50 protein-coding genes and 1 pseudogene (2 of these 51 running past the window's edge) are annotated in these 57166 nt (G+C 73.5%); 30 read left to right on the top strand and 21 right to left on the bottom strand.

Annotation, left to right across the window (positions count from 1 at the left end; all coding sequences use genetic code 11):
* The 6 genes from R6Y94_RS04355 to R6Y94_RS04330 all read left to right on the top strand — a co-directional run.
* On the top strand, positions 1–181 hold the final stretch of the coding sequence (locus tag R6Y94_RS04355; RefSeq protein ID WP_318394613.1) for a Mur ligase family protein. 1067 nt of this gene lie to the left of the window's left edge; the window shows 181 of its 1248 coding nt (coding positions 1068–1248); the start codon falls outside the window, past its left edge; the stop codon is at positions 179–181.
* A 13-nt stretch (positions 182–194) separates the two neighbouring features.
* Positions 195–929 (top strand): glutamine amidotransferase, encoded by a 735-nt coding sequence (locus R6Y94_RS04350; RefSeq protein ID WP_318394612.1) that lies wholly within the window; start codon positions 195–197, stop codon positions 927–929.
* A 120-nt stretch (positions 930–1049) separates the two neighbouring features.
* Complete coding sequence (locus R6Y94_RS04345; RefSeq protein WP_318394428.1) at positions 1050–1796, top strand: TVP38/TMEM64 family protein; 747 nt, start codon at positions 1050–1052, stop codon at positions 1794–1796.
* A 335-nt stretch (positions 1797–2131) separates the two neighbouring features.
* Positions 2132–2587: a (2Fe-2S)-binding protein gene (locus R6Y94_RS04340; protein WP_318394611.1), complete on the top strand. Its 456-nt coding sequence runs from the start codon at positions 2132–2134 to the stop codon at positions 2585–2587.
* Complete coding sequence (locus tag R6Y94_RS04335) at positions 2574–3590, top strand: xanthine dehydrogenase family protein subunit M (RefSeq protein ID WP_318394427.1); 1017 nt, start codon at positions 2574–2576, stop codon at positions 3588–3590. The genes R6Y94_RS04340 and R6Y94_RS04335 overlap by 14 nt, the downstream gene beginning before the upstream one ends.
* Positions 3591–3603: 13 nt before the next feature.
* Positions 3604–5847 (top strand): xanthine dehydrogenase family protein molybdopterin-binding subunit, encoded by a 2244-nt coding sequence (locus tag R6Y94_RS04330; RefSeq protein WP_318394426.1) that lies wholly within the window; start codon positions 3604–3606, stop codon positions 5845–5847.
* A 170-nt stretch (positions 5848–6017) separates the two neighbouring features.
* On the opposite strand, the gene R6Y94_RS04325 is transcribed toward R6Y94_RS04330, so the two are convergent.
* Complete coding sequence (locus R6Y94_RS04325; RefSeq protein ID WP_318394425.1) at positions 6018–7499, bottom strand: pentapeptide repeat-containing protein; 1482 nt, start codon at positions 7497–7499, stop codon at positions 6018–6020.
* A gap of 277 nt (positions 7500–7776) precedes the next feature.
* Positions 7777–10620, bottom strand: coding sequence for a leucine--tRNA ligase (gene leuS / locus R6Y94_RS04320; protein WP_318394424.1), 2844 nt, complete (start codon positions 10618–10620; stop codon positions 7777–7779).
* Positions 10621–11029: 409 nt separating this feature from the next.
* Here leuS and R6Y94_RS04315 point away from each other — a divergent pair, with 409 nt between their 5' ends.
* From R6Y94_RS04315 to R6Y94_RS04305, 3 genes are all read left to right on the top strand, one after another.
* Entirely contained in the window at positions 11030–12088 is a 1059-nt protein-coding gene (locus R6Y94_RS04315; protein ID WP_318394423.1) for a MoxR family ATPase, read from the top strand.
* 2 nt (positions 12089–12090) lie between these two features.
* Positions 12091–13389, top strand: a complete 1299-nt coding sequence (locus R6Y94_RS04310) for a DUF58 domain-containing protein (RefSeq protein ID WP_318394610.1) — start codon at positions 12091–12093, stop codon at positions 13387–13389.
* A gap of 86 nt (positions 13390–13475) precedes the next feature.
* Positions 13476–15956, top strand: a complete 2481-nt coding sequence (locus tag R6Y94_RS04305) for a DUF3488 and transglutaminase-like domain-containing protein (RefSeq protein ID WP_318394422.1) — start codon at positions 13476–13478, stop codon at positions 15954–15956.
* 356 nt (positions 15957–16312) lie between these two features.
* On the opposite strand, the gene R6Y94_RS04300 is transcribed toward R6Y94_RS04305, so the two are convergent.
* Both R6Y94_RS04300 and R6Y94_RS04295 read right to left on the bottom strand, forming a co-directional pair.
* The gene (locus R6Y94_RS04300) at positions 16313–16699 is read right to left on the bottom strand and encodes a DUF3040 domain-containing protein (RefSeq protein WP_101367165.1); all 387 of its coding nucleotides are present in this window, start codon (positions 16697–16699) and stop codon (positions 16313–16315) included.
* 115 nt (positions 16700–16814) lie between these two features.
* A complete protein-coding gene (locus tag R6Y94_RS04295; protein ID WP_318394421.1) occupies positions 16815–18074 on the bottom strand; it encodes a DNA polymerase IV in 1260 nt (419 codons plus the stop codon).
* Between the two features lie 119 nt (positions 18075–18193).
* On the opposite strand from R6Y94_RS04295, the gene R6Y94_RS04290 reads away from it, so the two are divergent.
* Positions 18194–19198, top strand: coding sequence for an aldo/keto reductase (locus R6Y94_RS04290; RefSeq protein ID WP_318394420.1), 1005 nt, complete (start codon positions 18194–18196; stop codon positions 19196–19198).
* A gap of 151 nt (positions 19199–19349) precedes the next feature.
* Here R6Y94_RS04290 and R6Y94_RS04285 read toward each other — a convergent pair whose 3' ends face one another.
* Complete coding sequence (locus tag R6Y94_RS04285) at positions 19350–20762, bottom strand: alkaline phosphatase family protein (RefSeq protein ID WP_318394419.1); 1413 nt, start codon at positions 20760–20762, stop codon at positions 19350–19352.
* Positions 20759–21508 carry a methyltransferase domain-containing protein gene (locus R6Y94_RS04280; RefSeq protein ID WP_318394418.1) on the bottom strand — a complete coding sequence of 250 codons (750 nt, stop codon included), beginning with the start codon at positions 21506–21508 and terminating at the stop codon, positions 20759–20761. Before R6Y94_RS04280 ends, R6Y94_RS04285 begins: the two co-directional genes overlap by 4 nt.
* Positions 21509–21733: 225 nt before the next feature.
* Here R6Y94_RS04280 and R6Y94_RS04275 point away from each other — a divergent pair, with 225 nt between their 5' ends.
* The 5 genes from R6Y94_RS04275 (at position 21734) to R6Y94_RS04255 (ending at position 25826) form a co-directional block, all read left to right on the top strand.
* Positions 21734–22267, top strand: a complete 534-nt coding sequence (locus R6Y94_RS04275) for an RNA polymerase sigma factor (protein WP_412102683.1) — start codon at positions 21734–21736, stop codon at positions 22265–22267.
* Positions 22264–23079: a zf-HC2 domain-containing protein gene (locus R6Y94_RS04270; protein WP_318394416.1), complete on the top strand. Its 816-nt coding sequence runs from the start codon at positions 22264–22266 to the stop codon at positions 23077–23079. Before R6Y94_RS04275 ends, R6Y94_RS04270 begins: the two co-directional genes overlap by 4 nt.
* Positions 23080–23194: 115 nt before the next feature.
* Positions 23195–23947, top strand: coding sequence for an ABC transporter ATP-binding protein (locus R6Y94_RS04265; protein WP_318394415.1), 753 nt, complete (start codon positions 23195–23197; stop codon positions 23945–23947).
* Positions 23944–25212: a hypothetical protein gene (locus R6Y94_RS04260; RefSeq protein ID WP_318394414.1), complete on the top strand. Its 1269-nt coding sequence runs from the start codon at positions 23944–23946 to the stop codon at positions 25210–25212. Before R6Y94_RS04265 ends, R6Y94_RS04260 begins: the two co-directional genes overlap by 4 nt.
* The gene (locus R6Y94_RS04255; protein WP_318394413.1) at positions 25209–25826 is read left to right on the top strand and encodes a hypothetical protein; all 618 of its coding nucleotides are present in this window, start codon (positions 25209–25211) and stop codon (positions 25824–25826) included. Before R6Y94_RS04260 ends, R6Y94_RS04255 begins: the two co-directional genes overlap by 4 nt.
* Positions 25827–25842: 16 nt before the next feature.
* Here R6Y94_RS04255 and R6Y94_RS04250 read toward each other — a convergent pair whose 3' ends face one another.
* The 5 genes from R6Y94_RS04250 to R6Y94_RS04230 all read right to left on the bottom strand — a co-directional run bounded on the left by R6Y94_RS04250 (position 25843) and on the right by R6Y94_RS04230 (position 34065).
* On the bottom strand, positions 25843–29202 hold the full coding sequence (locus R6Y94_RS04250) for an error-prone DNA polymerase (RefSeq protein WP_318394412.1): 3360 nt from the start codon (positions 29200–29202) through the stop codon (positions 25843–25845).
* Positions 29203–29244: 42 nt separating this feature from the next.
* Positions 29245–30909 (bottom strand): DNA polymerase Y family protein, encoded by a 1665-nt coding sequence (locus R6Y94_RS04245; protein WP_318394411.1) that lies wholly within the window; start codon positions 30907–30909, stop codon positions 29245–29247.
* Positions 30910–30974: 65 nt separating this feature from the next.
* Entirely contained in the window at positions 30975–31724 is a 750-nt protein-coding gene (locus tag R6Y94_RS04240; RefSeq protein ID WP_318394410.1) for a hypothetical protein, read from the bottom strand.
* Between the two features lie 160 nt (positions 31725–31884).
* Complete coding sequence (locus R6Y94_RS04235) at positions 31885–32334, bottom strand: SAV_6107 family HEPN domain-containing protein (RefSeq protein ID WP_318394409.1); 450 nt, start codon at positions 32332–32334, stop codon at positions 31885–31887.
* A gap of 477 nt (positions 32335–32811) precedes the next feature.
* Positions 32812–34065 (bottom strand): hypothetical protein, encoded by a 1254-nt coding sequence (locus R6Y94_RS04230; protein WP_318394408.1) that lies wholly within the window; start codon positions 34063–34065, stop codon positions 32812–32814.
* A 331-nt stretch (positions 34066–34396) separates the two neighbouring features.
* Between R6Y94_RS04230 and R6Y94_RS04225 the strand changes: the two genes are divergently transcribed.
* Complete coding sequence (locus tag R6Y94_RS04225) at positions 34397–35368, top strand: EamA family transporter (protein ID WP_318394407.1); 972 nt, start codon at positions 34397–34399, stop codon at positions 35366–35368.
* 100 nt (positions 35369–35468) lie between these two features.
* Positions 35469–35663, top strand: a complete 195-nt coding sequence (locus R6Y94_RS04220) for a hypothetical protein (RefSeq protein WP_318394406.1) — start codon at positions 35469–35471, stop codon at positions 35661–35663.
* Positions 35664–35702: 39 nt separating this feature from the next.
* On the opposite strand, the gene R6Y94_RS04215 is transcribed toward R6Y94_RS04220, so the two are convergent.
* On the bottom strand, positions 35703–36353 hold the full coding sequence (locus tag R6Y94_RS04215) for a phosphatase PAP2 family protein (RefSeq protein WP_318394405.1): 651 nt from the start codon (positions 36351–36353) through the stop codon (positions 35703–35705).
* A gap of 256 nt (positions 36354–36609) precedes the next feature.
* Between R6Y94_RS04215 and R6Y94_RS04210 the strand changes: the two genes are divergently transcribed.
* From R6Y94_RS04210 to R6Y94_RS04185, 6 genes are all read left to right on the top strand, one after another.
* A complete protein-coding gene (locus R6Y94_RS04210; protein WP_318394404.1) occupies positions 36610–37098 on the top strand; it encodes a YbaK/EbsC family protein in 489 nt (162 codons plus the stop codon).
* 68 nt (positions 37099–37166) lie between these two features.
* Positions 37167–37994, top strand: coding sequence for a monooxygenase (locus R6Y94_RS04205; protein ID WP_318394609.1), 828 nt, complete (start codon positions 37167–37169; stop codon positions 37992–37994).
* On the top strand, positions 37991–38542 hold the full coding sequence (locus R6Y94_RS04200) for a GNAT family N-acetyltransferase (RefSeq protein WP_318394403.1): 552 nt from the start codon (positions 37991–37993) through the stop codon (positions 38540–38542). Before R6Y94_RS04205 ends, R6Y94_RS04200 begins: the two co-directional genes overlap by 4 nt.
* A complete protein-coding gene (locus R6Y94_RS04195) occupies positions 38539–39357 on the top strand; it encodes a carotenoid biosynthesis protein (protein WP_318394402.1) in 819 nt (272 codons plus the stop codon). The genes R6Y94_RS04200 and R6Y94_RS04195 overlap by 4 nt, the downstream gene beginning before the upstream one ends.
* Positions 39358–39512: 155 nt before the next feature.
* Positions 39513–40649, top strand: a complete 1137-nt coding sequence (locus tag R6Y94_RS04190; RefSeq protein ID WP_318394401.1) for a glycosyltransferase family 2 protein — start codon at positions 39513–39515, stop codon at positions 40647–40649.
* Between the two features lie 107 nt (positions 40650–40756).
* Positions 40757–42304, top strand: coding sequence for a phytoene desaturase family protein (locus R6Y94_RS04185; RefSeq protein ID WP_318394400.1), 1548 nt, complete (start codon positions 40757–40759; stop codon positions 42302–42304).
* A gap of 251 nt (positions 42305–42555) precedes the next feature.
* Here the strand turns inward: R6Y94_RS04185 and R6Y94_RS04180 are convergent.
* The 5 genes and pseudogenes from R6Y94_RS04180 to R6Y94_RS04160 all read right to left on the bottom strand — a co-directional run.
* Positions 42556–43236 (bottom strand): annotated as a pseudogene (locus R6Y94_RS04180) (CDP-alcohol phosphatidyltransferase family protein); the annotation flags it as partial.
* A gap of 124 nt (positions 43237–43360) precedes the next feature.
* Positions 43361–44278, bottom strand: a complete 918-nt coding sequence (metF, locus tag R6Y94_RS04175) for a methylenetetrahydrofolate reductase [NAD(P)H] (protein WP_318394399.1) — start codon at positions 44276–44278, stop codon at positions 43361–43363.
* Positions 44279–44361: 83 nt separating this feature from the next.
* Positions 44362–44628 (bottom strand): hypothetical protein, encoded by a 267-nt coding sequence (locus R6Y94_RS04170; RefSeq protein ID WP_318394398.1) that lies wholly within the window; start codon positions 44626–44628, stop codon positions 44362–44364.
* A 229-nt stretch (positions 44629–44857) separates the two neighbouring features.
* Positions 44858–45307 carry a hypothetical protein gene (locus tag R6Y94_RS04165; RefSeq protein WP_318394397.1) on the bottom strand — a complete coding sequence of 150 codons (450 nt, stop codon included), beginning with the start codon at positions 45305–45307 and terminating at the stop codon, positions 44858–44860.
* A 164-nt stretch (positions 45308–45471) separates the two neighbouring features.
* Complete coding sequence (locus R6Y94_RS04160; protein WP_318394624.1) at positions 45472–45666, bottom strand: hypothetical protein; 195 nt, start codon at positions 45664–45666, stop codon at positions 45472–45474.
* A 184-nt stretch (positions 45667–45850) separates the two neighbouring features.
* Here R6Y94_RS04160 and R6Y94_RS04155 point away from each other — a divergent pair, with 184 nt between their 5' ends.
* The 4 genes from R6Y94_RS04155 (at position 45851) to mptB (ending at position 50962) form a co-directional block, all read left to right on the top strand.
* A complete protein-coding gene (locus R6Y94_RS04155; RefSeq protein ID WP_318394396.1) occupies positions 45851–46042 on the top strand; it encodes a hypothetical protein in 192 nt (63 codons plus the stop codon).
* A gap of 165 nt (positions 46043–46207) precedes the next feature.
* Positions 46208–47662, top strand: coding sequence for a helix-turn-helix transcriptional regulator (locus R6Y94_RS04150; RefSeq protein ID WP_318394395.1), 1455 nt, complete (start codon positions 46208–46210; stop codon positions 47660–47662).
* 358 nt (positions 47663–48020) lie between these two features.
* Positions 48021–49103, top strand: coding sequence for a polyprenyl synthetase family protein (locus R6Y94_RS04145; RefSeq protein ID WP_318394394.1), 1083 nt, complete (start codon positions 48021–48023; stop codon positions 49101–49103).
* Positions 49104–49381: 278 nt separating this feature from the next.
* Entirely contained in the window at positions 49382–50962 is a 1581-nt protein-coding gene (gene mptB, locus R6Y94_RS04140; protein ID WP_318394393.1) for a polyprenol phosphomannose-dependent alpha 1,6 mannosyltransferase MptB, read from the top strand.
* A gap of 108 nt (positions 50963–51070) precedes the next feature.
* Here mptB and R6Y94_RS04135 read toward each other — a convergent pair whose 3' ends face one another.
* Genes R6Y94_RS04135 through R6Y94_RS04125 form a run of 3 tightly spaced genes read right to left on the bottom strand, consistent with a single transcriptional unit; the run spans position 51071 to position 52176 of the window.
* A complete protein-coding gene (locus R6Y94_RS04135) occupies positions 51071–51466 on the bottom strand; it encodes a lycopene cyclase domain-containing protein (RefSeq protein ID WP_318394392.1) in 396 nt (131 codons plus the stop codon).
* Positions 51463–51795: a lycopene cyclase domain-containing protein gene (locus tag R6Y94_RS04130; protein ID WP_318394391.1), complete on the bottom strand. Its 333-nt coding sequence runs from the start codon at positions 51793–51795 to the stop codon at positions 51463–51465. The genes R6Y94_RS04135 and R6Y94_RS04130 overlap by 4 nt, the downstream gene beginning before the upstream one ends.
* Before the next feature lie 15 nt (positions 51796–51810).
* A complete protein-coding gene (locus tag R6Y94_RS04125) occupies positions 51811–52176 on the bottom strand; it encodes an Rv2175c family DNA-binding protein (protein ID WP_318394390.1) in 366 nt (121 codons plus the stop codon).
* Positions 52177–52408: 232 nt separating this feature from the next.
* Between R6Y94_RS04125 and pknB the strand changes: the two genes are divergently transcribed.
* From pknB to R6Y94_RS04110, 3 genes are all read left to right on the top strand, one after another.
* Positions 52409–54406, top strand: coding sequence for a Stk1 family PASTA domain-containing Ser/Thr kinase (gene pknB, locus R6Y94_RS04120; protein WP_318394389.1), 1998 nt, complete (start codon positions 52409–52411; stop codon positions 54404–54406).
* Between the two features lie 55 nt (positions 54407–54461).
* The gene (locus R6Y94_RS04115; protein WP_318394608.1) at positions 54462–55367 is read left to right on the top strand and encodes a deoxyribonuclease IV; all 906 of its coding nucleotides are present in this window, start codon (positions 54462–54464) and stop codon (positions 55365–55367) included.
* A 275-nt stretch (positions 55368–55642) separates the two neighbouring features.
* Positions 55643–56392 carry a M15 family metallopeptidase gene (locus R6Y94_RS04110; protein WP_318394388.1) on the top strand — a complete coding sequence of 250 codons (750 nt, stop codon included), beginning with the start codon at positions 55643–55645 and terminating at the stop codon, positions 56390–56392.
* Positions 56393–56607: 215 nt separating this feature from the next.
* Here the strand turns inward: R6Y94_RS04110 and R6Y94_RS04105 are convergent, their stop codons facing one another.
* Positions 56608–57166, bottom strand: partial view of a GntG family PLP-dependent aldolase gene (locus R6Y94_RS04105; RefSeq protein ID WP_318394607.1) — the 3' portion only. The gene runs 461 nt beyond the window's last position; 559 of the gene's 1020 nt are visible here — the last part of the coding sequence; its start codon lies off the right edge, out of view — the gene reads right to left on this strand; its stop codon occupies positions 56608–56610.

Here is a 57166-nt window from a genome sequence, read left to right as displayed (position 1 = left end):
GCTGATCACCGGCGACCGGGCGTACGACCTGGCCGTCCGGCTGGACATCAACGGCGTACCGTTCCAGCACGTCAGGACCTTCACCGAAGCGATCACGAGCGTCCCGCCAGGCCGGCTTGAAGTCATCGCCAACTACACGGCGTTCCAGGACATCCGAGCGGAGTTGGACCGTGTCAACTGATCCCGCCTACCGCATGCCGGGCCAGGCCGGTGGAGAGAGCAACCTGCGGATCGTCTGGATCTATCCGGACCTGCTCTCCACCTACGGCGACCGGGGCAACATGCTGATCCTGGCCCGCCGGGCCGAACTGCGCGGCCTGCCGGTGGAGTGCATCGAGATCCGCTCCGACCAGCGGCTGCCCACCTCGGCCGACATCTACCTGCTCGGCGGCGGCGAGGATGGCCCGCAGGCGCTGGGCGCGCAGCGGCTGATCGCCGACGGCGGGCTGCGCCGGGCCGCCGAGCAGGGCTCGGTGGTCTTCGCGGTCTGCGCCGGTTACCAACTGCTCGGCGGCTCGTTCTTCGCCAAGGGCGCCAAGTGCGCCGGCCTGGACCTGCTCGACCTGCACTCCGACCGGGGGCCGTCCCGGGCGGTCGGCGAACTCGCCGGTGCCATCGACCCCCGGCTCGGGTTGCCGCCGCTGAGCGGCTTCGAGAACCACGGTGGGCGTACCCACCTGGGCCCCGGGGTGTCGCCGCTGGCCCGGGTCAGCACCGGGGTCGGCAACGACGGCGCCACCGAGGGGGCGTGGCGGGGCAAGCTGCTCGGCACGTATTCGCACGGTCCCGCGCTGGCCCGCAACCCGGCCCTGGCTGACCTGCTGCTGCGCTGGGCGGTCGGGATGCAGCAGCTTCCGCCGCTGGACGACACCTGGTCGGACCGGCTCCGGGCCGAACGCAACGCGGCCCTGGCCGCCGCCCGGCAGTGAGCCTTTACCACCCGAACGTTGCCGCTGCGCCCGCCGGAGCGCGGCGAACCAGAGCGGCGCGAGCGCCTCGACTTTCACCTGCGGCCCCGGCGGACCGCACGGAGAGGTTGAAATAGGTTCATGATTGGACGCGTCCGGCGATTGCTCCGGCAGCGGTCGGTCGCGCGATTCACCGTACTGCTCCTGGTGCTCGGCCTCTTCGGGCTGGCGCTGCTGCTGGTGCCCCGGCCCGAGGTGGCACAACTGCCTCGGCTGGCCGACCGGCTCGGTGCACTCGCACCGGTCGCCGCGATCGGTGGCGGCGCGCTGCTGCTGGTCGCGCTGGTGCCCCGGACCGCGATCACGGTGATCTGGGGAGCGATCTTCGGGCCGCTGCTCGGCGCCGGCTACACGCTGGCCGCTGCCCTGCTCGCCGCCCTCGCCGGCTTCGCGGTCGGCCGGCTGCTCGGTCGGGAGTTCGTCGCGGAACGGGTACGCGGCCGGCTGGCCCGGCTCGACGGATGGTTCGCCCGGCAGAGCATGCTCGGCGTGGTCAGTGTCCGGCTGATCCCGATCGGCGGGTTCGGGCTGATCAGCTACGGCTACGGCACCACCGGCGCGCGGCTGGCACCGTTCCTGCTGGGCAGCGTGCTGGCGGCCACCCCGTCCGCGTTCGGCTACGCCGCGGTGGGCGCTGCGGCGGTCTCGCCGGACGAGGTGAACTGGCTGGCGGTCACCCCGGGCGCGCTGGGTCTGGTCGCCACCGCGGTGCTGGCGCTGCGCTGGTGGCGGGCGGAACGCGCCGCCGGGCAGGGCCGTCGGTCCGGTGGTGCCGCGAACGGCGACCAGCACGTCCTGGCCGACCGCCCGGCCCCGAACCCGGAGTAACCGGTAGCGGAGGGCCGCTCCGACCGGTTGCCGTGCCGACTGCGCATTTCGCGGTATTTGCCCTATAAGGACTGTTCGTCGATAGGCTGATCGCACCACCGTTCTCCTTCAGCGGCAGCCCCCGGAGGACGGATGGCTGCGCCTCACCCCGGGGCCGGGCGATCCCCGGCCCCGGCGGTGGGCGTTCCCGCCGGGCGCGGTACCCCGGGCAGCGATGGTCAGCGAGGTGACGGGTGAAGTCGTACGCCGAGGCAGCCGGTGCGGTGGAGGTCGCCGACACCGCCGTCGTACGCGGCCCGAACGCCACCGTCGTGCGGCTCTCCGTCAACGGCACCATGCGGAACATCCTGGTCGAGCCCCGGGTCAGCCTGCTGGACGCGCTGCGCGACCGGCTCGACCTCACCGGCACCAAGAAGGGCTGCAACCAGGGTGCCTGCGGCGCCTGCACCGTCTGGGTGGACAAACGGCGGGTACTGGCCTGCCTCACCCTGGCGATCACCTGCGAGACCCGCGAGGTCACCACCATCGAGGGGCTGTCCGACGGGGTGGAACTGCACCCGATGCAGCAGGCATTCATCAACCAGGACGCCTTCCAGTGCGGATACTGCACCCCAGGCCAGATCATGTCGGCGGTGGCGTTCCTCGCCGAGGGGCATGCCGCGGACGACGGGCAGATCCGGGAGTGGATGAGCGGCAACATCTGCCGGTGTGCGGCGTACCCGAACATCCGGGCCGCCATCCGGCAGGTCCGGGACGAGGCCGGGACGGGTGGGCCCGATGCGGCCGGTTAGCTACTCCCGGGTGGCCGACGTGGCCACCGCGATCGGGACGGTCGCCGCCGACCCGGGCAGCACCTTCCTGGCCGGCGGCACCACCGAGGTCGACCTGCAACGCATCCACGTCGCCGGGGCGAAGCGGCTGGTGGACATCAACGACCTGCCGCTGCGGCAGGTCGAGGAGCTGCCCGGCGGCGGGGTACGGATCGGCGCCGTCGCCCGGATGAGCGACGTCGCCCAGGCCCTGCCGGTCCGGCGCCGGTTCCCGATGCTCTCCCAGGCCCTGCTGCTCGGCGCCTCCCCGCAACTGCGCAACATGGCCTCGATCGGCGGCAACCTGATGCAACGGACCCGCTGCGGCTACTTCCGGGACGTGGCGGCGCCCTGCAACAAGCGCGAACCGGGTACCGGGTGCAGCGCGATGAACGGGATCAACCGGGGCCACGCGGTCCTCGGCACCAGCGAGTACTGCATCGCCACCCACCCCTCCGACCTGGCCGTCGCGCTGGTCGCGCTGGACGCGGTGGTGTTCACCCAGGGACCGGCCGGGCACCGCCAGATCCCCGCCGACGACTTCTACCTGGCGCCCGGCCAGACCCCGGATCGCGAGCACCCGACCGCGCACGGCGAACTCGTGGTGGCGGTGGAGATCCCGCCGCTGCCGATGGCCAGTACCTCGATCTACCTGAAGGTGCGGGACCGGGAGTCGTACGAGTTCGCGCTCGCCTCGGCGGCGGTCGCCGTCTCGCTGGACGCCGGAGTGGTCACCGACGCACGGCTGGCGCTGGGCGGCGTGGCGACCAAGCCCTGGCGGGCCCGCCGGGCCGAGTCGGTGCTGGTCGGCGCCCCGGCCACCGTCGAGTCGTTCCGGGCGGCGGCCGACGCGGAGCTGGCCGACGCGGTGTCGCACGGAATGAACGCATACAAGATCGAACTAGGCCGGCGCACGATCGTACGGGCGCTGCGTATGGTCACCGGCGACGCCCGGACGGTCAGCGACGACGGGAACCCCCCATGAGCGGAGTGCGCAGATGAGTCCGGTGCTCGGGGCCGCCCTCGACCGGGTGGACGGCCGGGCCAAGGTCACCGGCGCGGCCCGGTACTCCGGCGAACTCAACCTGCCCCACCTCGCCCACGCGGTGCTGGTCGGTGCCCGGGTACCGAGCGGCCGGATCATCGGGATCGACTGCCGGCAGGCCAGCGTCGCGGACGGTGTGCTCGCGGTGCTGACCCATCTCGACCTGCCCCGGGTCGCGGCCCGACCGAAGCTCTTCCCGTCGCTGGCCGGGCTGACCGCGCACGGGCAGAGCTTCTTCCCGATCCAGGACGACGTGGTGCACTACGCCGGCCAGCCGGTCGCGATCGTCGTCGCCGACACCGTCGAGCGGGCCGAGTACGCGGGCAGCCTGGTCCAGGTGACCTACGCCGAGACGCCGTCGGTGACCCTGCTCGACCAGGGGCGCGACCAGGCGTACGAGCCGGAACGGATCTTCGGCGGGCTGGTTCCCGGCCGGAACCCGACCCGGGGCGACCCGGAGACGGCGCTGCGCGACGCCGAGGTGCGCCTCGACCTGACCTACCGGTTCGCGGCCAACCACCAGAACCCGCTGGAGGCGGGGACCACCACGGCGGTCTGGGACGACACCGACCGGCTCACCCTCTACGACTCGACCCAGGGGCCGACCGCGACCCAGCTCAGCGTCGCCGAACTGCTCGGCCTGCCACCCACCCAGGTCCGGGTGGTCAGCCACTACGTCGGCGGCAGTTTCGGGGCCAAGGCGCTGATCTGGCCGCACGTCACCCTCACCGCGCTCGCCGCCCGCCGGGTCGGCCGGCCGGTCCGGCTCACGCTCAGCCGTGACCAGATGTTCCACTCCTGCGGGCACCGGGAGGAGCAGGAGCAGCGGATCCGGGTCGGCGCCGGCCGGGACGGGCGGCTGGTGGCGTTCACCCACGACAAGTTCTCGCTGACCTCGCACTTCGACGACTGGGCCGAGACCTCCCTGGAGTCGGCCGCGATCACGTATGCCGCGCCGAACTACGCCGGCGGCTACCGGCTGGTCCGGGGCAACACCGTCACCCCGACCTTCACCCGTGGCCCCGGCGAGGCGACCGGGATGTTCGCGCTGGAGTCCGCGATGGACGAACTCGCGTACGCCACCGGGATCGACCCGGTCGAGCTGCGGCTGCGCAACCACGCCGACGTCGACCCGGACACCGGCAAGCCGTGGTCGAGCAAGGGGCTGGAGGAGTGCTACCAGCGCGGCGCCGAACTCTTCGGCTGGGCCGACCGCGACCCGACCCCCGGCGCCCGGCGGGACGGCCACCTGCTGATCGGTACCGGCATGGCCACCGCCGCCTATCCGGTGGCCGCCCCGATCAGCCCGCAGCGGGCCCGGGCCCGGATGTACATCGACGGCAGCGCGGTCGTCGAGGCCGGCATCTCCGAGTTCGGCACCGGGGCGCTGACCGCGATGACCCAGGTCGCCGCGGACGGCCTCGGCCTGCCGGTCGATCGGGTACGGTTCCTCGGCGGCACCACCGACCTGCCCAACGTCGCCTCGGCGGTCGGCTCGGCCGGCTCGGGCGCGACCAGTTCGCCGGTACACCTGGCCTGCACCCAGCTCCGCGACCAGCTCGTCGGGCAGGCGGTCGCCGACCAGCACTCGCCGTTGCACGGCACCGACCCCGCCGCAGTGGTGGTCCGGGACGGCCGGATGTGCCTGCGCGACCGGCCCGAGGTCGGCGAGACGTATGCCGAACTGCTCACCCGGAACCACATTCCGGACGTGGAGACGGTGGGTACCTGGATGCCGGTCCTGCCGCCCATGACGGACTACGCGATGCACACCTTCGGGGCCCAGTTCGCCGAGGTGGCCGTCGACGCCGAACTCGGCCTGGTCCGGGTACGCCGGCTGGTCGGCGTCTTCGCCCCGGGCCGGGTACTCAACCGCAAGACCACGCACAGCCAGCTCATGGGCGGGATGCTCTGGGGGCTGGGCCAGGCGCTGCTGGAGGCGACCCGGATGGACCCGCACACCGGGCGCTGGGCCAACGCCAGCCTCGCCGACTACCTGCTCCCGCTCAACGCCGACGCCCCGGACGTCACGGTCGACGTCATCGAGGTACCCGATTCCGTGGTCAACCCGCTCGGCGTGAAGGGCGTCGGCGAGATCGGCATCGTCGGTACCTCGGCCGCGATCGCCAACGCCGTCTACCACGCCACCGGCCGACGGATCCGGCACCTGCCGATCACCCTGGAGGACCTGCTCTGAGGACCGGCCGGAACCGCCGACCGACCGACTGCTCACAGGTCCACTCCGTGCTCGGCCCCGGACGAGGTCGCCGCCGGCCCCGGGCTCCACTCCGTCCTCGGCCCCGGGCGAGGTCGCCGGCTGCTCCGGGCTCCACTCCCTGCTCGGTTCCGGACGAGGTCGCCGCCGGGCTAGTCGCCGAGGGGCAGCCGGGTGCCGAGGCGGGCTCCGGCGGCGTCGACCGGACCGTGGAAGGTGGCGACTCCGCTGCCGCCGTCGAGGTCGAAGGTGGCCCGTTCGAAGCGGCAGCCGGCGAAGCTGGTGGTGCCGTGAAACTGGGTTCCGACGAATTCGGCGTATCCGCCCTCGCCGCCGCTGAAGTCGAGATCGACCAGGGTGGCGCCGCAGAGCCAGAGGTTGGTCTCCGGCCAGTACGGCTCGGCGGCCGGGCGCAGCCGCTCGGCGAGCACCTGTTGGACCTCCCGGCGCAGGTCCAGCTCCTCGGCCTGGGCCGGATCCAGGTCGCCACCGACCAGGAACGGCAGCGGCGCACGCAGATAGGCGCAGAGCGCGTCGACGACACGTTCTCGCAGCTCCGGACGGGTGTCGCCGAGTTCGGCCAGCAGCCGCAGGCCGGCACGCCGGATGTCGGGGTCCGGGTCGGCGAGCTGCCGGGTGTACGGGTGGACGCCCTGGTCCGGCACCAGCCGGCCGGTGCCGGGCTCCGCCGCCCAGCCCAGCGGCCAGTACGTCTCGCCGTATCCGTCCTCGTCGTCCTCGTCCGACCAGTGCGCACCGGTCAGCTCCACGGCGGGTTGGTCCAGGTGCACCCGGGCGGCGAACTCGGCCTCCCGGAAGTCCGCCGCCGCGCCGAACCGGGCCTTGTAGAACCAGGCTGGGCCGGCGAAGCGGGCGCCCCGGAACGAGACCGGGCCGGCGAAGCGCGCCCCGTCGCCGCCCTCCTCCCAGTCCTGGTAGTCCTCGATCAGGACGGCGACCGGCCACTGCGGATCGGTCTCGTTCGGCTCGTCCCAGGGCAGCGGGATGAGCTCCTCGATCGTCTCCCAGGCCGGGTCGTCCTCCCAGAGGGTCTCCTCGCCCCGCCCGAACCAGGCAATGTCGCCGAACTCCGCCCCGACGAACCCGGTCTCGCCCCGGAACCGGGCCCGGCCGAAGACCGCCTCGTCGCCGAAGCGGACACCGTCGAACCGGGCGTCGCCCTCGAAAACCGTACGCGGGAAGAGCGCCTCGCCGTCGAAGCTGGCCCCCTCGAACGACGCCGTGCCGACGAACCGGGTGTCCGCGAACCGCCCCTCGGCCAGCTCGCAACCGCGCAGGTCGAGGTCGACCAGGGTGGTACCGGACAGGTCGAGGCTGATCTCCGGCCACGGCCCGGGGTCGCCGGGGCGGAGCCGGTCGGCGAGCAGGGCGAGGGCAGCCCGCCGCGGGTCGGTCTCTCCGTCGTCGATGGACCCCACGCGCGCCGCCGGACGATCCGCCGGACCGGTGGTCCGCAGGTGTTCGCAGATCGCGTCCGCCACCGGCTGCCGGAGTTCGGGGCGGCCGTCGGCGCGGGCCAGCAGCCGGCGTATCACCGGGAGCCGCTCGGGCGACGGCTCCGCCGCCAGGTCGGCGAGGTCCGCCCGGTGTTCGTCCAGGTCCCGATCCGCCATACCCGCCCGCTCCCCTTCCGCGGCTGCTCCGGCCCACGGTGCTGCTGCACCGGCGGCGCCGGAACGCACCCTAGCCGCAGCGGGCAACTCCGGCCGCCGCCGGCGCCCCCGGCATCGCCGGCAACCGCTCGCCCGCACCGCTCACCTGGACGCCAGATGCCCTACCGATGCCGCGTAACGCCTCTGACGTCCAGGTCCAGCCCGGAACAGGCCGGGACCGGGACGGGCCGGGACCGGAACCCGCCGCCCGGCACCGACGGCGGGTTGCCGACGGGGGTCAGGCGACGACGCTGACCATTCGGCCCGGTACCACGATCACCTTGCGCGGCTCGCGACCGGCCAACTGGTCGGCGACCGCCGCCAGCGCGGCGGACCGGATCGCCTCCTCGGCCGCCTCCGCCGGCACCTCGACCCGCCCCCGGACCTTGCCGTTGACCTGCACCGGGTACGTCACCGTCTCGGCGACCAGCAGGCCCGGGTCGGCCACCGGGAACGGCTCGTACGCCAGCGACTCGGCGTGCCCCAGCCGGTGCCACAGCTCCTCGGCGATGTGCGGGGCGAACGGCGACAGCATCAGCAGCAGCGGCTCGGCCACTTCCCGGGGCGTCGTCTCCAGCCTGGTCAGACCGTTGGTCAGCTCGATCAGTTTGGCGATCGCGGTGTTCATCCGGATGCCGTCCAGATCGCCCCGGACCCCGTCGATGATCCGGTGCAGCAGTCGCCGGGTCTGCTCGTCGGCCGGGGCGTCGGTGACCCGCAGCTCGCCGGTGTGCTCGTCGACGATGGTCCGCCAGACCCGTTGCAGGAACCGGTACGCCCCGATCACCGCCCGGGTCTCCCAGGGCCGGGAGACGTCCAGCGGGCCCATCGACATCTCGTAGACCCGGAAGGTGTCGGCGCCGTACGCCTCGCACATCTCGTCCGGGGTCACCACGTTCCGCAGCGACTTGCCCATCTTGCCGTAGACCCGGGTGACCTGCTGGTCGCCGAAGTAGTACTTCCCGTCGACCTCCTCCACCTCGGCGGCCTCGACGTAGCTGCCCCGGTCGTTCTGGAAGGCGTACGCCTGGATCATGCCCTGGTTGTACAGCCGGCGGTACGGCTCGAAGGACGAGACGTGGCCCAGGTCGTACAGCACCTTGTGCCAGAAGCGGGCGTACAGCAGGTGCAGCACGGCGTGCTCCTGGCCGCCGACGTACAGGTCGACGCCCCCGGGGTCGCCGGGCGACTGCGGGCCCATCCAGTACCGCTCGTTGGCCGGGTCGACGAACCGCTCCGGGTTGGTCGGGTCCAGGTAGCGCAGCTCGTACCAGCAGGAGCCGGCCCACTGCGGCATCACGTTGGTCTCCCGGGTGTACCGCTTCGGCCCGTCGCCCAGGTCCAGCTCGACCTCGACCCAGTCCTTGCGCCGGGACAGCGGGGTCTCCGGGTCGGAGTCGGCGTCGTCCGGGTCGAAGGTGCGCGGCGCGAAGTCGTCCACCTCGGGCAGCTCGACCGGCAGCATCGACTCGGGCAGCGCCACCGGGTTGCCCTGCTCGTCGTAGACGATCGGGAACGGCTCGCCCCAGTAGCGCTGCCGGCTGAACAGCCAGTCCCGCAGCCGGTAGGTGACCGCGCCGGCGCCGTGCCCGTTCGCCTCCAGCCACTCGATGGTCTTCGCCTTGGCGTCGGCGACGAACAGCCCGTTCAGGTCCAGGCCGCCGTCCGGCGCGGCGCTGTTGATCGCCGGCCCCTCCCCGGGGTACGCCTTGCCGTCGAAGTTCTCCGGCGGCTGCACGGTGCGCACGATCGGCAGCTCGAAGACCTCGGCGAACTCCCAGTCCCGCTCGTCCTGCCCGGGCACCGCCATGATCGCGCCGGTGCCGTAGCCGGCCAGCACGTAGTCGGCGATGAAGATCGGGATCTGCGCGCCGTTGACCGGGTTGCTGGCGTACGCCCCGATGAAGACGCCGGTCTTCTCCCGGTTCTCGGCCTGCCGCTCGATGTCGGTCTTGGCGCCGGCCGCCTTCCGGTAGGCGTCCACGGCGGCCCGGGGAGTCGCCTGCCCACCGGTCCAGGCGTCCCTGGTCCCCGCCGGCCAGGCGTCGGCGGCCAGCGACTCGACCAGCGGGTGCTCCGGGGCCAGCACCATGTAGGTGGCCCCGAAGACGGTGTCCGGCCGGGTGGTGAAGACCCGGATCGGCGCGTCGGTGGTCGGGAACTCGATGTGCGCGCCGGTCGACCGGCCGATCCAGTTCCGCTGTTGCAGCTTGATCGGCTCGGGCCAGTCCAGCGCGTCCAGGTCCTCGATCAGCCGGTCACCGTACGCGGTGATCCGCATCATCCACTGCTTCAGGTTGCGCTTGAAGACCGGGAAGTTGCCCCGGTCCGACCGGCCGTCCGGGGTCACCTCCTCGTTGGCCAGCACCGTGCCCAGCCCCGGGCACCAGTTGACCGGCGCCTCGGAGACGTACGCCAGCCGGTGGTCGTCGACGATCCGCCGCCGCTGCGCCGGGGACAGCTCGGACCAGGGGCGGCCCTCCGGGGTGGCCCGGGTGCCGGACTCGAACTCCGCCACCAGCTCGGCGATCGGCCGGGCCTTGGCGGCGGCGGTGTCGTACCAGGAGTTGAAGACCTGCAGGAAGATCCACTGCGTCCAGCGGTAGTAGTCGGTGTCGATGGTCGCCACCGAGCGCCGGTCGTCGTGCCCCAGCCCCAGCCGGCGTAGCTGCGACCGGTAGTAGCCGATGTTCGCCTCGGTGGTGGTCCGGGGGTGGGTGCCGGTCTGCACCGCGTACTGCTCGGCCGGCAGCCCGAAGGCGTCGAAGCCCATCGTGTGCAGTACGTTCCGGCCGGCCATCCGCTGGTAGCGGGCGTAGCAGTCGGTGCCGATGTAGCCCAGCGGGTGCCCGACGTGCAGCCCCGCCCCGGACGGGTACGGGAACATGTCCAGCACGAACAGCTTCTCGGCGTCCGCCCGGGGATGGCCGGGATCGGCCAGCGGCCCGACCGGGTTGGGCGCCCGGAAGGTACCCCGCTCGGCCCACCGGTCCTGCCAGCGGATCTCGATCTCGCCGGCCAGCTCGGCCGTGTACCGGAACGGCGGGATGTCCGCCGTCGGCTCGGCTGCCTCGGTCGTCATGTCGTCTCCTCGCTACGTCCGCCGTCGCTCCGCCCTGGTCGACCGGGCTGGCTGAGCATCAGATTCAGGTTTGTGGGCCGGGTCCGTTCTGCGGGCATAAAAAAGCCCCTCACGCAGGAGGGGTGGCCGTGCTGTCGCTGTCTGTCGCGTCAGCACGGCTCGCTAAGGAGCAGGTAGACCCTGGACATGTGGCCATCGTACCGCGCACCCGGCAGCGCTGTCGCACCCGATACCGGCCCGGAGATCCGACCCGGGCTCTCCCGGTGTGCTCGGCTCTCCCGCCGAATGCGGTTAGCCTGAGTGATGCGGGTGATCCGGTTACTCCGGACGGACGTATTCTCCCGCGAACCATACGGCCGGCCCAGGGACTCTTACTAGGCGGCGGCCGTGACCGACGAGGAGGAGGCCCGTGACTCAACAGACCTGGGACGAACTGGGTGGCACGCTGCCGAGCGACCAGTTCCGTGCCGCCAGCGACGCGATCGTGGCCAACATCGAAGAGGTCATCGAGGGCAAGACCGCGACGGTCCGGCTCGCGCTCGCCGTCCTGCTGGCCGAGGGCCATCTCCTGATCGAGGACGTACCGGGCGTCGGCAAGACCAAGCTGGCCAAGGCGCTCGCCCGGTCGATCGACTGCTCGGTCCGGCGCATACAGTTCACCCCCGACCTGCTGCCCAGCGACGTCACCGGGGTCAGCGTCTACAACCAGGAGACGCACGACTTCGAGTTCAAGCCGGGCGCGGTCTTCGCCAACCTGGTGGTCGGCGACGAGATCAACCGGGCCTCGCCGAAGACCCAGTCCGCGCTGCTGGAGAGCATGGAGGAGCGGCAGGTCACCGTCGACGGCGTCACCTACGAACTCCAGACCCCGTTCATGGTGATCGCCACCCAGAACCCGATCGAGATGGAGGGGACCTATCCACTGCCGGAGGCGCAGCGCGACCGGTTCACCGCCCGGATCGCGATGGGCTACCCCGACCCCGGTGCCGAGCTGGCCATGCTGGACGTGCACGGCGGCCGGGACCCGATCCACGAACTGCGACCGGTATCCGACGCCGCCACCGTCCGGAAGCTGATCGCGACGGTCCGTGACGTGCACGTCGCCGACGCCGTCAAGCAGTACGCTGTCGACCTGGTCACCGCCACCCGGGAAGCCCCCGACCTGCGGCTCGGCGCCTCCCCCCGGGCCACTCTGCAACTGCTGCGCACCGCCCGGGCGGTCGCCGCGCTGGAGGGACGCGACTACGTCCTCCCCGACGACCTCCAGGCGCTGGCCGTGCCGGTGCTCGCGCACCGGATCATCTCCACCGCGGACGCGCAGCTCGCCCGGCGTACCACCGACGCGATCGTCTCCGACCTGGTGCACCGGCTGCCGTTGCCGCACGAGCGGCAGCGCTCGCCGTACGACACCCGGCCGTCGTCCGAGGACGGCACCGGGCGCTCGCAGTACGAGCCGCGGAGGCGGTGACGGTGCGCGAGGCACTGCGCGGCCTCACCACCCGGGGGCGGTCGTTCCTGGCCGCCGCCGTGGCAGCGGCGATCTCCGCGCTGATCCTCGGCGAGAAGGACCTGCTCCGGGTCGCCATCCTGCTCGGCGTACTGCCGCTGCTCGCCGCCCTCTACGTCGGGCGCAGCCGCTACAAGCTCGCCTGCAGCCGCTCGCTGGAGCCGCACCGGGTGCCGGTCGGCGCCAGCTCCCGGGTGGTGCTCCGGTTGCAGAACATGTCCCGGCTGCCGACCGGGACGCTGCTGCTGGAGGACCGGCTGCCGTACGCGCTCGGCAGCCGTCCCCGGGTGGTACTGGAACGCCTCGGCGCGCACCAGGCGAGTTCGGTGGCGTACACGGTCCGGGCCGACGTACGCGGTCGCTACGAGGTGGGTCCGCTGGTGATCCGGCTGACCGACCCGTTCGGGCTCTGCGAGCTGACCCGGGCGTTCCCCAGCGTCGACCCGCTCACCGTCATCCCGCAGGTCACCCCGCTCCCCTCGGTCCGGCTGGCCGGCGAGTACGCGGGCACCGGCGAGAGCCGGGCCCGTTCGGTGGCGGTACACGGCGAGGACGACGCGGCGACCCGGGAGTACCGGCGCGGCGACGACCTGCGCCGGGTGCACTGGAAGTCCACCGCGCGCACCGGTGAGCTGATGGTGCGCCGGGAGGAGCAGCCCTGGGAGAGCCGGGCGACGGTGGTGCTGGACACCCGGGCGTTCGCGCACCGGGGCGAGGGGCCGACCGCCAGCTTCGAGTGGGCGGTGTCGGCGGCGGCCAGCATCGCCGTGCACCTGCGGCAGGCCGGATACAAGCTCCGGCTGGTCAGCGACTCGGGGATCGACGCCAGCGCGAACGACGCCGGTGGCGAGGGTCTGCTGCTGGACTACCTCGCCGACGTCCGGCTCAGCCAGCGCGGCGACGTGGCGACGTTGGTCGAGCGGGTCCGGCAGCGCTCCGACGGCGGGCTGGTCATCGCACTGCTCGGCACGCTGACCACGGCCGAGGCGGACCTGCTGGCTGGGCTGCGCGGCAACGGCGCGACCTGCATCGCGTTCCTGGTGGACAGTTCGACCTGGCTCAACCTGACCCCGCAGGCGCGCGAGGAGGCGAACCACGCGCACGGCGCCGCCGCACTCGGGTTGATGCAGAGCGGCTGGCGGGTGGTCGGGGTCGAACACGGCAGCAAGCTGCCGGCGCTCTGGCCGCAGGCGGCCCGGGGCTCGCAGGGCTTCGCCTGGCGGGCCGTGCTGGCCGAGACGGTCGCCGGCGGAGTGCGATGACCGGTCGCCGGAGACGGGATCGACGAGGCGGATGAGGGCGATGCGATGAACCGGAACGGCAGCACCGGCACCGACGGGAAGATGTGATGAGGGGACGCCGACACCTGGGGTTCGTGGCGGCCGCGGCCACCCTGCTCGCCGCCGCGCCGATGTCCACCATCTACGAGCGGTGGACCTGGCTGATCCAGTGCGCGGTCATCGTCGCGCTGATCGCCGGTACGGCCACCCTGGCCCGCTGGTGGCGGGCACCGGTCTGGGCCCAGGGGCTCGGCATGGTGGCGGCACTGCTGTTCGGGCTGACCTGGATCTTCCCGAGCGGCCAGGAGATGATCTCCCTGCTGCCCACCCCCGGCACCGTGACCCACTTCGGCTCGCTGCTGGCCAACTCCGGCGAGGACATGCGCTCGTACGGCGTACCGGTCCAGGACCTCGACTCGCTGCTCTTCCTGACGGCGCTCGGCGTCGGCGGGGTGGCGATCGTGGTGGACCTGCTCACCGTCGGGATACGCCGTCCCGCCCTGGCCGGGCTGCCGATGCTGGCGATCTACTCGGTGCCGGTGGCGGTACACGTCGACAGCGTCTCGGCGGTGCCGTTCGTGATCGGGGCGGTCGGCTTCCTGTGGCTGCTCGCCGCCGACAACGTGGACCGGGTACGCCACTTCGGACGCCGGTTCACCGGCGACGGCCGGGACGTGGACGTCTGGGAGCCGTCGCCGCTGGCCGCCGCCGGCCGCCGCCTGGCGGTGATCGGTGTCGCGGTGGCCGTACTGCTGCCGCTGGCCGTACCGGGGATGACCTCGGGGCTGCTCAGCCAGTTCAACTCCGGTGGTGGCAGCGGCGATGGCAGCGGCCGGGCCGGCCCCGGCGGATCACCGGGCCGGGTGAACCTCTTCGCCCAGCTCAGCGGTGAGCTGAACCGCTCCGAGCAGCGCGACATGGTGCGGGTGACCACCAGCGACCCCGAGCCGGCATACCTGCGTTTCGCGGTCGCCGACGACTTCGAGCGGACCGGGTTCGGGCCGCGCTCCCCGGAGGGGACTCCGGTGACCCAGGGCCTGCCGGATCCGCGCGAGGTGACCCGAGGAGCCCCGGGCATCACCCACGAGCAGTACAACGCGGACGTCGAGATCCTCGACTTCGCCATGCCGTTCCTGCCGGTCTACACCGCACCGGTGAGTACCCGCCAGATCGACGCGAACTGGCGCTACGACGCGACCATGCAGGTGGTCTACTCGGAACGGGCGTCGTCGCGGAACCGCAGGTACTCCTTCGACTTCGTCCGTTCGGAATACACCCCGAGCGCGCTCGCCGCGGCACCGACCCTGGCGCCGGAGCACGCGTTCCGGAAGCTCTACACCACGGTGGAGCCGGTACGGGAGGTCGAGGAACTCGTCGACCGGCTGACCACCGGCAAGCGGAACGACTACGAGCGGGTCCGGGCGATCTACGACCACTTCTCCCGGAAGAACGGGTTCAGCTACGCCCTGAACACCGAGGGCGGCACCAGCGGGCAGGACATCGTCAACTTCCTCACCAACAAGGTGGGCTTCTGCCAGCAGTACGCCGCCGCGATGACCTGGCTGGTCCGCGAGGCCGGCATCCCGGCCCGGGTGGCCTTCGGCTTCACCAGCGCCAACCGGTCGGGCAACACCTACACCCTGACCAACAACAACCTGCACGCCTGGACCGAGGTCTATTTCACCGGCATCGGCTGGGTCCCGTTCGACGCGACGCCGGCGGCCAGCATCACCGGCTCGCGGCGTTCCCAGTGGGCGCCGGATCCGGACGCACCCGAGCAGACCTCGACCACTCCGGACACCCCGGCCGGCCCGACCACCGACCCGTCGGCCGGCCCGCAGGCGACGGACGGGTCGGACCGCCCGCTCGACGAGGCGTTCGACGGCGCCGCCGGGATCGCCCCGGACAGCGGGCCCAACTGGCCGCTCTGGGTGCTGGCCGGGGCGGTGCTGCTGGTCCTGCTGCTCACCGTGCCCGCCCTCCGGCGGGTGTTGCTCCGGCGGCGCCGCCAGACCCGGGCCGCGGCCGCGGCCAGCACCCTCGCCTCGGTGGCGGCGGACGGGACCGCGGCCCCCGGGGTCGCCCGGGTGGTACTCAGCGACTCCGAGCTGGCCCGGGCCCGGGCCGACGCGCACGCGGCCTGGGACGAGCTGGTCGACACCCTGGTCGATTTCCGGGTCCGGGTGGATCCGGCGGAGACGCCCCGGGCCACGGCCGACCGGCTGGTCCGGGAGGGGCTGACCGCCGGCGGCGCCGACGAGGCGATCCGCCTGCTCGGGCACGCCGAGGAACGCGCCAGGTACGCCCGGGAGCCGCTGCGGCACGGTCCGCTGGGTGAGGCCCTCCGCTCGGTACGCCGGGCGCTGAGCGCCGGAGCCGACCGGCGTACCCGGCTGGTGGCGGCCACCCTGCCGCCGTCGGTGCTGTTCCGCTGGCGATTGGCGGTCATGGATCTGTCGGCCGGGTTCGTCGGGCTGACCGGCCGGCTCCGGGACCGGCTGCTGCGGTGGAGCCCTCGACGGGTGCTCGCCGGACGCCCGTCCCGCTGATCCGAGCCGTACCGGTCGACCCCGACCGGAGGTGTCGCAGGGCCCACCCCGCGAGTCGCGGGGTGGGCCCTGCGGTCTGCCGGATATGCGCCGGCGGAGCGCCTGGTGGATCCGCCGGAAGAGTCCGGCGATCTGCCGGGAGAGTCCGGCGGATGCGCCGGGAAATCGGACCGGTGCGACGTCACCCAGCGAGGTCGTGAGGCGGATCACGGCTAGCCGGCACCCGTGCCGGGGACGCGAACGGCCGGCGGAGACGCACGCCGGCAGCAGTGTGTAGGCATGGAGAAACGCCACTGGTCGCCGGGACAGAACCCGGCGGTACCGTCAGCGGGGCGTGCCCCACGGACGGAAGACGGTCAGCGGTGGCCTTCCGGCCGCTGACGCCACCTCTCCTCGAGTCGGTCGATCAACGACAAGCGTCGCCCGCTGCGGACACGGCGGCTGGTGGTGCCGCCGACCACGTGCAGGTCCGGTGACTGCGCCTTACGCTGCGACAGCATCGCGAACGCGGCCGCACCGAGCATCACCACGAAGCCCGCCACTCCGAGCAGCGGAGTTTTGCTCACCGTGCCGTAGACGACCAATGCTAGGCCAGCGATGATCACGCTGACCGCGACGAGCAGGCGACGCCGCGCGTGGAAACGCGGATCGCTGGCGCGCACAGCCGAGGCGAACTTAGGGTCCTCGGCAAGCGACTGCTCGATCTGCTCGAACAGCCGCTGCTCGTGCTCCGAGAGCGGCACGGCACTCCTCCCCGGTCACGTTGGTCGGTCCGCTCGGACCGACAGACCGTGGCAGCCAACCGGCTGCTTACCCGCCAGTCTACGAGGGGGGTCGCGGGTCGGAAAGCGGGACGACCTATGGCCGCGCCGGATTTTCCGTCCGCCGCAGGTCGCCGTGCCCCAACAGACTCGCTGGGCGCACCATGGAACGCCCGAATCGGGCGGCCGCGGCGTCCGCCGCGGCCTCCGCCTCCCGCCAGCCGTGCTCGGGCGCGCCCAGCGCGAGCTGTCGGGGAGTCTGGTCGCCGTCGCTGAGCCCCTCGACCCGGACGCCGATCAGCCGGATCCGGTCACCCGGGCCGAGAGCGTCGAACAACGCCCAGGCGGTGTCGAACACCTCCCGGGTCACGTCGGTCGGCCCGCCGAGCGTGCGGGACCGGTTGATCGTCCGGAAGTCGGCGAACCGTACCTTGATCGAGACCGTCCGACCGACCTGCCCGGCCCGGCGCAGCCGGACGCCGACCTTCTCGGCGAGCGCCAGCAGAGCCCGCCGGATCGTCTCCGGCTCGGCCAGGTCGGTGTCGAAGGTGACCTCGGCCCCGATCGACTTCTCCGCGTGCTCCGGGCTGACCCGGCGGGGATCCCGCCCGCAGGCCAGCTCGTGCAGGTGGGTCGCGGCCGCGTCGCCCAGGCTGCTCCGGAGCATCCCGACCGGCGCCTCGGCGATGTCCCGGACCGTCCGCAGGCCGAGCCGGCGCAGCGTCTCCGCCGCCCGCTCCCCCACCCCCCAGAGCGCCTCCACCGGCAGCGGATGCAGGAACTCCAGCACCTGGTCGGCCGGCACCACCATCAGCCCGTCCGGCTTGGCCCGGGTGGAACCGAGCTTGGCCACGAACTTGGTAGGCGCCACCCCGACCGAACAGGTCAGGCCCTCCTGCTCGGCGACCCGGGCCCGGATCAGCCGGGCGATCTCGGCCGGCCGGCCGAGCAGCTTGCGCGCCCCGGCCACGTCGAGGAACGCCTCGTCCAGTGAGAGCGGCTCGACCAGCGGGGTCACGTCGCGGAAGATCTCCATCACCGCCCGGGAAGCGGCCGTGACCTGCGCGAAGTCGGGTGGCAGGAAGACCGCCGACGGGCAGAGCGCCCGGGCCCGCATCGTCGGCATCGCACTGCGCACGCCGTATTTCCGGGCCTCGTAGCTGGCCGAACTGACCACGCCGCGCGGGCCGACCCCGCCGACCACGACGGGCCGACCCCGCAGGTCGGGCCGGCGACGGACCTCGACCGCGACGAAGAACGCGTCCATGTCGACGTGCAGGATCGGCGAGCCGGAGTCGTCGGCGTCCGCGCCGAAGCGCGGATCACCGCCGCGTGGCACGGACTGGCTGCGACCCATAGCGGCAGGTTAACCCGGGGGTACGACGCAACCGCGCCGACAATTCCGGTTGGCACCGAACGGGTACGGCTCTCTATCATTGCGGTCCGGCACAGCACCGGACACGCGGGAGGAATCCGATGAAGACGGTGCCACTCGGGCAGACCGGCGAGCGGGTCAGCCAGTTCGCCCTCGGCTGCATGCTGATGGGCACGCTCGCCGACGACGAGTCGTCGTACGCGATCCTCGACCGCTACCTCGATGGCGGCGGCACCTTCCTGGACACGGCGAACTGCTACGCCTGGTGGCCCGGCCCGCCCTTCGTCGGCGGCGAGAGCGAGAGCCTGCTCGGCCGCTGGTTGCACCGCAGCGGACGGCGTGACGAGGTGTTCCTGGCCACCAAGGGCAGCGCCTGGATCCGCGACGTGGACGCGGTGCGGAACAACCCGCACGACCCGCGGGCGGCGAGCCGGCAGTACGAGGGTGCCGGCGGGGACACCCTGCGCCGGGCGCTCGACGACAGCCTGCGCCGGCTCGGCACCGACCACGTGGACCTCTACTACGTGCACGTCGACGACCGGAACACCTCGCTGGAGGAGACCCTGGAGGCCCTGGCCGGGCTGGTCTCGGCCGGCAAGATCCGGTACGTCGGCTGGTCCAACGTCCGGACCTGGCGGCTGGAACGGATCCGGCAGCTCGCCGACCGGTACGGCTGGCCGGCCCCGGTCGCCCTGCAACAGCAGCACTCCTACCTGCGCCCCCGGCCAGGTGCCGACACGCTCTCGATCGTGGACGACGAACAGCTCGACTACCTGCGGGCCAACGACGCGGTGACCCTGGTGGCATACTCGCCGATCCTCAAGGGCAGCTACGACGACCTGGCGAAACGGCGCGACCACCACGTGATGGAGTCGTACCGGGGGCCGGACGCCGAGGCCCGGTTCGCCGCCGTCGCCGAGCTGGCCGCCGAACTCGGGGTCACCGGCAACCAGCTCGTACTGGCCTGGCTGCTGCACCAGCGGGATCCGGAGTTCGTCACGCTGTTCGGCCCGCGCACCCCCGAGCAGTACGCCGCGGCGCTGCCGGCGCTCGACCTCACCCTCATCGACGGGCAGTTGACCCGGCTGGCCGAGGCCGGCGCCTGACTCCAAGCCAGTGTCGCTCCAGGAGCGGCGCCACGCCTTCCGGGTGGAAAGAAATTCGACATCGAACCGTCGAGATCTGCAGTCGGAGCGACACTGACGCCGTCATCGAATGGATCCGGGAGAACCGGCCGACCCAGCGGACCGACGGGAGCTAACCCCGCGGCGACGGTACGACCAGCAGCGGGATCGTCATCTCGGTCGCCGTACACGAGCCGTGGTACGCCACCAGCGTCGTCTCGATCGGGTTGTGCGTCTTCGAGGCGAGTACCACGGTCGGGGTCAGGCAGGCGACCACCACGTCACCGATGCGCGGCAGGTGTGCCTCGGGTACCGGGCCGAACCAACCGGCGGCCACCGCTTCCTCCCGGGTCGCCACCCACGCCTGCTCGCCGAGCACCTCCGACCAGGCGGCCACCACGTCGGCGGTCGCCCCGGCCAGGGTGTGCAGGTAGCGGACCCGGGCCTCGCCGGCCACCACCCGTATCCCGGCCCGCAACCTGGGATCGGTGTCCAGGTCGTACCGCCCCTGCGCCGGGATGTCGAGCTGGCCGTGGTCGGCGGTGACCAGCAGTGCGGCGTCCGGCGGCAGCCCGTCGACCAGCCGGGTCACCAGCGCGTCGACCTCGGCGACCGCCGAGCGCCAGTCGGCGGAGTCGATGCCGCTGAGGTGCCCGTGCCGGTCCACGTCCGGGTGGTAGCCGTAGACCAGGGTCGGGCCGTCCCCGGTGGTGAGCGCCGCGAGCATCTCGGTGGCCAGCGCGTCGACGTCCTCCGCGCCCCGATGCGCCCCGCTCCGGTAGGCCGCCACGCTCAGCCCGGTGTTCGCCAGCGCCGGCCGGCTCACCACGGTCACCGCGACCCCGGCCGCCTCAGCCCGCTGCAACTGCGTCGGCAACGGCTGCCACCGGCGCGGATCGGGATCGTCACCGGAGCCGGCGGCGGGCGCGGGCACCGGGTCTCCGAACGGGGAGCCGGGAAGCTCCGGCCCGGCCGGATCCGCCGGCCCGCCGACGCCGAAGCTGGCCGCGCCGAGCGGGTCGGCCGTACCGGCCAGCTCGACCGTGCCGGCGGAGGACCAGGAGCCGCTGGGGCGGTCACCGCCCACCGGCGAGCCCGGGCCGCCACCGGGGAAGTTCGGGCCGTCGACCGGCGACCTCGGCCAGTCGATGTGCGTGAGCACCCGGTCGGTGCCGGGCACGTTGACCCGGAAGCCGAGCACCCCGTGCGCACCGGGCGCGGCCCCGGTGCCGAGGCTGACCAGGCTGGTCGGGGTGGTGGAGGGGAAACCGCAGGTGAGCGGGCGTCCGAACCGCCCGGTCAGGTCGGTCAGTGCCGGCGCGTGCGGGGCGGCGGTCGGCAACTGGTACCAGCCGAGCCCGTCGACCAGCAGCACCGCGATCCGGCGTACCCCGACCAGTTGGTCGGCCAGCCCGAGCGGGTCGGCCCGGTCATCGGCCCCCGGGTCGCCGGCCGGCACGCCGAGCACCGACAGCGCGCTCGGCAGCACGTCGGCGAGGCTACCGCCGAAGTAGTGCGGCCGGACCAGGTCGAGTGGGCTCGTCATGCCAGACGGCGGGCGAACAGGTGCAACTGGGCGGCGATGTCCCGGTACGGCGGCTGGGCGGAGGCGGCCAACTCCAACTCCAGCAGAGCCGGTGGGTCCGCCTCGGCGGCCACCGCCGGGATGAGGTCGGCGAAGACGCGTACCCCGTGGGTCTGCTCGACCGCCAGCCCGGCGGCCTCCAGCAGCGCGGCTGCGCCGTCGGCGTCGTAACGCCGGCGCAGGGTGTCCCGGGGCCCGGCGTGCCCGTCCGGATCACCGAGCAGCGTGGCGGCGACGTCCAGGTGCCCGTTCATGACCCGGCTCAGCACGGCGGCGGCCCGGTTCGCCACCAGTACGCTCGCCGCGCCGCCGGGGCGCAGCGCGGTGCCGATCGCCCCGACCACCCCGGCCGGATCGTCGACCACCTCCAGTACGGCGTGGCAGAGCACCAGGTCGGCACTGGCCGGCTCGACCAGCCCGGCGAGGGCGTCACCGTCGCCCTGCACCGCGCGTACCCGATCGGCGACCCCGGCCTCGGCGGCCCGCCGGGTCAGCGCGGCGAGCGCGTCGGGGCTGGCGTCGACCACCGTCACCCGGTGGCCGGCCTCGGCCAGCGGCACCGCGAAGCCGCCGGTCCCGCCGCCGACATCGAGCACGGTGAGCGTCCTGCCCTGCTGCCGGGCAAGCTCACGGCGCAGCACGGTCCAGACCACGGCGGTACGCGGGCCGGTCGCCGGGCCGGACGGACGGCTCTGAGTTCGCTCCACCCGACGAGCCTAAGCCACCCGGCCCCAACCTGATCGCCGGCTGCCACGCCGACCGATCGTCAACCCCCGAGCGTCCCGGGTCCGCCGGGCAGCGGTCCGAGCCCGCCCCGGCCCGGCCCGGCATGGGTGTACCCAAAGCGCCCACGGGCTCGCGTTCGGCGGTCCCGCCGGTGCGTCCGGCCCGGGAGAACCGTTTCCGGCCGGGCCGCGTCCTACCTTCACGTGATGGAGGTTGGCGACGAGGAGTTGCTGCACCTCGTCGGTACCGGGGACCGGCGGGCGTTCGAGGTGTTCTACGCCCGACACGCCCCCTGGCTGGCCCTGCGGCTGCGCCGCCGATGCCGGGACCCGGAACTCGTCGCCGATCTGTTGCAGGAGACCTTCCTGGCGGTCTGGCGGGCGGCGGGCACCTATCGCGGCAGCGGTGAGGTGGTGGGCTGGGTCTGGACCATCGCCGCGCACCGCCTCGTCGACGCGAGCCGTCGGGCCCTCGCCCGGCCACGGACCGCCGCCCCGGCCGACGAGACCCTTCTCGCCTGGTCACCGTCGGCAGAGGAGGAGGCCATGCTGGGCACCTACGACGCGAGGCTGGAGCATGCCCTGCACCGGCTGTCGCCCGAGTTGCGGGCGGTGGTGCAGGCGACCGTCCTCGACGGCTTCACGGTGCGGGAGGCCGCGCTGTTGCTGGGGCTGCCGGAGGGAACGATCAAGACCCGGGCCATGCGGGCCCGGCGGGAGCTGCGGGCGGCACTGACGTGAGTACGTTCCACATCCCCGAGGTCGCCCTGCGGGCCTACGCCGAGGACCGGCTCGCCGACGCCGACGCGTGGTCGGTCGAGGCACATCTCGACCGGTGTGAAACCTGCCGGGCCCGGTTGCCGCTGGACGAGCCGATCGGACGGCTCGTCGCCGCGGTCGGCGCGACCCTCGCCGCGCGGCTGCCGGGCCAGGGACGGATCCGCCCGGGTACCCGGGGGCGGCAGGTCGCGGTGCTGCTCGGCGCGGGACCGGCGGCCCGGGTCGGCTGGCTCGGCTCGGTCGTCACCACCCTGGCGCTGGCCGTGGCGATCGAGATCGGTTCACTGCCGGTCCGGCCCTGGACACTCCTGCTGGTCGCGCCGCTGCTGCCGGTGCTCGGCGTTGCCGTCTCCTACGGCCGGCACACCGATCCGCTGCACGAACTGGTCGCCGCCAGCCCCTACGCCGGGCTGCGGATCATCCTGTGGCGGACGCTGTCGGTACTGGCGGTCACCGTTCCGGTCGCGTTCCTCACCGGCGCGGTATCCCGGATCGGTACGCCGGCGATGTGGCTGCTGCCCTGCCTCGGGCTGACCGGTCTGACGCTCGGGCTCGGCTCGCTGATCGAGCCGGCCCGGGCCGGCCTGGCGGTGGCGGCCGGGTGGGCCGTGCTGGTGCTGGTGCCACCCGGAGACGCGTCACCGGTCCCGCCGATCGGCAACGGATGGCTGGTCGCTCCGGCGGCCGTACCGGTCTGGCTGGCCGTCATCGCGGCGGCGGTGGCGTTGCTGCTGGTCCGACAGGGTCGGCTGGGCGGCGAGGTGGCGCCGTGACCCGGCGGCGGCCCGGGGCGGTCGTCGACGACCTGACGCGGGCACCGGCGACGGGAAGCACGTCGGAGACGACGCGTCGTCGGCGCGGGGAAGCACGTCGGAGAGGTGGGGCACGATGACGGTCAGCATCGAGGGCCTGCGGGTCGGCTACGGCAGAAGGGTCGTCCTCGACGGCCTCGACCTGGAGCTGGCGGTGGGCGTACACGGGCTGCTCGGGCCGAACGGGGCCGGTAAGACGACCCTGATGCGGGTACTCGCCACGGTCGCCCGCCCGGACCGTGGCCGGGTACGGCTGCTGGGCCGCGACATCGCGGACCGGACCGCGCTCCGGCAGGTACGCCGGCAACTGGGCTACCTGCCGCAGGCGTTCGGCCACTACCCGCGGTTCACCGTCCGGGAGTTCGTCGAGTACTTCGCCTGGCTGAAGGAGATGCCCCGAACCCGGGTACCGCTCGCGGTCGAGCGGGCGCTGGAACGCGTCGGACTGCTGGACCGGGCCGACGAGCGGATGAAACGCCTGTCGGGCGGCATGCTGCGCCGGGCCGGCATCGCGCAGGCGATCGTCAACGATCCGCGCGTGGTCCTGCTGGACGAACCGACCGCCGGCCTGGACCCGGAGCAGCGGGTCGACTTCCGGACACTCCTGCGGCAGTTGGGCGTCGACGCCTGCGTACTGGTCAGCACCCACCTGGTCGAGGACATCGGTACGGCGTGCGGCCGGGTGAGCCTGATCGAGGGTGGTCGGCTGGTCTTCACCGGCACGCCCGAGGAACTGGCCGCCGCCGGGGTGGACGGCGGCAGCGGCGACACGGCGATCGAGCGCGGTTACACCGCCGTGCTGCGCAGTGCCCGGACGGTGCGCCGGTGAGACGTCCGCTGCGGGTGGAACTGCGCCGAGGTACGGCACCGGGTGCGGCGCTGTTGATGTTCGGTGCCGGCGGGTGGCTGCTGGCCGTACACCCGGAGGACTGGGGCGGTCGGTGGGCCGGCCTCGCCGGATACCTGCGGACGTCGCTGATGGTGCTCTGCGGGCTGATGGTTGCCGCCGGTGCCTGGCAGGCCGGTCGGGAGCGGCGTCGAGGCATGGCCGAGCTACTCGGCTCGACGGCCCGGCCGGGCTGGCAACCGCTGGTGGTGGCCTGGCTGGCGGTCTCGCTCGCCGGCACCGCCGGGCTGCTCACCGCCTTCCTCGGCGCGGCGGTGCTGGTCGGACGGGTCGCCACGTACACGGGCGGCGGATGGTGGTGGACCCTGGCGGTGGGCATCCTCGCGCTCTGCACGGCCGCCGCGTTCGGGGTACTGATCGGGCGGCTCGTCCCGCTGCGGGTGGTCGCCCCCGTCGCCGGCCTCGGCACCTACCTCGGGCTCGCCGTACTCGCCTACTGGGACGCCAGCGGCGTCAGTTGGCTGTCCCCGGTCCATCCCGGCTCCGGCCCCGAGCGGCTGCTGCCGGCCGGAACGCACGCCCTACAGGCCGGTTGGCTGCTGGCGTTGACCGGCACGCTCCTCGCGCTGGCGGCCCGGCTGCGTCGGGTCGCCCTGCTCGCCGGCACCCTCGCCGTCGCCGTGGCGGTGCCGATCGCCACCGGAGCCGGCCCCGGCCGCCTCCGCACCGACCCGGGTGCCGTCGAGCCGACCTGCACCACGGAGGGGCCGCCGGTATGCGTGGCCCGGATCAACGATTTCCTGCTGGACGACCTGACACCGCTCGTCCAGCCGGTGCTGCGCCGGATGGCCGGCATCCCCGGAGCGCCGACCCGGGCGGCGGACGCGGTCCTGCAGGTCGACGGTGAGCCGACCGGTCCGGTGGACGGCACCCTATGGCTGTATCTGGGGAGCCAGCCCACCGCGACCGGCGACGGCCTGGCCAACCTCGACTGGCTCCGCGCCGACCTGCGCCAGGTCGTCACCCCGAACTGCCACCACCGAACTGCCAGACCCGACAGGCGGATCTATCCGACCTTCGACGCCGCCCGGGCGTGGCTGTTCGAGGAACGCCCGGCCCCCGACACCCGCGTCGGGCGGCTCTACGCGCTGTCCCTCCACGACCAGCGCGCCTGGTTCGGCGCGTTCCTCGACGCCGCGCACCGCTGCGACGTTCCGCGCCTGATCGCGCTGGGGGAACTGCCGTGAACGGCCGGCTCCTGCTGTTGCACACCCGGGCCAGGGGCGGCCCGGCATTCCTGCTCGGGGTCGCTGTCGTGGCGCTACTGGCCTGGATCGCCGGGAGTTGGCTCGCCAGCCGGCCCTACTTCGACGGACCCGCCGCCCGGATACCGGTCGTCGCGCTCGCGCCGCTGCTCGCCGTACTGCTGCTCGCGCCCACCCTGGGCGGGGCCGACGAGGAACTGGAGCGCGGCGCCCCGCTGCGCTGGCCCGGCTGGCGAGCCGGCCACCTCCTGCTCGGGGTCGCGTCGATCGGCGCGGCGCTGGCCTTGACCGGGCTGCGCGTACCCGGGGTGTTCGGCGCGTACGCCCTGGTCCGCAACACCCTCGGCTACGCCGGACTGGTCGCCGCCGCCGCGGTGCTCCTCGGCGCCCGCCTGGCCTGGCTGCCCGCGTTCGGGTACGCCTGCGCCGTCTACGCCGCGACCCCCCGGCAGGTCGGCGGGTCCGCCGGCGTGTGGGCCTGGCCGCTACAGCCGTCCAGCGTGACCGCCTCCTGGCTGACGGTCGCCGCGGTCTTCGTCCTGGGCGCGGCCGGCTACCTGCATCGGGGCTGCCGGATCGGCAGCGTTGCCAGGTAGCCCTCTTTCGCACGGCTCAACGGAAGTCGCGGGAGGCGGGGGTGACCGGTGGGGTGATCGCATCGAGGCGGTCGGCGACCAGGTTGGTCACCCCGTCGTGCTTCTCCAGCATTCCCCGCACGACCAGTGCGGTGCTGGTCCGGGCCACCTTCCGGTAGCGCTGCCACAGCCCCGGCGAGCAGGTGATGTTGAGCATGCCGGTCTCGTCCTCCAGGTTGATGAAGGTGACCCCACCAGCGGTGGCCGGGCGCTGCCGGTGCGTGACGATGCCGCCGACCCGGACCCGCTGCCCCGGGTCGAGCCGGGCCAGCCTGGCGATCGGCACCGCGCCGACCGCGTCGAGCTGGGGCCGGACGAACTGGGCCGGGTGGCTCTCCGGGGAGAGCCCGGTGGCCCAGACGTCCGCGACCAGCCGGTCCACCGCGTCCATCCCGGGCAGGGTCGGCGCCTCCGCCCCGGCGATGGTGCCGGGCAGCCGGTCCGGCTTGTCCTGCGCGGCGGCACCGGCCGCCCAGAGCGCGGCCCGCCGGGTCAGCCCGAAGCAGGCGAAGGCGTCCGCGGTGGCCAGCGCCTCCAGGTGCGCGGCGGTCAGCCCGACCCGGCGGGCCAGGTCGGCCATGTCCCGGTACGCCCCGTGCGCGGTCCGCTCCCGCTCGATCTTCTCCGCCAGGTCGTCGCCGAGGGTACGCACCCCGGACAGCCCGAGCCGGACCGCCGGGCCGCCCAGCCCCCACCGGTGCGGCGGCTCGCCGGGCGCGCTCCCCCACCGGGTTTCCGGGGTCGACTCCAGGGTGGCCTTGGCACCGCTGGCGTTGATGTCCGGGCGGCGTACCTCGACGCCGTGCCGGCGGGCGTCGTCGACCAGGGTCTGCGGCGAATAGAAGCCCATCGGCTGGGCGTTCAGCAGCGCGGCCAGGAACGGCGCCGGGTGGTATCGCTTGAGCCAGGAACTGGCGTACACCAGGTAGGCGAAGCTCATCGCGTGGCTCTCCGGGAAGCCGAAGCTGGCGAAGGCGGAGAGCTTGAGATAGACATCGTCGGCGACCTCGCCGGTGATGCCCCGCTCGGCCATCCCGGCGTAGAGCCGGTCCCGGATCTGCGCCATCCGTTCGGCCGAGCGTTTCGAGCCCATGGCCCGGCGCAGCTCGTCGGCGCCACCGGCGTCGAAGCCGGCCAGGTCGATCGCGAGCTGCATCAGCTGCTCCTGGAACAGCGGCACCCCGAGGGTCTTCTCCAGCGCGTTGCGCATCAGCGGATGCGGGAAGGTGACCTCCTCCAGCCCGTTCTTGCGCCGGATGTACGGGTGCACCGAGCCGCCCTGGATCGGGCCGGGCCGGATCAGTGCCACCTCGACCACCAGGTCGTAGAAGCAGGTCGGCTTCAGCCGGGGCAGGGTGGCCATCTGCGCCCGGCTCTCCACCTGGAACACCCCGACCGAGTCGGCCCTTTGCAACATCGCGTAGACCTCGGGGTCGTCCAGGGACATCGAGCTCAGGTCGAGGGTCGACTCGATCATGTCGTACGCGTAGTGCAGCGCGGAGAGCATGCCGAGGCCGAGCAGGTCGAACTTGACCAGCCCGGCGCTGGCGCAGTCGTCCTTGTCCCACTGCAGCACGGTGCGGCCGGGCATCCGCCCCCACTCGACCGGGCACACCTCGATCACCGGCCGGTCGCAGATCACCATCCCGCCGGAGTGGATGCCGAGGTGGCGCGGAAATGTCTGCAACTCGTTGGCGTACGCGATCACGTGCTCGGGGATGTCGTCCACGTCGACCGCCGCCACGCTGCCCCACCGGTCGATCTGCTTGCTCCAGGCGTCCTGCTGGCCGGGTGAGAAGCCGAACGCCTTGGCGATGTCCCGCACCGCCGACCGGGGCCGGTACGAGATGACGTTGGCGACCTGCGCGGTGTGCTCCCGGCCGTACTTGGCGTAGACGTGCTGGATCACCTCCTCCCGGCGGTCGGACTCGATGTCGACGTCGATGTCCGGCGGGCCGTCCCGCTCCGGGGCGAGGAAGCGCTCGAAGAGGAGTTGGTGGCGTACCGCGTCCACGTTGGTGATCCAGAGCGCGTAGCAGACCGCCGAGTTGGCCGCCGAACCCCGGCCCTGGCAGTAGATGTCGTTGTCCCGGCAGAACTTCACGATGTCGTAGACCACCAGGAAGTAGCCGGCGAAGCCGAGCGCCTCGATCATCCCCAGCTCGTGGTCGAGCTGCCGGTACGCCTCCGGGTGCGCGCCGCGCGGGCCGTACCGCCGCAGCGCGCCGTCCATGGTCAGCTCGCGCAGCCAGCTCATCTCGGTGTGCCCGGGCGGCACCGGGTAGTCCGGCAGCCTCGGCGCCACCAGGTTGAGGTCGAAGGCCAGCTCGGCGCCGAACTCGGCGGCCCGGGCCACCGCGCCGGGATAGGCCGCGAACCGGGCCGCCATCTCGGCTCCGCTGCGCAGGTGGGCGGTACCGGCCGCCGGCAGCCAGCCGTCGATCTCGTCCAGGCTGCGCCGGGCGCGTACCGCCGCCAGTGCGGTGGCCAGCCGGCGGCGGGACGGGGTGGCGTAGTGCACGTTGTTGGTGGCCACGGTGGGCAGCCCGGCGGTGGCGGCCAGCTCGACGAGCGCGTCGTTGCGGTCGCCGTCGTACGGGTCGCCGTGGTCGGTCAGCTCCACCGCCACCGTCTCCACCCCGAACAGCCCGGTCAGCCGGTCCAGCTCCCGGGCCGCCGCCTCGACCCCCTCGGTGAGCAGCGCCGCCGGCACCGTCCCCTTCCGGCACCCGGTCAGCACCAGTACGTGGTCCTTCAGCTCCCCGGCGACCTCTTCCAGCTCGCCGTAGACCGGGCGGCCCTTCTCGCCGCCGCGCAGGTGTGCCCGGGCAATGGTGCTGGCCAGCCGGGCGTACCCCTCGGGGCCGTGCGCGAGCACCAGCAGGTGCCGGCCGAGCGGGTCCGGCTCGCCGTTCTGCGGCCCGGGCAGCCCGAGCGACAACTCGGCGCCGAAGATGGTGGGCAGCCGCAGTGCCCGGGCCGCCTCGGCGAACCGCACCACCCCGTAGAACCCGTCGTGGTCGGTCACCGCCAGCGCGGTCAGGCCCAGCCGGGCCGCCTCCTCGGCCAGTTCCTCGGGATGGCTGGCCCCGTCGAGGAAGCTGAAGTTGGTGTGCGCGTGCAGTTCCGCGTACGGCACCGCACCCTCGACCGGGGCAGGCAGCTCGGCCGGGGTGTAGCCGGGGCGCTTGCGGGTCCAGGCCGGGGAGTCTCCGCCGTCGGCGTCGACCGCGAGCGGATCCACCACGCGCAGCCGAGGCTCGCCCGGACCGCCGGGCCGGCCGGAGAGTGCGCGTTCCAGCTCCGACCAGGGCATGTCCGGGTTGTGGAAGCTCACCGCGCCACCCGCCCGGTCACAGCCCGCCCGCTCATGGTCCGCCTAGTCATAGACGGCCTCCACCCACCATCGGCCGCCGGTCAGGGAGAGCAGCAGCGCCGTACCGTCGGTCAGTCCCACCTGGAACCTGGCCCGCCGTCGGGCTTCCGCCGGGGCCCACCAGCGCTCGTCGACCGGCCACGGACCGGCCCAACTGACGATCTCCACCGGCGCTCCGGCCGCGACGGCTCCGGGCCCGTCGGCCGACGGCCGCACCGCCGGAACGACCCCTTCCGGCCGGGCCACCGAAACGGTCGCCTCCGGCCGGGCCGACGGGACGAGCACCTCCAGCCGGGCCGGCGCGGCGCTGATCTCCAGCCGGGCGGTCACCCGGACGAGTTCCCCGCCTGCGTCGTAGACCGCCGCCGGCAGCGGCTCGGGCAGCACGACCGCCGGTGCGGGAGACGGCAACCGGCCGGGCCACGGCGGAGCCGCCGGCCGGCTCGGCACCCGCTCGTCGCCCCAGGGCACCAGCCGGGTCTGGTCGACCGGGGAACGCCCGCCGCCGAGCACCGCGGTCAGCACCGATTCGGGGCCGAGGATGCCCTGCACCCGGCTCAGCGCCCGGTGTGCCCGCTCCCGTTCCGCCCCGGTCTCACCCCACAGCCCCGGTTGCAGGCCGACGTGCGCCAGCACCCCTTCGGGGACCAGGCGCAGCCGGATGATCCCGGCGGTCGGCCGGGGCGGGCCGGCCCGGCCGGAGCCGGGACGCCGGCTGGTCCCGGTCAGCCAGCCGTCGAGCTGCCAGCGCACCCGGTCGGCGATCGCCGCCGCGGTCAGCAGCCCGTCGTGCCGCCAGACCCGGCGCAGCTCCTGGCCGTGCGCGGTGACCGCCTCGATGCCGAGCCGGGTGCAGGCCAGCCCGTGCCCGGCGAGCGTGTCGTGCAGCCGCTCGGCGAGCGTCCGCGCGGCGAACGCCGCCGCGTCGACCCGGTCGAGCGGATCGTCGTACGTCTCGGTCACCGCCAGGTCGGGCGGCGGGCGCCGGACCGCGAGCGGGCGGTGGTCCTGGCCGGCGGCCAGCCGGTGGGCCAGCGTCCCGTCGAACCCGAACCGGGCCAGCACGTCCCCGGCGGGCAGCGCCGCGAAGTCGCCCAGGGTACGCAGCCCGAGCCGGCGCAGCAGGTCGGTCAGCCCCGGCCGGCCCAGCGCCTCGACGGGCAGCTCGGCGAGGAACCCGGCGGTGCCGCCGGGCGGGACGACCCGACCGGACCGGGCCGCCAGCCCGGCGGCGAAGACCCCGTCGGCGATCCCGATCTGGCTCTCCACCTCGCAGCTCTGCGCGACGTGCTCGACGATCCGCTCGGCGGCCTGCTCCTCGCCGCCGAAGTACCGGCTCGGGCCGCGCGCGGCGACCGCGCACGCTCCCGGACGGATCACCTCGACCCCGGCCACCACCTCTTCGACGGCGGCGACCACCGGCTCGAAGGCGCGTACGTCCCGGCCGGGGTCGTGGTCCAGTACGGTCAGCCGGGGGCAGCGGCTCTGCGCCTCCCGCTTGCGCAGACCCCGGCGTATCCCCTCGGCGCGGGCGGAGGCGGAGGCGGCGACGACCCGGTTGGCGTACAGCACCGCGACCGGGGCGGCCGCCGGCACTCCGTCGACGATTTCCGCGGCGATCACCGGCCAGTCGGGGCACCAGAGCAGCATCGTCCGCACCGGCGCCACCGCACACACCTCCCTCGACCAGCAGTTACGCGGATCTTAGAACGTGTGTTCGACTCGGGTTGCCCCTACCCCTCCGCGGTTCTCGACGTGTCCGCCCTGCCGACCACGGTGAGCGAGGCTCGGCGCGCTGCCGCCGCCCCCGACGGTGCCGACGCACGCGCTCGGGTCGACCCGTCGCCGGGCAGCCAGACCCGGATCTCCTTGGGGCGGGCCGCCGCGCCCCGGCCCCGGGCGGAGATCGTCACCTCCCGGCGGCGCAACCTGCCCCGGCCCTGCCCCAGTCCCTCCCAGGCACCCCGGATCACCTGGAGTGTCACGTCGGCACCGGCCCAACGGCCGTACGGGACGAGCACGCTGCCACGTTGCCGGGCCCGGGCGGCCAGTCGGCTGACCACCGAGGCGGAGATCGTGTCGGGCACCGCCGCGACCACGACGTCGACCCCGTCGATCAGCGCGGCGACCACGGTCGCCCACTCCGGGCCGGGATGGGGGACGAGGGCGAGCCGGTCCAGCTCGATGCCAAGGTCGGCGGCGGCCGCCGCACCAAGGGTCGGCACTCCGACCACGGCACACCACGATCCAGTCCGGGACGCCTCGGCGAGCAGTGCCAGCATCAGCGAGGTGCTGCCGCCCCGGGCCGGATGACCGAGACCGACCGCGACAGTGCTGCCCCGGCGCAGTCCTCGGTTGGGCAGCAGTCCGGCCAACTCGGGCAGCACCGGCAGCAGTCGGTGTGCGCCGGCCGGGTCGGAGCCGCTCGCCGGGCGTACCAGCTCCGTCAGGGCGGCGGAACCGACCACCATCCGCCCCGCCATCTCGACCCCTGCCCCCGCGCGTTTCCGTTTGCTGCCTGCGACCCGTCGTACCGTGCGCAGCCTCGGCCGGACCGGTCCTCCGGCCTGCGGACCGGGCGCCCCGGCTGCTACGTCGTGTGCCCTACCGAGCCGTGTGCCCTACCGATCGGTGCGACAGCGGTCAGGCGGCGATCCCGTCGAGGACGGGCTGGTGCGCCACCCCGAGTGCCACCTCGATCACCGCGACGAACTGTTCGGCCGCGCGGAGCAGGTCGTCGGCCTCCCGGGCGCTCACCACCCGGGGGATGCCCGCCTCGGCGGCGGCCCGTTTGGTGGCGCCAGTGGCGAAGTAGTTGGCCCACTCCCCCAGCTCCGGGGCGACGACCACCAGCAGCGCCCAGACACTGGTGACCCGGTTTCGGCGGGTGGGTGCGGGACGGGCCCGGGCGGCGAGCATCGCCGCCGCCGCGCGCAGTGCGGCCAGGTGCGCGGCGGCGTACCGCAGGCCGTCGGGGCGGGTCTCGGCGGCCTCCGCCAGCCCCATCCGGGCGATCGTCAGTAGTTGGGCCGGGGTGCGGTGCGGCAGCACGTGCGACGGCACCGTCGGCGCCTGAGCCTGGCTGGTCGGCATGGGACTGTCTCCTCCGCGTCAACCCATTCACCGGCGTCACCGTTGCCGGCCGGAACGACCACGCTGGTCAGTGCCAGCGCGGCGGCCGAGGGCGACGCACCACGTCGAACTAGCCGGCTGCGGAGGAAGACGCACCGGTGTGTAGCCGGCCGGATGTGGACGCTTCCCCACACCACACCCGGCCGGCCGAACCGGCGGGTTCGTCGTCCGCCGCCCGGGGGTCGTGGGCGGCGAACGACGATCCTGCCTGGTGGGTCCGGACTCGCGGATCCGGATCCCGTGCGGTCCGCGAAACCGCACTCGGGGGTTACGCCGCGAACGCCACCCCCGGCATCAGCCCGAGCATCCGGCCGGCGGGCCGACTCGCATCGAACTCCGCCCAATCGAACACTCGTTCTAACTACTGGAGAGAGTACACCCCGGCACCGACAAAAACGCAAGCGAACGCGATCCGTCGGCGCAGTTGTCGGGCACGGGTCAGCACCAGGTCAGCGTGGAGTTGTTCCGGGTGACGTTCCGGATCACGTTGTTGGCGCCGCCGCAGGGGCTCTGCCGGATGTTGGTGTTGCTCACCGTCAGGTTCTGGAAGGTGATGCCCGAGGAGATCGGGAACTCGCTGCGCGCCGCGATCCGGACCTCGCCACCGCCGGTCACCGTCCCGGACTGCCCGGCGATGGTGACGTTGTAGCAGTTCTCGATCAGGATCGAGTTGTTGCCGGTGTTCGAGATGGTCACCCGGTCGATCACCGCGCCGCCGCTCTCCGAGACGCAGAAGATGCCGCGCCCGCCGCCCCGGGCGATCACGTTGCCGACCCGGATGTTCGTCGGGTAGCTACTGCCCACCCGGCCGTTGCGGTTGGCCATCCGGAACGCCGCGTACCCGGTGCCGGCGCCGGCGTTGTCCGCGTCGACCGTACCGATGGTGGCGTTGATGGTGTCGTTGAGCAGCAGTCCGGACTCGCCGACGCTGCGGGCGGTGACGGTACCGACGGTCAGCCCGTCCACCCCGTACGTCTCCACGCCCTGGCTGCGGGTGCCCTGCACGTACACGTTGTCGATCCGGATGTTGCGGACCTTCACCGCCCGGTCGCCGCCGTGGTTGTCGATCCGCACCCCGAGACCGCCGGAGAGCCGCATGTCGATCTGGCCCAGCGTCAGGTTGTTCACGTTGCGCATGAAGATGCCGTAGAGCGGCGCCCCGGTCAGGTTGAGGTGCTGCACCTCGATGTCGGTGGCGCCCCGGGCGTACACCGGGGCCTGGTCGCCGGAGCCGGAGCCGGTCACGTTGATCGTGCCGCAGACGTCCAGGATCGTGTAGCTCGGCAGCGAGATCCGGGAGTTGGCACTCACCGAACCCGACCCCCGGACGACCACCCGCTGCTTCGAGGTACGCCCCGACGACAGGCTGTTCACCGCGGCCTGCACCGCGGAGCGCATGTCACTGCCGGTGTAGACCGTGCTGCCGCCGTTGCGGGCGGTCCAGGTGCTGCCATTCAGCACCGCCTCGGCGTTGTACGAGCCGCTGCCGCAGTCGGCGAGATCAGAGAGGTCGGCCGCCTTGCCGCTGCGCTGGGAGACGTGGTGGTCGCCGCTGGCCGCTGCCGCGGGCGGCAGCCCGACCGTGGTGCCGGCGCCGACCAGCGTGGTCGTGAGCGCCAGCACCAGGCCGGCTCGCCAGCCGCTTCGTCGTGACCGGCGGTCGGGGCTCCGGTTGGTGGTGGTGAGCGTCATTGGTCCTCCTGAGCTGGGGGAACGGTGGCCGGGAAAGCCCGGTGTCGACGACGGTCCGAAGGGGCCCGCCAGGACAACCACCGGAGCCGGTACGCCGAGGTGACGCGCCGGCAGGACAGGCCGGATCGGAAAGGCCTTTCCCGACGTCGGCAACGTATCGAATCGTTTCAATTAAGTCAACGTCATCGATGGATGAAACCGCCCGGCCGACACGTCGGGGTCGACGTCCTCCCCGACCCGGCCCGTAGTGCGGCCCGGCGTCGAGGGGGACCGGCGTGGTAATGACCAAAAGCTATTCGGCTCCTGACCGGTATCCGGCTACCCTCTCCCGGTGACGACTCGCAGACCTGCCCTCGGCGTGGCCATGGTGCTCTCCTCGGGCGTGCTGTTCGCCGTCAACGGCACCGCCTCCAAGCTGGTACTCCGGGCCGGCATCGAGGCCGCACAGCTCACCCTGATCCGGGCCGCCGGAGCGTTCGCCGGGCTGCTCGCGCTGAGCCTGCTGCTCCGGCCCGGCGCCCGCCGCCTCCGGATCACCCCGGGGCAGCTGCCGCTGCTGGTCGTCTACGGCCTGGCCGGGTTCTTCCTGACCCCGATGCTCTACTTCGTCGCCATCTCCCGGATGCCGGTCGGCATCGCGCTGCTGTTCGAGTACACCGCTCCGCTGCTGGTCGCGCTCTGGGCCCGGTTCGGGCAGCACCAGCGGGTACGCCCCCGGCTCTGGGTCGGGCTGGCGGCGAGCCTCGCCGGACTGGCCTGCGTGGCCGAGGTCTGGGGAGAACTCAAACTGGACGCGCTCGGGGTACTCGCCGGCCTCGGTGCCGCCGTACTGCTGGCCGGCTACTACCTGCTCGGCGCCCGGGGCGTACAGCGGCACGACACGCTCTCCCTGACCACCTGGGCGTTCGGCGCCTCCGCCGTGGCCGGGCTGCTCACCCGGGCGGTCACCGACGGCACCGGTGGCTGGGCACCGCTGGCCGGGACCAGCGGCGGCGTGCCGGTCGCGCTGCTCTGCGGGTACGTCGTCCTGCTCGGCTCCATCCTGCCCTTCCTGCTGGTGGCCGGCGCGTTGCGGCACCTGCCGGCGACCAGTGTCGGCATCCTCGGCATGGTCGAGCCGGTGATCGCCGCCACGGTCGCCTGGATCGTGCTCGGTGCCGGCGAGGCACTCAACGCCGCCCAGTTCGGTGGCGGCCTGCTGGTACTGGCCGGCGTCGCCCTCGCCGAGACGGCCCGGATCGCCAGGACGCCGGCCGACGCCCTGCCCGTTCCCGCCCCCGACGTGGTCGCGGCACCCCGCTGACCCGCCAGCGGTGTACGGAACTGGTCGCGGCACCCCGCTGACCCGCCAGCGGTGTACGGAACGCCGACGGCGAGTTGGTGATGAGCGGCGGCTCGATCCAGTGCCCACCGAACCCCACCGGGCCGGGCGCCGGCTGCGGCGAAGGCTCGGTGTCGGGCCCGGGGCGTACAACTGGCAGCTCCATCAGCCCGCCGACCGGTTCTGGCTGTTCCAGGGCATCGAGACGGGGATCTTCGTCGCTCCCGCCGTACTCCTGGTCTGTCTGGCCGTCCGCCGGATCCGCCGGATCGCCTGACCGGCCCGCCGTCGACCGCCGGAGCGTCCGGGCCGGCGGTCAACGGGAGGCGGGGCGGAGCGCGATCAACAGTGCGGCGCTGGCCGCCGCGCCGAGCAGCAGCCCCGCGACCACGTCGTGCGGATAGTGCACCCCGGCCACCACCCGCAGCGCCGCCACCGCCGCGGCCACCGGCACCGCCACGTAACCGAGCCGGGGGGCCAGCAGGACCAGCCCGGCCGCCAGCCCACCGGCCAGGGTCGAGTGGTTGCTCGGGAACGACCAGTCTCCGACCGGCGGGCAGGACACCCAGGTCACCACGTCGGCGAACGCCCGGCACGGCCGCTCCTGGTCGACGACCAGCTTCACCGCCTCGCTGACCAGGTACGCCAGCACCGTGCCGAGGCCGACCAGGAGCGCGCCGAGCGCGTCGGGGGTACGCCTGCGCCGCCAGCCGAGCCAGCCGACCCGGGTCAGCAGCCCGGCGAGGACCAGCAGGCCACCGGCGGCGGCGTACTCCCCCAGGCCGTGCAGCCAGCCGGGCAGCTCACCGGCGTGTCCGACCATCCCCCGGTACGCCTCGGCGGACGGCCCGTCGGTCACCACCCGCGGCCGCGGATCGCCCAGTCCGCCCGGAGCCAGCAGGGCCATCGCCGCCCCGGCGAGCAGGAGCATCGGCACCACCAGCAGAATCCGCCGCAACACAGTCATAGCGGATCAACGTAGTCGTTCCTTTCCCCCGCCGGCCCTGCCCGAAGGTCATTCATCCGTACGACCTTCGTCAGGTCGACCGACCGGTCGCTCCGTCCGGACCACCCTCGTCAGGTCGACCGACCGGTCGCGACGTCACCGGCGAGGCGGTCGGCCCCGCCGAGGGCGACCCGACACCGGCGACCTGGCCGGCGGGACGTCGCCGACGCCGGGAGGCAGGCACGACACCGGCGACCCGGCAGGCAAGATAGAGCTCATGCAGCCACATCCCAACGTGCAGGCGGTGCAGGACGCGCTGGACAACGCAGGCGGCCGCGATGGCTCCGCCGCGCCGAGCCGGGTCCGGATCCTGCCCGAGGCGGTGCACACCGCGGCCGCCGCAGCGACGGCCCTCGGTGTCGAGGTGGGCCAGATCGCCAACTCGCTGATCTTCGACGCGGGCGGCGATCCCCTGCTGGTGCTCACCTCGGGGGCGCACCGGGTGGACACCGCCCGGGTCGCCGCCGACCTCGGGCTGCCCGCGTTGCGCCGGGCCAGCCCGGAGTTCGTCCGGGAACACACCGGCCAGCCGATCGGTGGAGTCGCCCCGCTCGGGCACCCGAAGCCGATCCGTACCCTGGTCGACACCGCGCTCGCCGACTTTCCGGAGATCTGGGCGGCCGGCGGCGTGCCCCGGGCCGTCTTCCCGACCACCTTCGCCGAGCTGCTGCGGATCACCGCCGGCAGCCCCGCCCAGGTGGCGTGAGCGGACCCGACCGCGACACGACCGGGCACGGCACGCCCGGGCCGCCCGGCAACCCGACCCCGGTACGGCTGGTCACCCTGCACGTCTGGCGGGTACCTCCGCGCGCCCTGCCCCGGGCGCTGACCCGGATGGCCGTCGACCGGCGCCGGCTGCGGGCGCTTCCCGGCGTACGGTTCGGCAAGCTGCTCGGGACCGGGACGGGCACCGGGTTCGGCCCCACCGACGCCGACCTGACCCGTTGGGCCGCGCTGGTCGTCTGGGCCGACCCGGAGCGGGCCGCCGCATTCGACGAGACCCCGGTGGGCCGGGCCTGGCGACGCGTGGCCCTGGCCGGCGCCCGGCTCGACCTGCGACCACTGGCCAGTCGGGGCCGATGGTCCGGAGTCGAACCGTTCGACGTACCCCGGCCCGGAACCGAGCCGTTCGTCGGCGTACCCCGACCCGGAGTCGAGCCCGCCGTCGGCGTACCCCGATCCGGGCGGGACGGCGCAGCGGCGGGCGCCGCACCGGACCGGCCGGTACTGGCGCTCACCCGGGCCCGGTTGCGACCGCTGCGGGCCGGCACCTTCTGGCGGGCCGTCCCGCCCGTCGCGACCGCGCTGCGGGACGCCCCCGGCCTGCTGGCCCGGTTCGGCATCGGCGAGGCGCCGCTCGGCTGGCAGGGCACGGTCAGCGTGTGGCGGAACGCGACGTACCTGCGTCAGTTCGCGTACCGTTCCCCCGAGCACCGCGCGGCCATCGCTCGTACGACCAGCCAACGCTGGTACGCCGAGGAACTGTTCGCGCGGTTCGAGGTGGGGAATCTCGCCGGTGACCCGGCGGTGCTCGGCTGGGTCGGTTCCGGCGGTGCCCCGGAGCCCGACACCGGCCAGGTAGTGAGGAGCGGACGACCATGAGGCTGGTGCCGTGGAAACCGGACGATCTCGCCCGGCGGCTCGACGAGGTGGTGTCGGTCTACGGCGAGGCGATGGGATACCGGGCCGAGTTGCTGGAGGCCCGTCGCGGCTACATCGCGACCCACGTACGCCGGCCGGGGTTCCGCGCCGTCGCCACCCTCAGCACCACCGGTCACCTGGTCGGCTTCGGCTACGGATATCTCTCCGCGCCCGGACAGTGGTGGCACGACCAGGTCTACAACGCGCTCTCCGGCGACGCCCGCAAGACGTGGTTCGAGGACTGCTTCGAGGTGGTCGAACTGCACGTCCGGACCGCCGCCCAGGGGCACCAGCTCGGTGCCCGCCAGCTCCGGGCCCTGCTCGGGATGGCCGAGGGCAGCACGACGCTGCTCTCCACCCCGGAGGCTGACGAGCGGACCTCCCGGGCCTGGCGGCTCTACCGACGGTTCGGCTTCGTCGACGTGTTGCGGGACTTCCGCTTCCCCGGCGACGAGCGGGCCTTCGCGGTGCTGGGCCGGGACCTGCCGCTGCCCCCGCCGGAGCGATGACCGCCGGAGCGACGACCGCCGGAGGGCTTCCTGCCGGCCGGCTGAGCTGGCTGCTGCTCGGCGTACTGGTGCTGGCCCAGATCGGCTATCCGCTGACCGGGGGTGCCGAGCGGGCCCGGCTGACCGTCGCCACGGTCTGTCTCGGCTGGCTGCTGTCGGTGAGCCACGCCCTGCTCACCCGGGGTCCCCGGGTGGCCGTCGGGCTGGTACTGGTCACCACCGGCGGCGGACTGGCGGTCGAGTCGCTCGGCCTGGCCACCGGCGTGCCGTTCGGCGGGTACGCCTACTCCGGCGTGCTGGGCCCGAAGCTGGCCGGGGTACCGCTGGTGATCCCGCTGGCCTGGACCTGGATGGCCTGGCCGGCCTGGCTCGCCGCGGTCCGGCTGACCCGGCCCGGTGCGGCCCGGATCGGGCTGGCCGCGGTGGGGCTGGCCGGCTGGGACCTGTTCCTCGATCCGCAGATGGTCGCCGAGGGCTACTGGAGCTGGCGGGACCCGGATCCGGCCCTGCCGGGGGTACCGGACGTCCCGGTCAGCAACTACCTCGGTTGGCTCCTCGTCGCCGTACTCCTGATGGCGCTGCTCGGGCCGGTCGCCGGCCGGACCGCCGGGCTCGCCGCCGTCCGGGACGCCCCGATGTACGCCCTCTACCTCTGGACCTACGCCGGCAGCATCCTCGCGCACGCGGTCTTCCTCGGCCTGCCCGCCTCGGCCGGCTGGGGTGGGCTGGCCATGGCGGTCGTCGCCGGCCCGCTCGCGGTGCGGCTGGCCCGACGGCGACGGCGGTCCCGCAGCGGCGCCACCGCACCGGCATGACCGGCACGCCGCCCGGCTGGGCACCGACCACCGCCGTCGGACCGCCGGCATGACCGGCACGCCGCCCGGCTGGGCACCGACCACCGCCGTCGGACCGCCGGCATGACCGGCACGCCGCCCGGCTGGGCACCGACCACCGCCGTCGGACCGCCGGCATGACGGGCACGCTGCTGGGCTGGGCGCTGACCGCCGTGGTCGGGCTGCTGACCGGGCACGCCTGGCTCAACGCCACCCGCTGGCTGCGCCGTCCCCCGCCCGGCGCCGCCCGCACCGACCAGCCGGTCGCGGTGCTGCTGCCGGTACGCGACGAGGCGACCCGGGTCGGACCGTGCCTGCGGGCGCTGCTCGCCCAGCGGGGCGTACCCGAGTTGGAGATCGTGGTGCTCGACGACGGGTCGACCGACGGCACCGCCGAGGTGGTCCGGGCGGTCGCGGCCGGCGATCCCCGGGTACGCCTGCTCGGCGGTGCGCCGCCACCGCCCGGCTGGCTCGGCAAGCCGTACGCCTGCCAGCAGCTCGCCGACCGGGCCGACGCGAGGGCGCAGGTGTTGGTCTTCGTGGACGCCGACGTGATGCTCGGCCCGTACGCGGTCGCCGCCGCCGTGCACACGCTCCGGTCGGCCTCGGCGGTGCTGCTCTCCCCGTACCCCCGGATCGTGGCCGGCTCGCCGGGTGAGCGGCTGGTCCAGCCGCTGTTGCAGTGGCTCTGGCTGACCTTCCTGCCGCTGGCGGCGATGGAGCGCTCGCCCCGGCCGAGCCTGGCCGCCGCCGGTGGCCAGTTCATGGTGCTGGACCGGGCCGGCTACCGGCGGGCCGGTGGGCACGCGGCGGTCCGGGACCGGGTGCTGGAGGACATCGAGCTGGCCCGGGCGGTGAAGCGGTCCGGCGGGCGGATCGCGCTGGCCGACGGCTCCCGGCTGGCCGAGTGCCGGATGTACGGCTCCTGGCCGGAGCTGCGGGACGGCTACACCAAGTCGCTCTGGGCCGCGTTCGGGTCGCCGGCCGGCGCCACCGCCGTCGTGCTCCTGCTGCTCCTGCTGTACGCCGTGCCGCCGCTGCTCGCCGTCGGCGCGGCACTGGCCGGCGCGCCGACGGCTGCCCTGGCGGCGCTGCTCGGCTATCTGCTCGGGGTACTCGGACGCCTGGTCAGCGCCCGGGCGACCGGCGGCCGGGGCTGGCCGGACGCATTGACACATCCGTTGTCGGTCGCGGTCCTCGGTTGGCTCACCTTCCGGTCGTACCATCTGCGAAGGCGGGGGCGGCTCACCTGGCGGGGCCGACCGGTGCGCTGATCCGTGGAGGGGACGGTCGGCGCGCCGAGCCGGCGACGGGTACGCACCCGCGCGCCGCTCCGGCCACCGGTACGGCGACGGCGGTTGACCGTGACGAGGGGGCGTACGTGAGTCGGGTGGTCGTCATCGGCGCGGGCGTGGGCGGTTTGGCCGCCGCAGCCCGATTAGCGGCACTCGGTCACGAGGTCGCCGTCTACGAGCGGTCCGATGTGGTCGGTGGCAAACTCGGCCGGTACGTCCGGGAGACGCCGGTCGGGACGTTCCGGTTCGACACCGGTCCCAGCCTGCTCACCCTGCCGCAGGTCTTCGCCGACCTGTTCGAGGCGACCGGCGCCAAACTGGACGAGTACCTCGACCTGATGCCGCTGGACCCGATCGTCCGGCACGTTTTCCCACCGTCGTCGATCGAACCACCGCTGCACGGGCCGGCGGTGGACAGGCCGGCGCCGGGCCGGGCGGGTCCGGGAACGGTGCTCGACTCGTGCGCCGATCCCGAGGTCTTCGCGGCCCGGATCGCCGAGCGGTTCGGCGCGGAGTCCGCCGACGACTGGCGACGGCTGTGGCGCCGCGCCGAGCGGGTCTGGACGGCCTCCTGGCGGGACGTGCTGCGCCGGCCCGTCGACTCCCCCCGGGACCTGGCGAAGCTCTCCTGGCGGCTCGGTGATTTGGCCGCGATCGCCCCCGGTCGGACGCTGCGCGACCTGGGCCGGCGCCACCTGCGCGATCCCCGGCTCCGGATGCTGCTGGACCGGTACGCCACCTACACCGGCGCCGATCCGCGCCGGGCACCGGCCGCGCTCGCCGCCATCCCGTACGCCGAACTGACCTTCGGCGGCTGGTATCCGCGCGGCGGGCTCGGCGCCCTCGCCGACGCGCTGCTCTCCCGCTGCCTCGACCTGGGTGTGGTGGTGGCGACCGGCAGTACCGTCACCGGCATCGACGCGGCCGGCGGTCGGGTGCACGGGGTACGGCTGGCCGGCGCCGTCAACCCGGTACCGGCGGACGTCGTGGTGGCGAACACCGACGCGCTGACCCTCTACCGGGACCTGCTGCCGACCCCGGATCGGCTGGCCCGGCTGACCGACCGCAGCCTGGCCGGCTTCGTACTGCTGCTCGGAGTACGCGGTGAATCCGGGCTGGCCCACCACAACGTCTTCTTTCCGGCCGACTACGACGCCGAGTTCGACGCGGTCTTCGGCGACCCCGGCCGGGGTGTACCGGCCCGCCCGGTGGCCGACCCGACGGTGTTCGTCAGCGTGCCCGACGATCCACTGGTCCGGCCGGCCGGGCACGAGGCATGGTTCGTACTGGTCAACGCGCCCCGGCAGGGACGGACGCTGGGCGGGGTCGACTGGCGCCGGCCGGGGCTGGCGGACGCCTACGCCGACCGGGTCCTCGAAGTCCTCGCCGACCGTGGTGTGGACGTGCGGGACCGGCTGGTCTTCCGCGAGACGCGTACCCCGGACGACCTGGCCAGCACGGCCGGCGCCCCGGGCGGGGCGATCCACGGCAGTGTCGGCGGGCTGCTGCGGCCCGCCAACCGGGGTCCGGCCCGTGGTCTGTTCCTGGTCGGTGGCTCCACCCACCCGGGCGGCGGACTGCCGCTGGTGGCACTCTCCGCGCAGATCGTCGCGGGCGAGATCGGCCGGGCCTGATCGCGACCGTCACTCGCGGCCATCATCCAGGTGGCTCGCCGCCGTCACTCGGGTGGCTCGCGGCGGCTCAGTTCGACTCCGGTCGGCTCGCGGCGGGCCAACTCCTTGCCGGGGACATCGGTGCCGGTCGGCTCCTCCCCGATCGGCTGCCGACCGGAGGATTCCACCCCGACCGGCCGACCGGCAGCCGACGGTTGCCCAACCGGCGCACTACCGCCCGGCCCCCGGCCCGCCGGCTCCTTGCCGGTGTCCAGCGACCGGCGCACCGCCGAGAGCAACTGGACCATGCCGAAGAAGCCGAGCAGCACCCAGATCGCGGTGGCCACGGTGATCGTGCCGGCCGCCAGCTCCGGCATGATCAGATGTGCCACCCCGGCGACCAGCAGTCCCACCACGGCGACGCTGACCCGGCTCGGCCGCTCCCCCACGGTGACGGTGCCGATCTCCTTCATCCCCGCCGAGACCGAACGCGCCCGGGTGTACTCGTGCAACCAGGAGAGCGCTCCGGCGGCCACCACCAGTACACCGGGGGCGCCCACCAGCCAGAAGGCGATCAGCCAGAGGACCTCGCCGACCCGGTCGGCCAGCGAGTCGTAGACGTACCCGAGCCGGGTCGTCCGGCCGGTGACCACGGCAACCGCGCCGTCGATGCTGTCCGCCACGGCGGCGAGCAGCACGAACCCCGCCGCCAGGAGCGGCCCGACCGGCCCCGGCCGGGACTGGCCGACCGCCACCGGTACGCCGATGCAGAGCAGCACCCCGAGCACCGTCACCGCGGTCGGCGACACGTGCAGCCGGGCGAGGAAACAGCCCAGGACGTACGACATCCGCAGCCAGCGGCGCACCGAGGTGGTGGCCATCCGGGGGTCGAAGCCGCCGTGCAGCCGCGCCCATTTGTCGGCGTACTCGTCCCACGTCAACCGGTTGCCCACGCTGGCTCAACCGTCGGACGGCGGCCCAGGTCGCGCCTGCGGGGCCGGATCCGGGTCGACGGCGGGGCCGGCCTGGCGTCGGATGCCGCCGCACGGGCCCGGCACCGGCTCGGGCCGCATCCGTTCAGACTCCGACGCCGGCCTGGAGGCTCTGCCATACCTCGCGGGTCGCGGTCGACCGGTTGAGGGTGATGAAGTGGATGCCGGGCACACCCTCGTCGAGCAGTCGGCGACACATCTCGCTGGCCTGCTGGACGCCGAGCCGGCGGACCGCCTCCGGATCGTCGGCGACCCGCTCGAACTGCGCGGCCAGCGCGGGCGGGAACGGCGCCCCGGAGAGCTGCTGGGAACGCTCGATCGTGCTGAGCTGGGTGACCGGCATGACACCGGGCAGGATCGGGGTGTCGCAGCCGGCCGCCGCCACCCGGTCGCGCAACCGGAGATAGTCGTCGGCGTCGAAGAACATCTGGGTGATCGCGAAGTCGGCCCCGGCCCGGCACTTCTGGATGAAGTACCGGGTGTCGGTGGCGATGTCCGGCGACCGAGGGTGTTTGTACGGGAACGCCGCCACCCCGACGCTGAAGTCGCCCGCCTCGCGGACCAGTCGGACCAGTTCCTCGGCATAGAGTACGCCGGCCGGGTGCTGCACCCACTCGCCCATCGGGTTGCCCGGCGGGTCGCCGCGCACCGCGAGCACGTTCCGCACCCCGGCACCGGCCAGCCGGCCGATCACGTTGCGCAGCTCGGCGACCGAGTGGCTGACCGCGGTCAGATGCGCCATCGGCAGCAGGGTCGTCTCGGTCGCGACCCGCTCAGTCACCGCGACGGTGGTGTCCCGGGTCGTCCCGCCGGCACCATAGGTGATCGAGACGAACGACGGGCGCAGCGACTCCAGCTCGCGGATCGCCTGCCAGAGCAGCCGCTCGCCCTTCTCCGTCTTCGGCGGGAAGAACTCGAACGAGAAGGTCGGCGCGGGACCACGGACGAGGTCCCCGATCGACGGCCGCGAGTCGGGGAGGACAGAGGGAAGACCGAGCGCCACGCCGCGACTCTACCGGTCGGGCCGGCTCGGTCTTGCACCATTCGGTCCCGTTCGGGGTGCGGAGTCCGCTTTTCTTATCCCATCTAAGGATCACCATGGGCGTCGGGAGTCCGACAGGCGGCGAGCAGTCCGCGTACGGCGATCTGCCTGCCGTGGCAGGGCCAGGGATCGGCGCAGGCGCGGCAGACGTTCGGCCCGGCCGGGCCGGAGACCGGGGCCGCCGGCCCGGCCGGCAGCGGACTGTGCTCCCGGTGCAGGCGTACCGCCAGCCGCCAGGCCATCGGCTGCACCACCTCCGGCGGCGGCTCGTCGGGCGGGTTCTCCGGGTCGAACGGCAATTCGGTGTGCACGGCGGCACTCCTCGGCGGTCGATCGAAATCGACGGTCACCGGTGTGCCGGCCGGTGCCTCGGGGAGGCGTACCGGTCGACGGTGGCCGTCGCCTCCGATCGAACAGCGGATCGGGCCGACGGGGAGGAGCCAGCGGGGAGGGGCCAGCGGGGAGGGGCCAGCCCACTGGCCCCGGGGCCAGCACTTTGGCCCCCGGGGCCAGCACGCGTACCGGCTGCGGGGCGGGGAGCTACGGTGCCGGAGTCCTCGCGTACGCCCACGGCCGCCGGTACCGCACCAGGGCCGCCAGCAGTACGACGGTGAGCACCGCCGCACCGCCGTCCGTGACGTACGACGGCAGCAACCCCGGCACGCCGAACCGGTCCCGGGTGGCCTCGAAGACCTCCGGCGGGATCATCACCAGTCCGGCCGCCTGGGTCGCGTTCACGGCCAGCACCGTCCAGAAGACCCAGGCCCGTCCGGTCCTGGCGAGCAGGCCGACGGCGTTGCCGACCAGGTAGACGCAGCCGACGATCCGGAACCCGGTCAGGAAGCCGGGCGCGTCGGCGTGGGCCTGCGCCTCGGTCGAGCCGGCCAGCCGCATCATCTCCTCCATCGCCCGGAGGTCGATGATCACGAAGTTCTGCAGCGCCGTGCCGACCAGAAAGAGAAGCGAGCAGACGAGGGTCAGGTTCTGCACCGGTCGGGTCCACCGAGTCGGTATCCGGCTGCCCCGAGGATCATCGGTCTGACGTACGGAAGCGGACATGCCCTCCGACGCTAGGTCGGTGGCGCGGTGGCGTGATCGGGGATGATCCCCATCCGTCCCTGAACCGCACCCCGAACCGGACCGCAGGCGGGCGTTCAGTCCGTGACCAGGTCAGGGCGGTGCTGCCGGATCCACGCCTCGACATCTGACTTGCGCCAGACCTTCCCCATCACCAGTTCTTGGTACGGCTCGGGAAAGTTGCGGTGGCTGGTAATCACGTGCACTCGCTGTTTGCTGATGCCGCCGAGCATGACACGGATCTCGTGTGCTCCGACAAGCTCAGGCTCCACACCACGGACGCTAGATCGTTGACCCCATCCCTTGACTAAGGTCAACGGCAGAGGGCACCTTAGAGGTATGACTCCGGCCAACCACTCGCCCGTCTTCGACCGCCTGCCACCTCAAATCCATCCACATCCACCGACTCGGCCGCTCTGGCTCTGCCGCACCTGCGCCGCACCGTGGCCATGTCCGATGGCACGCCTGCTCCTCCGGGGCGAATTCGAACTCGCGCCGGCTGCCCTGTCGATCCTCATGGTGGCCGTGCTCCACGAGGCGATGACCGATCTGAACGCGCTGAATCCGAGTAGGGATCCCAATCTGGCCGAGATGTTCGCGAGATTCGTTGCCTGGACCGACCGAGGTCCGCAGTCCCCGACACGGTGAGAAGTCACGACCACGCCACGACCCGAGTTGATGAGATGTCGGGGCAGAACGTCGTACCCAGCCGGTAGGAATTGAGCCGCGCAGGGAGGGCGGTTCGCCGGTCTGGGGTCGTGCGCGGGGGTCAGCAGCAGGTTCGTCAGATCGTCACCCGTCGAAGGACCGCCCATGCCCCGACCCGAACACCACCCGCACGACTCCGCGTCCCGCCGCCGCGCCGGGCCGGGTTCACTCGGCACGTTGCTGACAGAGTTGCGCCTGGCCAGAGGCTGGAGCCAGCTCCGGGTGGCCGAGCAGCTCTGCGCCGCCTCCGGCGTACCGACGGTCAGCCGGCACGAGGTGTCCCGGTGGGAGCGGCAGCAGCGGGTGCCCGGCAAGTTCTGGCTGAACTGGCTGGCGGCCGTACTCGAAGTGCCCGTCGAAGAGCTGGCGGTCGCGGCCGCCGCGAGCCGGCCCACGACGGCCGGCGGCGGAGAGGGCAGAGACGGTGGAAATCCGGGCGTGGTCCGGGCCCGGCAGGAGTTGCTGACCTCCGCGCACGCCTGGCTCACCGATCCGGACGGGCCGGTCGGACCGACGATCACCATCCCGGTCGAACCGATCCGAGCGACCTCGGTCGAACCGACCGGAGTGGTCTCGGTCGAACCGATCCGAGCGGTCTCCGGCGGGCCGGCGTGGATGGATTCGGGCCGGTCGGGAAGGGCTGGCGAGCAGGCGCCCGAGTTGCCCCTCGACGCGGCCGGGGTCGCCGGGGTGCGGCGGCTCGACGACCTAGTGGGCGGAGAGGACCTCCTGTCGTCCCCGGCCGGCCGGCTCACCCTGACGACGGCGCGGTGCGCGACCGGCCGCCCCGGGCGGCAGGCACTGCCGCTGGTCGCCGAGGCGGCGCAGCTCGTCGGCTGGCTGCACACCGACGCGGGCAAGGTCGGTGCCGCACTCCGCGCCTACCGGCTGGCGCTGGCCGCCGCCGCCGGTGCCGGTGACCGGAGCCTCGGCGCGCACATACTCGGCTCGGCGAGCCACCTGCTCAGCGCCTTCGGCGACGCCCGGGGCGGCCTGCTGCTCGCCCGTACCGGATATCTCGGCGCCCGGCGTACCGCCCCGGCCGGGCTGCGGGCGCTGCTGCTGCACCGGATCGCCTTCGGCGCGGCGCGGTGCGGGCGGCACCGGCCCGCGTACGCCGCGCTGCGCGCCGCCGAGCGGGCGGCCGGACGACGCGAGCCGCCCCGGGAACCGGCCTGGCTCTACTGGCTGGACGAGGGCGAATTCGCCGCGATGACCGGCCGCTGCCTTGCCTCGCTACGCCGCCCGCTGCGTGCCGAGCCGCTGCTCCGCGCCGCGCTGACCCGACCTGGACAGCCGAGGACGGCGGCGGTTTACGGCGCCTGGCTGGCCCGCGCCTATCTCGACCTGGGCGAGTGGGAACGGGCCGCTGAGGTGGCGGACGGGGCGCTGCTCGACACCGTACGGTCCGGGTCGGCGCGGGCGGCGGCCGAACTGGCCGGTGTCGGCCGGCGGCTCGCGGCGTACCGGACGGAGCCTGCCGGCCGACGGCACGCGGCGCTGGCGGCAGCCGCCCGTCGCTACCTGCCCGCGGCACCGCCGGCAGCTCTGGCCGGATGACCTCATACGCCCGTCCAGTCGACCGGGGCGGGTCGGACGGCGATGAGCCGTTCCCGGCGTCGCCCGAGGCACGCCGGATGCCCCGAGCCGATGACCGTGAGCCGGTGCCGGACGGCCATGAGCCGATCTTTCAGCCGGCGTGGCGGGGCACGCCCGGCTGATCGTCGGCGGCTCCGCCGCCGGGTACTCATCGATCAACCTCTCTGCCGGAAGGGGTGGGCCGCATCGGCAGCAAGCGGATCGATCATGCTTGCGAGCAGGGCGGACAGTCGGATGAGTCGGTGACGCCGGCCACGGCCCGAAGCTGGTGGCGTAGCCGCACCACACACTCGGATGGTCGATCCACTAGCGTCATGGCGTGACCGCATCCGCCCCCGTCCCACCGGTCGACCGCGCTGGCCTGCGCCGGCGGGTCGACAACTCGTTGGCCCGGTTCCTCGTCAGACAACGTGCCTGGATGACCGGCGTCGACGACGGGCTCGCCACGGTCGCCGACGCGCTGGAGGCGTTCGTGCTCGGTGGCGGCAAGCGACTGCGGCCGGCGTTCGGCTACTGGGGCTACCGGGGGGCGGGCGGGCTCGACTCCGACGAGATCGTCAGCGGCCTGGCCGCACTGGAGTTCGTGCAGGCGAGCGCCCTGATCCACGACGACCTGATGGACCGGTCCGACACGCGGCGCGGCGAGCCGTCGATCCACCGCCGCTTCGCCGCTCAACACCGGGCGGCCGGCTGGGGCGGCGAACCGGACGGGTTCGGCGAGTCCAGCGCCATCCTGCTCGGCGACCTGTGCCTGGTCTGGTCCGACGAGCTGCTGCACGACAGCGGCCTCGACCCGATAGTGGTCAGCCGGGCCCGACCGGTCTTCGACGAGATGCGTGCCGAGGTCACCATCGGGCAGTACCTGGACGTGCTCGCCCAGGCGACCCGGGACGCCTCGGTCGACCGGGCGAGCAAGGTCGCCCGGTACAAGTCCGCGAAATACACCGTCGAGCGACCGCTGCTGTTCGGCGCCGCGCTCGCCGACGCGCCCGCCGAGCTGCGGGCCGCGTATTCGGGGTACGGGCTGCCGCTGGGCGAGGCGTTCCAACTCCGGGACGACGTACTCGGCGTATTCGGCGATCCCGGCCAGACCGGTAAGCCGGCCGGGGACGACCTGCGGGAAGGCAAACGTACCTACCTGGTGGCGGCAGCCCTGGAGGCGACCACCCCGGCCGGACGGGAACTGCTGGACCGCCGGCTCGGCGACCCCGGACTAGACCGGGCCGGCATCGAGGTCCTGCGCGAGATCATCACCAGCAGCGGGGCACTCGACCGCACCGAGCGGCGGATAGCCACGCTCACCGACACCGCGCTGGCGGCGCTGGTCGGCGTCGATCTGGAGGCCGAAGCCCGCGAGGTACTGGTGGACCTCGCCGTCGTGGCTACCCGCCGCAAGGACTGAGCCGACAGGGAAGGACTGAGCCGGCAGGGCACGAAAGCCGCCCCCTCTGCCGTCGCGACCTGCTCTCCTCCACCGGCGCCCGTCGCGACCGGCTCTCCTCCACGTGCCCCCGTCGCGACCGGCTCTCCCCGTGGTGACGGGTTCCGTTCCCCGGTCCTGACCGCCCGTCTTTCCGGCCTCCCGGGCGAAACCGGCCGTCCGGCGTACCGGCGACTGGAGATGCTGGTCTCGTGCGACCCGTCGCAACGCCCGCCCCGGATCGGCCCAGCCGGCTCCGGATGGCAGGGCTCGCCGCCAGTGCGACGCTGGCGGCCAGCGCCTGTGCGGCGGGAGCACTGCCGGCGGGTGCCGCCGAGGCGGCGCCGGTGCCGCCCACCTGGGGATACTGGCTCGGCCTGGGCGGTTGGGTCACCGGGCTGGTGGCGCTGGCGGGCATCTGGTGGCGGCTCGGCGTACGGGTGCGGCGCGAGCCGGCGAGCGTGCCGCTGGGCTGGCTGCTGGGTACCGGGCTGCTCTGGGCGGCTCCGCTGCTGGTCGCGCCCCCCGTCGGGAGCCGGGACGCGTACGCCTACGCCTGCCAGGGCGCACTCTGGCTCGACGGTGTCGACCCGTACTCGGTCGGCGTCCTGCCGGGCGGGTGTGTCTGGTCGGATGCCGTACCCGCGCTGTGGCGGGACACCCCGACCCCGTACGGGCCGCTGGCGGTGGCCCTGGCCGGCGGGGCGGTCGCGGTGGCCCGGGCGGTCACCACGTCCACCGACGGCCAACTGCTGGTCGCGATCGCACTGCTCCGCGCCGAGGCGCTGGCCGGCGTCATACTCGTCGCCGGCTGCCTGCCCCGGCTGGCCCGGGCGGCTGGTGTCGACCCGGTCCACGCCACCTGGCTCGGTCTGGTCTCCCCGCTCGTCCTGGTCCACGCGCTCGGCGGAGCGCACAACGACGCCCTGGTGCTGGGGCTGGTCCTGGCCGCGCTGTCCCTGGCAGCCGGCGGGCCGTCGACCTTCGGCGCCGGGCGGGCCGGCCTCGGCACCGGCGCACTGCTCGGGCTGGCGGTCGCGATCAAGGTCACCGCGATCGTGGCGCTGCCGTTCGCCCTGCTGCTCGCCACCGTCCGGCCCGGTCCCGCCCCGGGCTCTGCCGGCGCCGTCGGCACCGCCTGCATGCCGCATGACGAGCGGGCCAGCGGGGCCGGAAGGCGACCGCCCGCATGGTGGGCACGCTCGCCGGGCGTACTCCTCGATCGCCGGCTGCTCGCGCTGTCGGCCGCCGGAGGGCTGGCCGGTGCGGTCCTGGCGTTCGCCGGGGTGACTCTGGCCACCGGCCTCGACCTCGGCTGGATCTCCGCCCTCTCCGACACCGGCCGGCTGGTGCAGTGGACCTCGGTACCCACCGGGCTGGGCATGGCGGTCGGATATCTGCTGCGGCTCGCCGGACGCCCGGAGGCGGTCGACGACGCGGTGGCGGCGGCCCGACTCCTCGGCCTCGTCGCGCTGGCCGGGACGCTCGCGATCCTGCTGGTCCGGGCCGGGCGGGCCGGCTCGGCACCCGACCCGACCCGCGCCCGCCGTCGACTGGTGACCATCACCGGCCTGGCCTTCACCGCCCTGGCCCTGCTCTCCCCGATCTTCTACCCCTGGTACGGGCTGATCGCCGTCACCGTGCTCGCGGCGGGCCTGTCCGTCCGGCGCCGGGTCCACCGGGTGGCCGTCGCGGTGGTCGTGCTCGGCTTCCTGGTGCTGCCCAGCGGGCTCGGGCTGGCCGTGCTCACCAAGCTGCCCGGTGCCCTCTTCGACGTGGCCCTGCTGCTGGTCCTGGCCGGGGTGGCGTACCGGAACCGGCGGTCCCGGCGACGGGGCTGACGGTCGACCCCGTCAACGGTCTCGGTCAAGCCGAGGCGGAAGTGTTGCCGCTCCCGCTCCAGGGACGGCGGGACCGTTAGCGATCCCCCTCCAGCGGTACCGGGACCGTTAGCGATCCCGCTTTAGCGGTGCCGGGGGCCGACGGTCCGATCGTTTCCGGTCGACCACCCGGAGCAGCGGGGAGCCCTCGCCCGCGGCCGGGGTTCGCTGCACGCCGGCCCGGCCCAGCCGGACCCAGACGGCCAGGGTCAGCAGCACCAGGGCGAAGCCGAACAGCAGGTCCTCCACCGGCGCGTACGCCAGGCGCCAGCCGATGATCTCGTCCGGGGCGTACCGGACGATGCCCCGGCCGGTCAGGATGCCGTTGGAGATCAACTGGAAGAACACGATGATCGGGTACGTGGCCCAGAACACCGGCCGGCGCAGCAGCCGGGTACGCAGCACGAAGAGGTCGGCAAGTACGGCGCCGGCCACCCCCAGCAGGGTGGCCACCGTGTAGCTCACGGCGCCTCGTCGCCGGCCGGCCAGCGCAGCACCGCGCGAACCGCCTCGAAGCCGAGGATGGCACAGCAGGGTACGACGACGAAGAAGAGCAGTTCGTCCAACGGCAGCCCGCCGGGGAGCAGTACCCCGGTGGTCTGCTCCGGGTCGAAGGTCCAGTGCCCGGCGGCTATCGCGGCCAGGTCCCAGAGCGCGAAGAGCACCACCACGGGTAGCAGGGTGAGCAGCAACCGCCGCCACCGCCGCAACACGTTGACCCGCAGGACCGGCTCCAGCCACAGCGCGGCGCCGACGCACCCGGCGAGCACCGCGAGGTAGGCGAATCGCTCCATCCGGCGAGACCCGCCTCAGAAGCCGGTGGCCTGGGCCCGGCGCTTGACCTCGCGGGCCCGGTCGTCACCGAGTGCCGCCGCCGGGGTGCCCGGCAGGGTGTCGTCGGGCAGGTAGAGCCAGCGCAGCGCCGCCTCGTCGTCGTACCCGGCGTCGTGCAGCAGGGTGAGGATGCCCGGCAGGTGCTTGCGTACGGTCCGGTTCGCCACCAGCTCAACCGGAATCACCCGGGTTCCGTCCCGACGGACCGCCAGCAGTTCCCGGTCCCGGATCATCTGGTGCACCTTGCTGATCGACACCTCGAGGCGTTCGGCAACATCCGGGAGGCTCAGCCAGCCGGCCGGCTCGGTCGGCTGCGGGTCGACGGGTGAGGATTCGGTCACCCGCTCACCTTGCCACGCCGCCCCCGGGACCGGACGAACGGCTCCCCGCGAGGCTGGCGCACTCGGCTAGGCTGAACCGGACGACTCAGCCGGAATGAGCCGGACGACACCGGCAAATCCGGCCGAAGCGATCTCCGCCAAGCGCGGAACGGGCGACACGAACTTTTCGCTTCGGCGTCGGCTGTGGCATCCTGTTCTGCCGCCGCCCCCTGGAGACATAGACTGCCTGCCGATGGACATACAGGTCGCCGACACGCTGCTGAACTCGCTGATCGACGGACGCTACCGCATCCGCGGTCGCGTGGCCCGTGGTGGGATGGCGACCGTCTACACCGCCATCGACGAGCGGCTGGACCGTACGGTCGCAATCAAGATCATTCATCCGAACCAGGCGCAGGCCGCGCAGGTGCAGATCGCCGGGTTCCTGGAGCGGTTCACCGACGAGGCCAAGACCATCGCCCGGTTGACCCACCCGAACGTGGTGGCCGTCTACGACCAGGGCACCCATGGCGGCCTGCCCTACCTCGTCATGGAGTACGTCCGGGGCCGGACCCTGCGCGAGATCCTGGCCGAGCGCAAGCGGCTCAACCCGAGCGAGGCGCTCGCGATCCTGGAGCAGATGCTCGCCGCGATCGGCGCCGCGCACCGGGCCGGTCTGGTACACCGGGACGTGAAACCCGAGAACGTGCTGGTCGCCGAGGCGCCGAGCGGTGGCGCGGCCAACCTCGTCGACAGTGTGGTGAAGGTCGCCGACTTCGGGCTCGCCCGGGCGGTCGAGGCGAGTTCCGACACCGAGGGCGGCAACCAGTTGATGGCGACGGTCGCCTACGTGGCACCGGAGCTGGTCACCGAGGGCCGCGCCGACCCGCGTACCGACGTCTACGCCGCCGGGGTCGTGCTCTTCGAGATGCTCACCGGCCGGGTCCCGTACGACGGTGACCGGGCCGTGGACGTCGCCTGGCAGCACGTCGACCGGGACGTACCGCCGCCCTCCGGGCTGGTCCCCGGCCTGCCGCCGGTCCTCGACGAGCTGGTCCGCCGGGCGACTCGGCGTGACCCGGGTGCCCGGCCGACGGACGCGGGCGCGTTCCAGGCCGGGGTCCAGGTGGTCCGGGACGACCTCGGCACCGTCGCCAACGCCAACACGGCGGTACTGCGGCAGATCCCCGCCGTCGACCAGCCGACCATGGCGGTGCAGCAGCCCACCATGGTCGTCTCGTCGGTACGCCCCACCGACCGTCCCGCCTGGGCCCGCCTGCCCGAACAGCCCCGGGAACGCACCACCCCGCACCGCCGCCGCGCGGCGGCCGGCCCGGGTTCCGATCTCCTCGACCGGGTCCGCGAGGTCGGCGGGCGGCTCTTCGCCGGTCGGGCCTCGGTCGTGGTGACCGTGGTCGCGCTCGCCCTGGTCATCGGGATGACCGGCTGGTGGTTCGCGTTCGGCCGCTACACCGAGGCGCCGAACCTGGCCGGGCTGGCCGGGACGGAGGCGCAGGCCCAGGCCGAACGGTCGGGCTTCGTGGTCAAGTACGCGGACCCCCGCTACAGCGAGGACATCGCCAAGGACAAGGTGCTCGCCCAGGATCCCGAGCCGACGAGCCGGATCCAGCGGGGCGGCACGATCACCCTCACCCTGTCCCTCGGTCCGGAGCGCTTCCCGGTGCCGGACGTGGTCGGCAAGACGCTCGACCTGGCCCAGCTCGACCTGGAGAACGCGAACCTGGTCCTGGTCCGCGGCACCGACCGCTACAACGACAACCTGCCGGAGGGTGTGGTGATCGCCACCAGCCCGAAGGTCGGCACCGAGGTCAAGCCCGGTGACAAGATCACGGTCATCGTCAGCAAGGGCAAGGCGCCGATCAGCGTCCCGGTCCTGGTCGGCAAGGACATCAAAGAGGTACGCGACATCGTCAAGGACCTCGGCCTCGAGCTGACCGAGTCGTACAAGGACTCCGACAAGCCCAAGGACCAGGTGATCGCGCAGACGCCGCAGGACGGCGCCGGGGTGGAGAAGAACGCGCAGATCAAGGTCGACGTCAGCAACGGCCCGCCGGCCGTCAACATGCCCCGGGTGGTCGACCTGCCCTGCCAGCAGGCGAAGCAGCTCCTGGAGGGCCAGGGTCTGGCCGTCGCGGTGCAGTTCAACCCGAACGGGACGGTCCGGATCCAGAACCCGAACGAGAACACTCCGGTGCCGCCAGGGACCCAGGTTGTCATCACCTGCTTCTGATCACGCCGCCGGCACCACCGCCGTCCCGAGCAGCACTGCTCCGGGCGGCACCGGCATGTCCGGTTCGCCGGGCGACCGGTCCGGCACCGGGGCGGGCGACCTGCCGGCCCCGAGCCGACCCGTCGGCTCGCACACGCCCACCTCGGGCGGGCTGGCCAGGGCCGCCCTGCCGTACGCCGACGCGATCGGCTCGGAGGTGGTGCAGGTCTACGTCGGCAACTCGCGGGGCTGGGCGCTGCCGCCGGGCGACCCCGGACAGGACGCGGCGTTCCGGGCCGGCTGCTCCGAACGGGGGCTGGTGTCGTACATCCACGCGTCGTTGCTGGTGAACCTCGGCTCACCCACCCCGGCGACCGTGGAGAAGTCGGTGGCGACCCTGGCGCACGCACTGGACCGGGGCGCCGCGATCGGTGCCTCCGGGGTGGTCTTCCACGCCGGCAGCGCGGTCGACGCCGGGCACGCCGAGGCGGCGATGCGACAGGTACGCGAGGCGCTGCTCCCGCTGCTCGACTCGGCCGCGGCCAGCGGCGGGCCGAAGCTGCTGGTGGAGCCGAGCGCCGGTGGCGGTCGTTCGCTGGCCTCCCGGGTCGAGCACCTGGAGCCGTACCTAGCCGCCGTCGGCTGGCACCCGTGGCTCGGCGCCTGCTTCGACACCTGCCACGCCTGGGCGGCCGGGCACGACCTGGCCCGGGAAGGCGGCATGCGCGAGACGCTGGACACGCTGGTCGGGGCGATCGGCGCAGAGCGGCTGTGGCTGGTGCACGCCAACGACTCGCGGGATCTCTGCGGCTCGACCCGGGACCGGCACGAGACCATCGGCAAGGGCAGCATCGGCGAGTCAGCCTTCGCCGAGCTGATGACCCACCCGGCCACCGCCGGAATCCCGGTGGTCGTCGAGACGCCGAGCGAGAACCAGGGACACGCCGACGACATCGCCACCCTCAAACGCTTCCGCCCCTAACCCCACCCCTAACCCCACCCCTAACCCCCTCCCCTCCCCTCCCCTCCACCAACCCCCAGCCCCAAGGTCAACAGGTAACGGGGAAACCCGTCGGGGTCAGGGCCCCGATGATGTTCCCCATTCCGCACCGGCCTGGGCGGGCAGGGGCGGGGCGGGAGGGGGCGGGGCGGGAGGGGGCGGGGCGGGAGGGGGCGGGGCGGGCAGGGGCGGGCGGGCAGGGGCGGGCGGGGCGGGAGGGTTTGGGTGGCGGGTCGGGGCGGCGTAGCGTGGCGGCGGTGGGACAGCGTGTGCGGGGTGTGCTGCTGGTCGGGCTGCTGACCGCGCTCGCGGCGGCCGGCTGCGGCGGCCCGCCGACCGATCCGACCGGCGGCGCGGGCGCGTCGACCACCGGGTCCGGACCGTCGGCCACCCCGTCCGGGCCGACGACGAGCCGGTTCGGCGACCCGCCGAGCACGGCCCCCGCGTTCGTGCACGGCGTCTCCACGGTCACCGCCGCCGACCTCGGCGAGAGCTGGCGACTCGGCTGCCCGGTCGGCCCGGACCAGCTCCGGCGGATCCGGCTCGGCTACTGGGACTTCGGCGGCCGTCCCCAGGTCGGCACGATCGTCGTGCACCGGTCGGTCACCGCCCAGGTGGTCGAGATCTTCGCCACCCTCTACCGGGAACGCTTCCCGATCCGGCGGCTACAGCCGGTCGACGCGTACGGCGGCAGCGACGACCGGTCGATGGCCGACGACAACACCTCCGGCTTCAACTGCCGCAGAGCGGTCTCCACCGGCACAGCAAAGTGGTCCGTGCACGCGTACGGGCAGGCGATCGACGTCAACCCGGTGGAAAACCCGTACCTGATCGACGGCCGTGTGCTGCCACCCGCCGGGGCGGCGTACCGGGACCGCTCCGGTTACCGGCCGGGGATGGCGATCCCGGGTGGCGTACTGGTCGAGGCGTTCGCCGCGGCCGGCTGGCAGTGGGGCGGCGGATGGCGCTCCCCCGACTACCAGCACTTCACCCGCACCGGCGGCTGACCCGCCGACCCCGCACCCGATCCGGCCCCGCGACACCGGCCCCCGGCCCCCAGCCCCCGGCCCCCCGGCCACCGCGGCAACACCAGAAGAGCGACCCGGCCACCGCAACACCGGCCGAGCGACCCGGCCACCGCGACAACACCAGAAGAGCGCCCCAGCCCCCGCAACACCGGCCGAGCGACCCGGCCACCGCAACACGGGCAGAGCAGCTCCGGTCAGCGGCGGAAGATCTCGGTGAGCACCTCGACCGCCCGGTCCACTCCGGCGTCGTCCAGGTCGTGGTGGGTCACCAGCCGGGCGATGCGCGGACCGAGCACCGAGACGAGTACGCCCCGGTCCCGGGCCGCCGCACCCAGCTCGGGAGCGTCGAACCCGCACTTGCTCAGGTCCAGCGGAACGATGTTGGTGCGTACCGGACCGGCCAGTACCCCGAACGGGGCGAGCGCGTCGGCGAGCCGGGCCGCCCGGACGTGGTCGGAGGCGAGCCGCTCGACGTGGTGCCGCAGCGCGTACCGGCCGGCGGCGGCGAGGATTCCCGCCTGGCGCATCCCGCCACCCATCCGCTTGCGGATCACCCGGGCCCGGGCGATCCGTTCCGCGCTGCCGACCACCAGCGAACCGGCCGGCGCGCCGAGCCCCTTGGAGAGGCAGACCGACAGGGTGTCGAACAGCTCGCCGTAGCCGGCCAGCGGCACCCCGTCGGCGACGTGCGCGTGCCAGATCCGGGCGCCGTCGCAGTGCAGCCCGATCCCGGCGTCGTCGGCGACCCGGCGC

Origin of the sequence: Plantactinospora sp. KLBMP9567, assembly GCF_033446045.1 — a bacterium.
Lineage (GTDB): Bacteria > Actinomycetota > Actinomycetes > Mycobacteriales > Micromonosporaceae > Plantactinospora.
This window is presented reverse-complemented; position numbering and strand designations above follow the sequence as displayed.

Excerpts from the sequence above, each read along its gene's own strand:
- R6Y94_RS04295 (WP_318394421.1), bottom strand. The coding sequence starts at position 18,074 with ATGGGTCGCAGCCAGTCCGTGCCACGCGGCGGTGATCCGCGCTTCGGC.
- R6Y94_RS04115 (WP_318394608.1), top strand. The coding sequence starts at position 54,462 with ATGTCCGGTTCGCCGGGCGACCGGTCCGGCACCGGGGCGGGCGACCTG.
- R6Y94_RS04335 (WP_318394427.1), top strand. The coding sequence starts at position 2,574 with ATGCGGCCGGTTAGCTACTCCCGGGTGGCCGACGTGGCCACCGCGATC.
- R6Y94_RS04350 (WP_318394612.1), top strand. The coding sequence starts at position 195 with ATGCCGGGCCAGGCCGGTGGAGAGAGCAACCTGCGGATCGTCTGGATC.
- R6Y94_RS04230 (WP_318394408.1), bottom strand. The coding sequence starts at position 34,065 with ATGACGCTCACCACCACCAACCGGAGCCCCGACCGCCGGTCACGACGA.
- R6Y94_RS04330 (WP_318394426.1), top strand. The coding sequence starts at position 3,604 with ATGAGTCCGGTGCTCGGGGCCGCCCTCGACCGGGTGGACGGCCGGGCC.
- R6Y94_RS04200 (WP_318394403.1), top strand. The coding sequence starts at position 37,991 with ATGAGGCTGGTGCCGTGGAAACCGGACGATCTCGCCCGGCGGCTCGAC.
- R6Y94_RS04195 (WP_318394402.1), top strand. The coding sequence starts at position 38,539 with ATGACCGCCGGAGCGACGACCGCCGGAGGGCTTCCTGCCGGCCGGCTG.
- R6Y94_RS04215 (WP_318394405.1), bottom strand. The coding sequence starts at position 36,353 with ATGACTGTGTTGCGGCGGATTCTGCTGGTGGTGCCGATGCTCCTGCTC.
- leuS (WP_318394424.1), bottom strand. The coding sequence starts at position 10,620 with ATGACGACCGAGGCAGCCGAGCCGACGGCGGACATCCCGCCGTTCCGG.
- R6Y94_RS04275 (WP_412102683.1), top strand. The coding sequence starts at position 21,734 with ATGGAGGTTGGCGACGAGGAGTTGCTGCACCTCGTCGGTACCGGGGAC.
- R6Y94_RS04130 (WP_318394391.1), bottom strand. The coding sequence starts at position 51,795 with ATGGAGCGATTCGCCTACCTCGCGGTGCTCGCCGGGTGCGTCGGCGCC.
- R6Y94_RS04190 (WP_318394401.1), top strand. The coding sequence starts at position 39,513 with ATGACGGGCACGCTGCTGGGCTGGGCGCTGACCGCCGTGGTCGGGCTG.
- R6Y94_RS04345 (WP_318394428.1), top strand. The coding sequence starts at position 1,050 with ATGATTGGACGCGTCCGGCGATTGCTCCGGCAGCGGTCGGTCGCGCGA.
- R6Y94_RS04240 (WP_318394410.1), bottom strand. The coding sequence starts at position 31,724 with ATGGCGGGGCGGATGGTGGTCGGTTCCGCCGCCCTGACGGAGCTGGTA.
- R6Y94_RS04285 (WP_318394419.1), bottom strand. The coding sequence starts at position 20,762 with ATGACGAGCCCACTCGACCTGGTCCGGCCGCACTACTTCGGCGGTAGC.
- R6Y94_RS04235 (WP_318394409.1), bottom strand. The coding sequence starts at position 32,334 with ATGCCGACCAGCCAGGCTCAGGCGCCGACGGTGCCGTCGCACGTGCTG.
- R6Y94_RS04265 (WP_318394415.1), top strand. The coding sequence starts at position 23,195 with ATGACGGTCAGCATCGAGGGCCTGCGGGTCGGCTACGGCAGAAGGGTC.
- pknB (WP_318394389.1), top strand. The coding sequence starts at position 52,409 with ATGGACATACAGGTCGCCGACACGCTGCTGAACTCGCTGATCGACGGA.
- mptB (WP_318394393.1), top strand. The coding sequence starts at position 49,382 with ATGGCAGGGCTCGCCGCCAGTGCGACGCTGGCGGCCAGCGCCTGTGCG.
- R6Y94_RS04305 (WP_318394422.1), top strand. The coding sequence starts at position 13,476 with ATGAGGGGACGCCGACACCTGGGGTTCGTGGCGGCCGCGGCCACCCTG.
- R6Y94_RS04210 (WP_318394404.1), top strand. The coding sequence starts at position 36,610 with ATGCAGCCACATCCCAACGTGCAGGCGGTGCAGGACGCGCTGGACAAC.
- R6Y94_RS04150 (WP_318394395.1), top strand. The coding sequence starts at position 46,208 with ATGCCCCGACCCGAACACCACCCGCACGACTCCGCGTCCCGCCGCCGC.
- R6Y94_RS04340 (WP_318394611.1), top strand. The coding sequence starts at position 2,132 with ATGCGGAACATCCTGGTCGAGCCCCGGGTCAGCCTGCTGGACGCGCTG.
- R6Y94_RS04155 (WP_318394396.1), top strand. The coding sequence starts at position 45,851 with ATGGCACGCCTGCTCCTCCGGGGCGAATTCGAACTCGCGCCGGCTGCC.
- R6Y94_RS04290 (WP_318394420.1), top strand. The coding sequence starts at position 18,194 with ATGAAGACGGTGCCACTCGGGCAGACCGGCGAGCGGGTCAGCCAGTTC.
- R6Y94_RS04325 (WP_318394425.1), bottom strand. The coding sequence starts at position 7,499 with ATGGCGGATCGGGACCTGGACGAACACCGGGCGGACCTCGCCGACCTG.